Source organism: Nitrospirota bacterium (assembly GCA_016219645.1).
GTDB lineage: Bacteria > Nitrospirota > Nitrospiria > Nitrospirales > Nitrospiraceae > Palsa-1315.
This window is the reverse complement of sequence record JACRLR010000019.1, coordinates 115,343-167,605: the sequence shown is the minus strand read 5'-3', so window position 1 is coordinate 167,605 and position 52,263 is coordinate 115,343. Positions and strand designations below refer to the sequence as shown.

Here is a 52,263-nt window from a genome sequence, read left to right as displayed (position 1 = left end):
TTATTCCCCACTCGAGGGTAGGTTACCCATGTATTCCTCACCCGTTCGCCGCTTTACAAACGTATTGCTACGTCTTCTCGCTCGACTTGCATGTATTAGGCGCGCCGCCAGCGTTCGTTCTGAGCCAGGATCAAACTCTCATAAAGGTGTTCTTAGAATTTGGACCAAGGGCCACCACTTCAATACACTTACACCATTGCTCAACATTCTCTATTCAGTTGTCAAAGAACGATAGAAACGAACACGCGAGCCGTGCACTTTACTCCGTGCATAGACGCGTGTCAAGGGACCCGCTCGAGGCACTCTGCTTCGGGTAGTTTCCCTCTGATACCGCACCGTGACTCGCCGTCAGGCGCGGTCAACAGGTAGGACACAGCAACCAACTAACGGCGGTAAGATAGCAAGGCATTTTACAGGAGTCAAGGCCCATTTCCGTGTATAATTTGGCGTCATGTCGAATGACCCAACATCATTCGCTCTGCGACGACGGACCATATTGAAAGCGCTGGGTCTCGGCACAGTCGCCGGCCTGACCGGAGGCTGTGACGCGGTCGGCGGAGTCTTCGGCCGCATGTTCGCGGTGCCACCGCGCGAAACCACTTACTTCACCCCGACGTCAAAATTCTATGTCGTGAATTACGCCGATGGCGCCGTCTCCATGACGCGTGACGTGAACATCGAACAATGGAAATTGCACATCAAGGGAGAGGTAAAGCAGCCGATGTCACTCGGCTGGCGCGATATTCTCAACCGCGACTCCTATGATCAAGTCTCGACACTCATGTGTATCGATACGCTGCCGGGCGGCGACAGCATGGGGAACGCAACATGGCGAGGCATTTCGCTGAAGAAGCTGCTCAAAGATGCCGGTGCCGATGAAGAAACCGCGCGCGATGTGGTGTTCCGCGGCATCGATGGTTACGACGACAGCATTCCGTTCACGCGGGCTATGAGCGACGATGTGATGCTCGCCTTCCTGATGAACGGCGAAAAACTGCCGAGGGAACACGGTTTCCCGATTCGCCTCATCGTCCCGGGCCTCTACGGCATTAAGAATGTCAAATGGATCGCCGAGATCGAGGTCTACCCCGGTGACTATCAAGGCTACTGGCAGCGCAAAGGCTGGACCGACGACGGCACGATAAAAATCTTTTCACGCATCGACAGCCCCGGCCATTATCAAACACTCCGCGGGCCAGAACAACTGTTCCGTGGCATCGCCTTCGGCGGGCCCAACAGCATCAGCAAAGTTGAATTGAGCTTCGACGCCGGTCGGACATGGAACGAGTGCCAGATCGAACCGCCCATGTCACCCTACTCCTGGGTAATCTGGAGCTATACCTGGAAACTGCCTCAACGAGGCAAATTCCAAACCGTCGTCCGCGCGACGGATACCAAGGGGCAGCTGCAGATCGCGGAGATCGTCCGGCCGCAACCAGCGGGGGCGAGCGGACTGCACACCATTATAGCGGACGTTGAACAGGTCTAGCCTACCTACCCTTGCCAGATATTATCGAGTTGCGATAACCTGGGACAGTGATTGAGACCTTCGGGAATCGACTTGCAGAAGACCTGTTTGATGACCGACGCTCGAAAGCTGTGCTGCAGTGCCGGAGTAGGTGGTACTGGACGATCAAGCAGCGCGCAGTTTGCCGATTTCCTGTGATTTTCTGGGGTCTACCTCTCGGTGTCTGACGTTTCATATCGCTCATGATGTCATGTAATCGATTTTGAGATAGGTTCTACTCTATGTGCACGACGCGGCAGAACTCGGAGATCTTCGCGAACCGCCTGGCAATCGACTGGAAGCACTGCGAAGAGACAGGAAAGGATTTCATTCGATACGGATCAATGATCAGTGGCGTGTGGTTTTTCGCTGGCAAGACGGAAACGCCTACGAAGTCCAAGTCATAGATTACCATTGAGCCCCGAAGGAATGAGAGAGGTGGTGCAATGAGACTCCCCAAGAACCCATTTCATCCTGGCGAGATGTTGCTCGAAGAGTTTCTGATTCCCGGAAAGATAACCCAAGCCGCACTGGCCCAGAAGCTTGGCTGGACACGCGCACGTCTGAATGAACTCATCAACGGCAAACGCGCCATTACAGCCGACTCTGCCATCGACCTCTCACGCGTGCTCGGCACTTCGGCCAAGCTGTGGATGAATCTCCAGGCAACCTATGATCTCGATAAAGCGCTCCGCCGAAGAAAAATTGCGTAGTCTTGCTTGTACTGCTGGCCTAGAAGTTGCGCATTGGATCAATCACTGTGAAGAAGCCTACTACCAAGAAACGATCGCGGACGAACTGGGCAAGAATTGACGCGATCAAGGACCGCGAGATCGATCTTTCTGATATCCCGGAGCTGGGCAAGGCTTTCTTTAAGCGTGCCACGCTGAGGCTTCCTGAACCAAAGACCGCCGTCACCATTCGATTGGATCGTCAGGTCTTGAATTGGTTCAAAGCAAAGGGGCCTGGCTATCAAACACGAATCAACGCCCTTCTCAGGGCATATATGGAGGCGCACAAAGGAGTGCGGTGAGGGTGTAGCAGGTGTGCTTTGTGCTCGCGGAACGCGCGGCCTCAGAAGGCCCTCGTTCAACGCGCGCAGTAAACCACACCCGCAACGCCCTCACTAAAGAGATAGACGAACGAACAAGTCGGTCTCAACGGTGGTGACTGATGTGATCGCCCTGCTCGCAGAACGCGCACGATGAAACTGTGCTCGTCCGATGCGCGCAGTGAACGACAGTCCGGTCGTCCTCGCTGAGAGAGAGTTGAGAACAATAAGAACACCTGCCAGCGCCGTTCTCACTCGTATGCCCACCTCAACAGCAGTGCCGCGATTCTTAGTTCGCTGATGGCAAATTGATAGACTACAACTCCATCTCATCTCTGCTTGAAGATGGCGTAAAGAGCCCAAAAGTTATTGTATTTACCAGCCGTCTCACCATAGCCCGGAAGCATTAGCGCCCCGCAGGTTGCCTTATAACCATCAAGACGCCTTCCCAACGGCTTCCATCCCACTCCGCGACATCCATCTGGAACTATAGAATGTGTTCCACTCCTCCACCATCTTTGAACCTCAGGGGACCAGGTGAAAGCCAACAACACGCCGTAGCTGTTAGCCAGTTTTGGACAATACCAGGCATTATCTTCATCCAAGCGAAATCTTTTAATTCGTTTCGCGTCATCAGATAGTTCTTTGGCCTTTACCGCTGACTCCAACCTCTTACCCTCTATTACAACCATGGCTCTAGATTTCCGGTTGAGAGCAAGCATATCAAGCCTAGACCCCGCGTTTTTTCTGAACGAGACTTCTGTGACGAGGTGCCATCCCGACTCAAGGAAGCAGTGTCCGACATGAGCAGTGATATTTCGTTCCGACATATCATTGTCACCGACCGCGGGCCAGTAACTTTCTGTCATAGACTTAATAAGGGAACGAATCCCTTGTCTGATTATGGCCTCAACCGTCTTAGACTTCATCTGTACCTCCAAAGGATTCTCACTCAGCCCATGCTACTGCAAGCTGGGACCGTACCGCTCGGCGAAGTCGCTGAACACCTTCTGAAACGTGCGCTGGTTAATGGCCGGCCGCATCAAACGCTCCGGCAAGAAGGAGCGCTTACTTTCTTGGCCGTTTCTTGGCCAGGTTCCAGAAGCCACGCGGATCAGTGACCCTCAAACCACTGATTTCATCCGCCACATCCAGCAAATCTTTGTCGCCCGTGATGAACACATCGGCCTTGGCAGCTAATGCGGGAGTGAGAACCTGTCGAATGCCATCGGCACAGAGCCAATGCGTCGCAAGCCTGCTGACGAAAACATTGGTATCGAGACAGACCTTCACGAGACGGTTTTGAAAACGTCCTTGTCCGTGAGAAAGCCTCGCGCTTCCGCAAAGGGCATGGCCTTGTGGCGAAGCGGCTCAAACGTCATCAATGAGAGCTGCCGGCGAAGCGCATCTCGCACGACCTCGCTTCGCTTTCGTTTGGAGCGACGGCAGAACTTGTCGAGCATCCGATCAAGCGCTCGATCAAGTCGAATCGTGACCGTGGTTCTCATATCACACAATGTATTACGAATCCCCTGAAAACGAAAGTGAGTTGCCTTCGATCCCTGTCTAATCCGTACTCACCAGTCTGACCCCCACCGCGAAGTTCGTCTCACTCGCCTTGATTTCGCCTCTGTCTCCGTCTACAGTCCCTTTCTCCACACAGCGCAGATTCACGGAGTCAAATATGGGCGAGACCCGCGTCGATCTTGAACATCTGTTGGAAGACCTGCGGGATGCCTATCCCTACAGCATCGCGGAAACGATCCTCACCGAAATCATCGCCAACTCGCTGGACTCGGGGGCCAGCCGGATCACCATGACGGCTGACCCAGCGCAGTCCACGCTGACCGTCATAGACAACGGGTCCGGCATGCAGCGGAAGGCGATGCGCCAGTATCACGACATCGCTGCCAGCACGAAAGTTCGCGGCCAAGGCATCGGGTTTGCCGGAGTCGGCATCAAACTCGGATTGTTAGTATGCGAAGAGGTGCTCACGGAAACCAAGCGCGGCAGCACACACGTAGCGACGCGGTGGCACTTGGCTTCGCGCCATCGCGCGCCCTGGCAATGGGTGCCCCCGATCGGACTGGTTAGCGAGCAGGGTACTGCGGTGAGGTTGAAGCTACAAACCCCACTCTCTCCTCTTCTAGACCCTGGATTTGTCGAAGGGGTGATGCGTCGGCATTTCCAGCCGTTGCTTGAATCTCCCTTCGATTCCTTTCTGGCCTCCTATTACCCAGCTGGGATTGCCTTCGAAGTGAATGGACGATTGTTGGAGAGGTCTCCCCTGTCGACGCCTGAGCAAGCCCCGTTGACCATTCGATTGGCCCGGCGGCGCAAACCTTCGGCGTTGGGATATCTGTCCCGCCATCCCGCGCCATTGCCGGAGGATCAACGTGGCGTGGCGATCAGCACGTTGGGGAAAGTCATCAAACGAGGATGGGACTGGCTGGGCGTGACGTCGTTGCAGTCGGAACGGATCAACGGCTTAATAGAAGTCCCGGACCTGGCGGCCTCACTCACGCTCAACAAAGGGGATTTCATCCGAACGGGCACCAGAGGGGCTGCCTACCTTGCCTACCGGAAGGCGATCCAAGAGGCAGTCTCTAGACAATTGGAAGCTTGGGGCGATGGGCGTGCTGGAACTCCTGAAGCCTCATCCCGAATGATGCGGCCGTTGGAGCGAGATCTGGATCGAGTGCTGGAAGAATTATCCGACGACTTTCCGTTACTCGCCTCACTCGTCGAACGCCGAGCCGGTGGCCAAAAACGATTGCCGATCGATGCCAAAGCACCAAACATCTCAGCGGGAACAGAATCCCTTGTAATCCTGACCGGCACATCGATAGACGAACCGCGTCCGAATGAGACCGAACCAACTCAGCCGGAAACACCCGCTCAGCCTACCGACCAGGACACAACGGCGACCGAGCCTGCGACGGCCGCAATCCCTACTTCACCGTCTGCCATGTTCCCTGGTCAAGGACGATCTCGTGCTCCGATGCGCTATGGACTGGGCGTTCAGTTTGAGGATCGCCCCGATGATTCTGAACTGGGCCGGCTCGTTGAGTCCACTGTGTGGATCAACCAAGCCCATCCAGCCTATCGACGCGCGCTGGCATCCCGCTCCGTGGGTTATCACATTTCGCTCGCCGTCGCCCTCGCGCTGGCCCCCTTAGCCGTGGAACCGGATCATGAGCATAACTTCATCACCAAGTTTCTATCCCACTGGGGCCAGGCGCTCGATCAGCCCCAAGGACGCCGTCGTCGCCCGCGAAAGTGATTGAGCGACGGTTCGTCGTGTAGCTGCCCCAAAACCCTATCCTGATATTCGAAGGAGACCTGGCTTGGTCCTATCTGCGCGCGTCCAACGAGGGTCTTCTGAGACCGCGCGTTGCGCGAGCAGACCTCGCTTCATTTTCCCCTCCCAACCGCTGCTAAAGCCACAATAGTAGGCTGACAGGCGGAAACGGAGATCGCCATCACCGGAGAGGGCGGGACACAACTTGCCGCAGCTCGCGACTGTTGCTCTTCACTTCCCCCCCCCCTCTTGTCGTTGCTGTGGGGGACAAATAACGAGGGCGACGGTCATGCTCTCACTGCGCGCGGCTTTCTCACCCGCCCACCCACTGGCACGCCGAGACGTGCCATTAGCCCGAGCGAGGGGCTTTCAGAGGCTCGCGCGTTGCGCGAGCACAAGAGCATGATCGTCGCCCTCGTCGCTTCGAATCTTTTTTTTATTTTCCGAACGCCTTTTTCAGCAGCGGCTCCATCTCACCTTTGGCCGCCATCGGATCCAGAATATCGGTATCGCCGTAAAACTGCCCGTCGATGAACACCTTGGGGAGCGTCGGCCAGTTGGTCATCTTAACCAGCGCCTCTCGCTTGGCCGGTTGAGACAGGACGTCGATGAGCTCAAACGGATACCCGTACTTGTCGAAAAACTGAATCGTTTCCCTTGTGAACCCGCACATCGGCATCGATTTGGTGCCCTTGCCATAAATCAAAATCTTGTGCGCGGCGACTTCCTTGTTGATTTCGTCTTGAATGGGATCTGCCATAGGTCGGCCTCCTAAGCTTCGTCGGTTGTTCGAGCAGTAATTTCGAGCGCATGAATTCGCCCATCTTTCATCGGGACATCCAAGGATTGATAGACCAAACGATGCCGGTCCAGCAGATTCTTCCCCGCGAAGGCAGCCGAGACCACCATCACCTTCAGATGATCCATCGTGCCGGTTCGATCCGATACCGTGACGACAGCATCCGGCATCATCTTCCGCACATATTCCGTCAGCACATCAGGTGTAATCATGCCCTCTCCAATTCAGTGGCTACGAGATTACCTCAGCCCCGGGCTGAAAGGCAATTCGGACCCTCTCTCGTCTATCTGGTCTATTCGGTCTATCTGGTTTGTCCGGTCTTAGTCTGGTTCAACCAAACACACGAGACAGACCAGATAGACGAGATAGACCAGAGAAACCAGACAGACCAGATGCTGGTGGTGGATTTCAGCACATGATGGTGGATATCAACAAGAGCTGCGTGTATCACGTTCAACAATACTTCACTTTGCAAGGAATCTAATCCGTTTCTGCATGGCAATGCTGGCATGCTCATTGCGTTCCGGTGGAGCAATTACATGTGAGCCGATCATGATGCCTCCACATGTACCTATCAACAAAGGAGGGTGCCATGAGTGAGTTTAAATCCGGGTCCTTTATCGGAGGAGAGGCCTGCGAGGGACGGGTGCTTATAGTAGACGACGAGCCCGATATTCGCAAAGTCGTGAAGATGACCCTGCAGAAGGCCGGCTATGAAGTCCTTGAAGCGGAAAACGGTGAGAAGGCGATCGAGGTCATTAATTCGGGCGAAAACCGGCTTCTCCTCGATGTCGTGATCTGCGACATCCGTATGCCGAAAATCAATGGAGCTGAAGCCGTCGCGTACTTTAGAACAAACTACCCCCGTGTCCCGTTGATCGTGCTGACCGGTTTTCCTGACACCGATATGGCGACATCTTTCCTCCGGCAAGGTGTGGTCGATTATCTCGTCAAGCCGGTTGAAGGAGAGAAGTTGAGAGCCGCGGTCGCGCGGGCCATGGATCAACGCGAGCTTGCACGGCTGTGACCATGAGACGCCAATTCCCTCTGTGCCGAGGAGAAACATTCTTTGCTTTTCTCTCTTCGGGACAGCAAGGCACATGCCTGCCATAGGGAGACCGGCTGATATGGAACGGCCCCGCCATACCAAGGTCGCCATCGTCGGAGCGGGCCGCGGCGGTCACGCACTGCTAGACCTACTGCACCGAGTCCCGTCGATTGAAATCATCGGTATTGCAGACCGTAATCCCAACGCACCAGGTCTGCAACGAGCGCATGAGCTTCGCATCCCCGTCATCACCGATGTGCTGGACCTGATCCGCAACCATGGCGCGAGTCTGATTATGGATGTCACAGACGATCCGGAGATGGAAACCTATCTCCATGCCCACCGAGCTCCGACGACGGATATCCTCAGCGGATCATCCTCCCGGTTGCTGTGGGAACTGGTCCAGCATGAATCCATGCTGGAGGCAGAACTCCTCCAATCAGAAAAGCTTGCGGGGATCGGCTCATTTGCTGCGGGCATCGCCCATGATATCAACAACCCCCTGCAACTCATTTTGGGATTGGCGGAAAACCTCGCCGAGGAACGAGACCTGGCCGCCGTCCACGAACAAGCTCGTGACATTATTGAAGCGGTCAAACGGACGAGCGCCATCTGTCGGGACCTCACTCGGTACTCACGCCGCGCGTCTCCCCACGAGGATGTGCCGGTGTCTGTCAGCGGCAAGCTGGACGAGGCGCTGAGAATTGCGCGCTATGCTTCGAGCCTTCACGATATAGACATCATCAAACATTATCAGCCTGGGGCTGCGGTCCTAGGCAATCCGGATGAATTACTGCATGTCTTCGTGAACCTCATTACCAATGCGGTCCATGCCATGGAGCAGACCAGGGGGACCCTGACGCTCGAGACGGCCGTCCTTCACGGAGAGGTCAACGTCCGGATCTCCGATACTGGATGCGGCATCGCCCCTGAAAAAATCCCCGAAATTTTCGAGCCGTTTTTCACGACGAAGGCCCCGGGCAAAGGTACGGGGCTTGGACTCTATAACGTCAAAACCATCGTCAACAACATGCACGGAGTGATTGCGGTTGACAGTCAGATTGAAAAAGGCACGACCTTTACCTTGATCTTTCCCAACGGGGAACCGGGCGAACAGGGAGGCCTGTCATGAATTCGGCGCCTCCACCCGCTCCCCCCAACCGGCGATGGGGGCTCCAACCCAAACTGATCCTGTCCATGTTGCTCGTCGGAATGGTTCCCCTCATCGTAGGGCTCGGTCTCGCCTTTTGGCAGGGCTCTCGCGAGATCCAGGTCGTGAGCGGCGAGAGCTTCAAGGCCTTGGCCGAAGAGACAGCGCGAAAAGTCGATCTCTTGATGTCTGATGAAGTGGGCCGATCGGCACGGATTGCGGCAGACCCTTCGATGATCATGGAACTCGAGCAACGGCGAGATGCCCTGTTGGACATGGCAGAGGGTCCCCGCCGCGACAGGGCAGAGCAGCTCAAGAGGGGCTGGGAGGCCAAGGACCCAACAGCAGTCCAGTCCATCACGGGGAACAAAATGGCCGGGCTCATTCAAGAATATTTTTCAGGGGCCAAGAGCGAAGCCGATCTACTGATACCACAAGTGGTCCGCTCCGCCACCAAGATGCTGTACGTCACTGACGTCGAGGGCAACCTGGTTGCCTCTTCAAACACCTTGCCGCCCTATGCCAATAGAGACACCACCTGGTGGAAAGGCGCGTCCCACCGAGGGGTCGGCCAGCTCTTCATCGAAGACGTGCACTTCGACGAACAGGCTCAGAGCTATGTCATCAGCATTTCGCTTCCCATCATGGATCGCATCCGGTATGGAGTGGTCGGTGTCCTTCATCGCGTGATCGACGCCAAGGAGTTGATCTCGCCCTCGATCTCGCCCATTCGGTTCGGCAAGACCGGGCATGTGATGCTGATTGACCAACGCGGCATCGTCTTGAGCTGTCCCATCCTGCCGACCGGCGTCAAGCTCTCCGATGCAGAGCTCGTCCCCCTCGTCACGCCTCCTCAGCCCGGCTGGGTCAGTGCGCCGAGTGATGGCCACGGAGGGCAATCGACCTCGATCATCGGATTCGCCCCGATGCCGGAAACCAGTCGTGCCACCAATAGCGAGCTCGGCAAAGGTTCCTGGCATACCTTTGTCTGGCAAGCCTCCGACGAACTTTTTGCTCCCATCCGTCACTTCCTTATCTGGATGGCTGTTTTCAGTCTTGTCGCCGTCGGACTGATGACGTCGCTCGGCTACCTTGCAGCCAAACGCATCGTCACACCAGTCCGGCGATTACAGGCCGCGGCGCAATTGGTCGGACGTGGCGAACTTCAGCAACCCATCGCCATTCAGACCGGCGATGAGATCCAGGACCTGGCCGACGAGTTCAACCGGATGAATCGTCAATTGGAAGCGGCCTTTGCGGGTCTGACCGATCAAGTGGCCATCAAAACGCAACAGGTGGAATCTCTGCTTCACTCGACGGATGAGATCCTGGATGCAGTCCCGACCCCGATCATCATGGTCAATAAAGACGAACAGGTGCAGTACATCAACCGGGTCGGGCGCGACTCCTTTCAGGCGCCAGATGACACAACCGAATCCATCCCGTTGTTCGAAATACTGCCTGTCGACGCAAGTTTACGAGAGCATTTGCAAAAAGAATTCCGACGCGCGCGAAACGGGGGCACAGTCGAGACAGCGTCTGGGACAGAAGATACCGCTGCTGTCAACCGCGCCCGTGATCCGTTGGCACCTGAGACGGGGATGGCGGAACCAAACAATCGCCAGGAGATTCAGATCGGCTCCAGACGATATCACTATCAGTGGTTTCACATGGTAGGGAGAAACCGAGGAGAGGATCGGGTCGGCTTGGTCTTCAGGGATACGACTGACGACAGCCTCCTCCAAGACAAGATCATCCAAGCGGAGAAATCAGGCAGCTTGGGGACCCTCACAGCCGGAATCGGACATGAGCTGAACAATCCTCTCTTCGGAATTCTTGGACTTGGAGAAGCGATCGAAGAAGAAGCCGACCTCGACCGCGCAAGATCCTATGCCCGCGACATCGTCCAACATGGCCGTCGGATGGCGGCGATCATTCGAGACTTCACCGGCGTCACGGCCCGCGAGACGTCGAATCAACGGCATGCGGTTCACCTCGAACGGGAACTCGATCAGGCCATCGCGACAGTCACTGGTAGCCTAGACACTTCAGGACTCACCATTCAGAAATCGTATGCGGGAGACTCCTCGGTACTGGCCCTCCCCGACCAATTGAGACAGGCCTTCGCAAACCTGCTCACGAATGCCATCCAGGCGATGAAGGGCCGGGGCAGCTTGCGCCTCTCAACCTCTCTCATCGATACCTCCGTCGTGACCACGATCGAAGATTCGGGCCCCGGCATTCCAAAACAGCACCTATCGAAAATTTTCGACCCCTTCTTTACCACGAAGGGACAGGGCGAAGGATCAGGGCTCGGCCTGACCGTCGCGCGCCGCATCATCAAGAAATTTGGAGGGGACATCAGAATTGAGAGCCAGGAGGGGAGAGGCACGTCCTGCATCGTCACTCTCCCCCTCATCCCTCCTCTGCCACCCCCACAGGAGGCTCCATGCATCGAGTCACAGTCTCACTCTACACCGCAGCCCTTTCCATCCTAATCTCCGGACTCTGGTGGGGGCCCTCCGCCTTCTCCGCAAAGGAACGGTCTGGATCGCCAGGCATCCAGCCGGAGAAAGCAGCGGCGTATATCTATGACGTGATCAAAGCCGATCGCACGTTATATACGACGGAAATCGTCAATCGGCTCCAGGCGAAAGGGGTGGCCTCGGCGTCCGAACATTGGGAACAGGAGAATGCCCTCATGCTGCCGGCGCAGTTCCTTCAGCATTCGGGCAAACTGGCAGCAGAAAACGGAAGTGAGATTCGGTATCGGCTGATCGGCCTCTGGCCTATCTATCGGCGCAATGCTCCAGTGAGCGACCTTGAACGCAACGCCCTAGAGTCTCTCCGGAAGAATCCCTCCATGCCGGTCACAGGAATTGTGACGAGCGGGCGCAAACAATATTTCCAGGCAATCTATCCGGATCTTGCTGTCTCACAGGCCTGTATCGACTGCCACAACGGTCACTTGCTCAGCCCGAAACGGGACTTCAAGCTCAACGATGTCATGGGTGGCATCGCCATCACCATTCCACTGGAATGACGTGTGGGCGTGAAAGGCGCGACGGGCGAGACGGGTTGGCCTAGCCCAACTAGTTTCTGCAGGCTGCTTCAGCATCATGGTTAGGATCAACAGGAGGAGCCTGACGAACAAGCCATAGTGAAGGGTTATGGCGCTTCTTCATGGAATGGACCAACACGGGAACGGACAGGTGACCCTCGTCAACGCATGTCGCCGCCGGCTTCTTTATCAAGGAGCTGGACCTGTTTGGCCCGGTGTGCGGATAGATCGCTGACGCCGCCTGGCAACTTCGGAAGCTCGTCGGTCCAGGGCGTGACCCCCATGTCCGTCACACCTTGAAGCTTGGCACCCTCTTCAATGACCAACAACGGCGTGAGTACCTCTCCGATGAGCGTCGCCGTCTTCATCAACTGGACTCGCTCATTTGCCATCACCTTGGCCTTGATGCGGCCACTGCTGACGACTGAGCCGGCTGTAATCGTTCCCTGGACCAGTCCATCCTCGCCGATGATGACCTGGCCCCTGGTCTGAATGTCACCGTCGAGACGACCATCGATCCGTACCGTCCCTTCAACGTGAATCTCGCCTTTCAGCACCACCCCCTTGGCCAAGAGGGTAATGTTGTCATCTCCGCCAAAGCTATTGCCCTTCATGCGTCATCCCCCCTTTCGTCCGGTCCCTGGCGTGAGCTTACACCATTCCCCTTGGCGAGTCCTAGGAGAATCCGAAAGTGTGCCTGAGCCGTTCCCATATCCCCTCTCCATGCACTTCACAATAGACGGTCGGTTCAGTGCCCTCGATAAAGACTTCCGATACCTCCTCGGGACATTGAGTGGTGGCCAGCTGCCCTGTTTTCGGATCGATGGTGCGCGTCACGACACCTGGCGGCATCACGAACGGGGATGCAGTGGGCGGAATAATCCGGCGTGCGAGATCGATCCAGATAGGTAAGGCCGCCTGGGACCCTGCAAGACGCAGAGATCGCTCATCGTCGAATCCAACCCAGACTCCAATGACCACATCGGATGTGTAGCCGACGAACCAGGCATCGCGATAACCGTCGGTTGTGCCGGTTTTTCCTGCCACTGCCCCTGGGAGTCCGAGCACTTTCGCTTTGCTCGCAGTGCCCCGCTGGATCACACCTTCCAGGAGGGACGTCAATACATAGGCCCCTTGAGGCGAGGTTGCCTGTTGCCGATCCGGTACGGCACTCCAGACGATATCTCCCTGCCGATCTCTGGTCGATCGCACCGTAGTCGGCTTCACGGCGATCCCTCCGTTGGCGACCGCCCCGTATGCCGCCGTGATCTCCATCAAGGACACAGACGAACTGCCCAACGCGACTGACGAAAGATCCTCACCGATCGCACTCGTTATCCCGAGACGATGGAGCAACTGCACAATCGGCTTGGTCCCCACCGTCTTTGCTGCCTGTACCGCCGGCACATTGCGCGACTGTTCCAACGCGCTCCGCACGGTGATAGGCCCATAGAACTGTTTGTCGTAGTTCTGCGGAGACCAGGGGCCCACCCCTGACTCAAAGGTTACAGGCTCATCAGCCAATAGACTCGCGGCAGTCAAACGGCCCGCCCCGCTTTCCCGAGCCGCTTCCAGCGCCGTAAGATACACAAAGGGTTTAAAGAGGGAGCCCGGTTGCCGTTGCGCCTGCAGGGCGCGGTTGAATTGGCTCCTCCGGTAGTCCCTCCCTCCGGCCAACGCCAGCACAGACCCGGTCTTGGGATCGAGCACCACCACTGCCCCCTGTATCGGTTCCAGCGACCTGTCAACGAGATGGGGGTGTGTCGTCTCTAACTTGGCCAATCCCTTCTCCAGCAATTCGGTAGCAGCCTGTTGGATCATCGGATCGAGCGTGCTATCGATCCGTAAACCCTCCGGCAAGGGAACAACGCCGGCCTCCTCCACCTGCCGGAGTACGGCATCGAGGAAATACGGCGCATCGGTCAAGACATCTTCCGGCGGAGTCACACGCAACGGTGCATTGGCGGTACGACTCCAGACCTCTTCCGTCAGAAGTCCTAGTTCCTTCAGCCTCCGCAACACGACATTGCGCCGCTGCTTCGCCAGATCAGGATGTTTCGTCGGCGCATAGCTATTCGGCCCCTTGATCAATCCCGCGATCATCGCAATCTCTTCGACCGTCAGCTCCCCAAGGGCCTTGCCGAAATAGCGATGGGCTGCCTCGCTGACCCCGTAGATCGAGACGAATCCCGCCTGTCCGAGATAGATTTCATTCAGATAGCTTTCCAGGATGTTCTGTTTCGTATACTTCACTTCCAGCACCAACGCAGCCAGAGCCTCCTTGAATTTCCGCCCCATCGTCCGTTGCGGAGAATAAAATAGATTTTTCGCGAGCTGCTGCGTGATGGTGCTGCCCCCCTGCACCACACCACCCTTCGTGAAATTGGTCCAGAGCGCCCGTCCCACGGCAACCGGATCGATGCCGAAATGGGAGTAGAAGCGGCGATCCTCGATGGTCAGGACTGCCTCGATAATCCCCGGAGGAATCTGCGCCAACGGAATCCACTCCCGCACCTGGCGTGACTCACCACGCACACCGCTGAGGAGTTCCGGTTCGAGAAAGATGGAGAAGAGCGGCGTGCGGTCACGTGGAGATAGAACATCCGTCACCCGTCCCTGATCCAACGGCAACGTAACCATGGTTGCGGCGACATAGTTCTCCGGCTGCGGATGGAGATAGATCGTCAGGGCCTCCTCTGTCAGCTGATAGTCGCCGGGAGCCTGCGCAGTCTGTACTCGTCGATAGCCCAGCCGTTGCAACCGTTCAAGCAGACGGCTGTGCGCGAGTGAGAGCTCCGGTTTCAGGAGGAAGGGTCCGCTATAGAGACGTAGGGGAGGATGATCATCGCTCCTGGGCAATTCAAGAAAGGTCGCCAGATACGCGCCATAGGCGGCGACGACGAGCCCGAGCGCCACGACGAGGCCCCCCAGGACCATGCTCACATATGTCACCCATCCGGCAGATCGCTTCATGATTCTAGACCCTCACCGCAGCATAACAAACAAGCGGAACTGTTTATTTGGTTATTTGGTTTGTTTCGTTTATTTGGTTGAACCAGACAAACCAGATAAACCAAAGAAACCAAACAAACTAAAGCAACCGCCACATGGTCACGCTTTGCGCCTTCCGATCTTCTGGGGCAGAAGGGAGCCGATGATCATCCCCGCTGCTGCCGCGAGAAATCCGACCAGTTGCGGATGCCAGATCGAATCGGAAGGGCCGAACAGTTCCAGCCCAAGCCAAGTCATCAATCCAGCCGCGAAGGCACACAGGGCCCCTTGCGTCGTCGCGCGGGGCCAGAAAAGCCCGGCAGCGAGCGGTATGAATGCCGTCACAAGCGTCACGCTGTAGGTGTTCACCACGAGCGTGTAGATGCTGGAGCTGGAACCGAGTGCGATAGCCAGGACCACGGCGGCAAAGATCACCACGACCAGCCGCATGACCCGAAGAAACTCCCCATCACTGAGGTGAGGCAGAATCCCTTTGATCACGTTTTCGCTCAGCATCACGGATGGCGCCAACAAGGTCGCGCTGGCACAGCTCATGACCGCAGAAAGGACTGCCCCGAAGAAGACGATCTGCGCAAAGACCGGCGTGTGGCGCATGATCAAGGTCGGCAGCACGAGTTGAGAATCCTCATTGAGCAGCGTCGTGAACAAAGCCGGATCGACCAGCGTCGCCGCATAGGCGAGAAACATCGGCACAAAACAGAAACAAAAGTAGAGTCCTCCGCCCAGGATCGATCCACGCACCGCGGTCCTCTCATCCTTGGCCGACGTCACGCGTTGGAATACATCCTGTTGGGGAATCGAGCCCAACATCATCGTCACCCAAGCCCCGATGAAAGGAACCCAAGCCGCAAAGGTTGCAGGGGGGAAGAAATCCAGCTTGCCGGCTGTCGCCGCATGATCAATCACCACACCCACGCCCCCGACCATTCCGCTGACGACAGACGCAATATAGAGGAGCCCCCCCATGATCACGGAGATTTGGACAAAGTCTAAAATGGCAACGGAAAACATGCCTCCAAACGTCGTATAAACCAGAACGATGACCGCGCCGATCACCATCCCGACGGGCTGGCTCACCGCGCCATCAGTCACCACGTTCAGCACCAGTCCGAACACTTTGAACTGCGCAGCCACCCATCCAAGATAGGACCCGGCAATACAGACGGCACAGAGAACCTCGACTGGACGGTTGTACCGCTGACGATAGAAATCGCCGACAGTCAGGAGATTCAGGCGATAGAAACGAGGAGCAAAGAACAGGCCGACCAGGATCAAGCAGAGGCTTGAGCCAAACGGGTCAGCCACGACGCCCCGTAAGCCTTCCTTTACAAACGTGGCTGAAATTCCAAGCACAGCCTCTGCGCCAAACCAGGTGGCAAAGACCGTGGCAATCACAACCGGCAGCGGCAGGCTACGGCCTGCCACTGCAAAATCCTTTGCTGTATGGACCCTCCTGGCAGCAGCCAGACCGATCCCCACCGACAGGAGTAGATAGAGAACGACGAATCCAAGGATCATGCGGGCGGCTTAGACATTAGGTGTGGGCGGATTCTAGCAGGTGGGGGCGGGGGTGGCCAGGTACCCTTCTTGCTCGCAGAACAGGAGACGGGATGGAACCTGATGATCTCCTGGGCTCGCGCAACGCGCGGCCTCCGAAGGATGGAAAGGGTAGCCTGGCCGTCCTCCTGCTCGCGGAACGCGCGCAATCGAGGATCGACCAGGCCACCCTTGAAAATCAAATGGGGAATTGGGAAGGCGCGCGCAGTTAACGATAGTCTGGCAACTCATGGCGAAGGTTTGCTCGACGGGTGTAGCAGAACAAATGATGACCAATCATGGTTCAGACCCGCAGGGTGGATTCCGCCCCCCAGAGGTGGCAGGAATACGTAAATGGGGAATGAGGATCAAAATCCTTCTTCAGGTGGGAAGGCAATACGTTTGATTATCATAGGAGTTTTTGGGTCAATGCTGAATGGTTCAAAAAGAACTGGTTTTGACTCATCATATGCAGATGGTTTGCTTGGCTAAAATTGTTTGTTTTGGTCTAAGTGGTACGGTGGACTTTCTTCAGCAACCCTTGAACTGACGTGCCTGACATTGTTGCGTGAGCCGCTGGGCTTCTGCCACCTGTGCGGGAGTGAGCTGCTTTGCAACAGCATCTCGACGTTGTTCGGTCTCCGTGGCCTTTCCCCCTTGTCTTCGATATTGCTCGACCGAAAGGTTAAACCACATATAAGCTCGTACATAGCTTTGCTCCACGCCACGTCCATCGCGGTACATTTCGCCGAGTGAATCTTGCCCTCGGAACGCCCTTGCCATCGACGTAAAGATAACCGAGGTTGTTCTGCGCAACCGCGTTCCCCTGGGCAACCGCCTGTTCAAGCCACTGTCGTGCTTTCGCATAGTCCTGCGGGACGCCCTGTCCGGTCGCATAGAGAGCGCCGAGATTGATTTGCGCATTTGCGTACCCCTGAGCTGCCGATTTTTCGTACCATAGCCGTGCTTGAGCATAGTCCTGTGGGACGCCGCGTCCCTTGGCATACAGAACTCCGAGGTTGAACTGCGCATTCGCATCGCCATGGTCAGCGGCTTTCTCATACCACGCACGTGCCACCGTATAGTCCTGCGGAACGCCCAGTCCGATGGCATACAAACCGCCGAGATTGACCTGCGCAGTTGCAAACCCCTGTGCTGCTGATTTTTCGAACCATAGCCGCGCTTGAGTATAGTCCTGTGGGACGCCGCGTCCGTTTTGATACATCAGCCCGAGATTGGATTGCGCCTCCGCAAGTCCCTGAACAGCGGCTTTCTGGTACCACTCACGTGCTACCGGATAGTCCTGCGGCACACTCCGCCCCTGATCATAGAGGATACCGAGATTGTACTGCGCCTGCGCGGTGCCCTGGACAGCGGCTTTCTCCCACCACTGATGTGCCACCGTATAGTCCTGCGGCACACCCTTCCCCCCGGCATACAGCTGTCCAAGGTTGTATTGCGCCTCCTTGTCCCCCTGGGCCGCCGCCTTTTCATACCACCCCCGTGCCGTCGCATAATTCTGTGGGACGTAGTGCCCAAAGTCATAGAACTCTCCGAGGGCGGTCTGTGCTCTCATGTTGCCCTGCGTTGCCTGTGTATGCAGTTTCTGCAGTTCTTCTGTTGAGAGTTCGATCGGCGGGGAAGCAGGTACCTGCCCACCGATGTAACCATGCGATACAAGTTTTTGAGCGAAATCTCTTGCCAAGCCTGATAGAGGGGTAGATCCATGCAATGTGTATGTTTCTGAATAGGTGTCCCCCACAACTGAGCTCCCATCCTTTTGTAGAAGTAAGGGGTTATAGGTCATCGTGAGATATAAAGCGTTTTCATTCCCGTTTTTTTTACTTTGGACAAAAACCTGTGCTACGCCGTCTCTTTTAGTCTTTAGAATAAGGGGACCAATATAGCTAACTGGCTCAGCTGCCTTGTCACGGTTTACATACCATTGGGCTGGAGTCCCCGCTCTTACTATTTCATCGTACAATGATTCTGAAGCCTTTACTGAAATCGTAAACAGTACTGCAGATGCGCTAATATCATCGTAGGTACTGTTGAGGCCTTCCCCAGCGATTACTAAAACACCATGTACGCTTCTGTAAGGATTAGTCCTGTTCACTGCGCTACTGCCCGGGTTAGTGCTGGCCACACACCCTGTGAAAAACAACGCGAGGAGAGTCAGCACAATCGGTCTCAAATGTCGCCTCCTTTGACTGATCGAAGGAGCAGAGCAGGTTCGTAAGATAGCCTCAAGTTAAGATTCAGTTAACCTTACAATCTGTTCGAGGACGCTAAAGTCCACTAATATTTGTTTTTGAGCCTTCGAGACGATAGAGAAAAACCCCTTAAAAATCAAACTCAGCCGTGCCCAAAAGCATGAGAGTTTTTGGTCTCAGCAGTGACTTGACTTCGAGAAAGGAAAGGGTGTCGGGTCCCCCAGTTTCTGCTGAAGCCTGCCAGACTGCTGACCGCGACGGACGGTCCCGCCTTGTTTCCAACGCTCCGCCTTGCTTAGCTACGTAGCTGTACGCTCCTCTGGCAAGATTCTCAAAAAGACCGTCCAGCAAGGCCACAGCAAGCGGCCAAAGATAATTTCACCATGTTGGCCTACGCACTGCCGTCGAGCGAATCTTTCCTAATTCCTCATCGCCCCAGAGGGGGTGGGCAAACCATCCTTCACTGCGCGCATCGAGCGACCACTGCTTTATCGTGGGGGCTCTGCGAGCAAGAAGGATGGTTGCCTGCCTCCTTGCATCCTTCGGAGGGCGCGCGTTCCGCGAGCAGGAGAACGGCCAGGCTACCCATACCCCCCTATTCCCTTGAGCAATCTCGTGTTAGCCTGTTATCGATAGGTGCAACCAAGAAGGGAGCCTATGAGCGAACGCGCAAGTTGCCAGCCTGACTCCTCTCGGAACAGCATCGGCCTCTGGCCATACCTCCTCCTCATTGGAGCTATCGGTATAGGGCTGTTGTTGGCCGGACTACCGGCCCACGCGAGTGAATCTCAGACACCATGGGAATGTTCGAATTATACCGGCGACGCCCATACCCGCTGTTTGACTGCCTTCGTCGAAACGCAACGTGATCAGATCGAAGCCCTTCAAGAAAAAATGAAAGCCCAAGAAGAGACCGTCAGCCGCTTAAAAGATCAGCTCGACCGCCAGGCTTCTTCGAATGCCGATCTGCAACGGCGCCTGGCGCAACCGCCGGCCGTTGTACAAACAGCCCCTTTCTTATACAGCTATCCCTCCGTGGGGCTTGGCCTCTCCTTTGGTAGCCCCTGGATCTACGGATCACCATATTATTACCCCCCGTTCTTCTCCGGCCCCCGCTACTATGGACTGGGCTACTGGGGCCACCGTTGGTAACAAACTGGTTTTTTTGTTTATCTAGTTGATTTGGTTCATCTGGTTAGTCTCGCCAACCAAAACAACCAAACAAACTAAATAACAGTCTTCACAAAATTATCTTGAGCCCCGTTGCAACATCGCATACTCTACTCAAACCTGGACTTGGGATATCAGGTCCGTACAGCCTACTAATAAAGAAAGGACCCTTCATGCGTCTTATTACCATCAGTTTAGTGACCCTGCTCAGCCTTGGAACCCCGGCTGCATTCGCTGGAGCGACGGAGCCGACAACCGATGAGCAAAAAACCCTCTATGCCTTGGGATTAGCCATCAGCCAATCCCTCGGGGCCTTCAGCCTGAACGAATCTGAGCTCGAACTTGTGAAGTCCGGTATCAACGATGGGGTCTTCAAGAAGACCCCCAAAGTGGACCTCCAGACATTCGGCCCGAAGATTCAACAACTGCAACAGGCCCGTGCCTCCGTCGTTGCCGAAGCTGAAAACAAAGCGGGAAGTGCATTCCTCGCGAAAGCAGCAGCAGAATCAGGCGCCAAGAAAACCGAGTCCGGCGCTATCGTCACGACCATCAAGGAAGGGACCGGCGCGACCCCCAAAGTGACGGATACGGTCAAGGTTCACTATCACGGCACCCTGATCGACGGAACCGTGTTTGATAGTTCCGTGAAGCGAGGCGAGCCTGCCACGTTTGGATTGAATCAAGTGATCAAATGCTGGACGGAAGGGGTGCAACAGATAAAAGTCGGCGGCAAGAGCAAGTTGATCTGCCCGGCGAATCTCGCCTATGGCGATCGAGGCGCGCCCCCCACGATCAAGCCCGGCGCGACGCTGGTCTTCGAGGTCGAACTCTTGGAGATCGTGGCCAAGCCAAAATCATAACCTCACCAGCAGTGGCCTGCACCGCAATCCTCAGCGAAGTCAGGCAGGAGATGCTCCTGCCTGACTTCGCCTGATGCTCTTTGCACGATCTTCCACTCGACACGATTCCTGAACTTGTGCTATCACAGCGGGTCCCGTCACACATACAGAAAGGACCGCTCATGCGACTCACTGTTTTCTGCTTGGCGACCATGCTTTGCCTCGGAACTACTGCAGCATTCGCTGGAGCGCCAGAGCCGACAACCGATGAGCAAAAAACCTTCTATGCCATGGGATTAACCATCAGCCAATCCATCGAGTCCTTTAGCCTGAACGAATCTGATCTCGAACTTGTGAAGTCCGGTATCAGTGATGGGGTTCTCAAAAAGACCCCCAAAGTGGACCTCCAGACGTTCGGCCCGAAGATTCAACAACTGCAACAGGCCCGCGCCTCGGTCATCGCAGAAGGGGAGAAGAAGCTGGGGGCTGCATTCCTTGCAAAAGCCTCGTCAGAACCCGGCGCTAAGAAAACCGAGTCCGGTGCGCTTATCACGACCATCAAGGAAGGAAAAGGCGCATCTCCGAAACGCGCGGATACGGTGAAGGTGCACTATCACGGCACCCTGATCGACGGGACAGTATTCGATAGCACCCTCAAGCAGAGCGAGCCGACTACTCTCATCGTGAGTGAAATGAGCAAGTGCTGGACAGAGGGGATACAGCAGATGAAAGCCGGTGGCAAGAGCAGATTGATCTGCCCGTCCAATCTGGCCTATCGCGACAAAGGAATGCCTCCTCTGATCAAGCCGGGCGCGACATTAGTGTTCGACATTGATCTCGTCGAGGTCGTGGCCAAACAACCCACCCCGTAGTAGCCTCCAGAAGATCGAGTGAGATGGTCTGGTTGGTTAAAACCACATTCGTATCCCTGCCACAAAGCGGATCTGACTCGAGGTGCCTCCCTCTTCCCGCACGAGGGTCGAAGTCTCGCCGAAGCTTCGATCCAGAGAGAACCCTACGTAGGGCGCGAACTCACGTCGGATTTCATAACGCAGACGAAATCCCAATTCGAGATTATTGAGGCCAGAACCGGTTGTGAACTCCTCAACTCGCTGTACTGCAGCGTTGGTCTCAAATCGGGTCTGGAGGATCAGTCGTTGCGTCAGCAACATGTCCTTGTTAAACGAGAACCGCGCGGACACAGCGCCGTTCTGATCAATGAACAGGGAGGACTCGACTTCGTAGTTATAGGGGACGAGTCCCTCGATTCCGATCACAGCGAGCCCACGGGTCCTGTTGCTTCCACGGAACGTTTGAGTCTCGACGCGTGGGCCGATCTGAAAATCGTAATACTTCTGGATGAACCGCCCATACAGGAGCTGAAAGTCGACGTCGTAGTCTGCCTTAAAGGCCGTGTCCCTCTGCCCTTCGCTCTTGAACCAGAGTCGGTTGTAGTCCCCGCCGTACCAGCCCTGGATGTCCCACCGATAGTCGTTACTCCCATGACTCCCACTGGTTTTCGGACGGTATTCGAGAACGTCGACAAGCGTGAATAGACGGCGTGCCTGATCGTCGACGGGAGCAGGCCAGTCGCCTGGCGTGGAAAACTTCGATAGCGTGCCCTCCTGCATGGCTGTACCCTTTCCGTTTAGCATCACCGTAGTCCCTGCTGACGTAATTGGAGTCTTGGGGGACTCGCTCGTCGGTTGGGCGGCCATGACTGTCATGGCGATGCCGTCGTCCAATAGCAAGACCAATGCAACTGTAAGGAGGCTCGCAGGCAATCTGGCAGGAGCGCATGTGGCATTCATGGTTCCGACACCTCGACAACCCGGAACATCCCCGCGTCCATGTGGAAGAGGAGATGACAGTGAAACGCCCATGGCCCTGGGACATCCGCAGTGACGGCCACGGACACCCGCTCAGCCGGCTTGACGATGACGGTGTGCTTGCGTGGCAGATGCTCGCCCGCGCCATTTTCCACATACATCCACATCCCGTGCAGATGGATCGGATGTTCCATCATTGTGTCGTTCACAAAGGTCAAGCGCACCCGTTCGCCATAGCGGAGGCGAACCGGCTCGCGAGATTCTGAATATTTCTTCCCGTCGAAGGACCACATATAGCGGTTCATCTGGCCCGTGAGATGGAGTTCAATCTCTCGCTCCGGCTCCCGTTGATCGGGATAGGGCGCAAGACTTTTCAAATCGGTATAGAGCAACACCCGACGATCACCACCTTCTAAACCTCTCCCTGGTTCCCCTATACGGTTCCGCGAATACTCGGCCACCATTTGATTGCCTGGCCCATGGTCGTCAGGGCCATGTTTGACTGGCTCGACGCCTGGAATCTTTGATCGGCGTGGGTCAATCGCTTTCACGCTGGGCATCTCCTGCGTGCCTTGCATGGATGGGGCTGCGCCCTGCTGCCTGTGCTCCATGTGCTGGCTTTTGTGATTCGCGTGGTCTGCCTGCCCGTTCGACTTACCAACGGAGGGCTCCATGCCAAGCATCGTCATGCTGCCATGGGAATGCGTCATGTCTCCCTTGTCCATACCTTCCATGCTCATGCCCATGTCTTCCATCGTTCGAAGCGGTCTTGGCCGACGTTCAGGGATCTCCGCGCTCATGCCCATTCGCGGCGCGAGGGTGCCGCGCGCATAGCCACTACGATCCATCGTCTCGGCAAAGATGGTGTAGGCCTGGTCCTCCATCGGCTCGACGATCACATCGTAGGTCTCCGCGACTCCCATACGAAGTTCATCCACCATGACTGGCTGGACGTTCTGCCCGTCAGCCTGCACCACCGTCATCTTGAGACCAGGGATTCGCACGTCGTAGAAGGTCATACTGGCCGCATTGATCAATCGCAGACGCACCCGCTCGCCCGGACGGAACAGCCCGGTCCAGTTGCCCGCGGGCGATAATCCGTTCATCAGATAGGTGAAGGTGTAGCCGGTGACATCCGCGAAGTCGGTTGGGTCCATCCGCATCTGGTCCCACATCAGGTAGTTTTGTATCGCCGGCCATAAGCCCATGCGTCTCACGTCAGTGATGAACTCACCCGCCGTGCGTTTCTGGAAGTTGTAATAGCCCCCTTGTTTTTTGAGGTTGGAGAACAGAGTTTCTGGCGACTCGAAGCTCCAATCCGAGAGCATCACCACATACTCGCGCTCATACTGAAACGGTTCTGGTTCGAGGGGGTCAATAATCATCGGCGCATACATACCAGATAACTCCTGACCGCCCGAATGGCTATGAAACCAGTAGGTCCCGCTCTGCTTGACCGGAAAGCGATAGGTAAAGGTGGCGCCCGGCTCGATGCCGGCGAAGCTGACGCCGGGCACGCCGTCCATGTTCGGAGGAAGGAGCAACCCGTGCCAGTGAATCGACGATCGTTCCTGCAGACTGTTCGTCACGCGCAACGTCGCCTGTTGACCTTCTTTCAGACGGATCACAGGCCCCGGGATCGCCCCATTGAACGCGAGGGCAGGTGCAGTTCGCCCGTCAAGGCGGAACAACTGCTCGCTGATCGTCAGATCGATGACGTCTCCGCTGAGCGCAGCCTGCGAACCGGCATTAGCGGTGCTCGTCACGGCAGAGGTGGCCACGAGTGGCGCCATCCCTGCCAGCAGCCCCGCCACTACCGTACACTTCAGCAACAGATGCCGAGAAATCCACCAGGAGTTCATGAAGTTCGATCCTTTCTGCATCGCGTGCCCTAGAGAAAATAGACATCGCCCGCTCGGCCTGATCAGCCAAACGGTGCGCGATAGAACTAGCTGTGTGGAATCAGATTCGAAGAACCGAGGATGAACGAATGGAGAGAGGGACAAGCAAGAAATCGCTGCTCCAAGACCACTGCGGCTCAGCTGACGGAGTTTGCGGAATTCTCATAACACTTGGCACCGCTGACTTGTGGTCCGCGTCTGCGGCCACGTCATTTTTCACCTGGCGTTCCGGCGATGACGTCGCCGACGGCGGGCACATGGTGGTTCCATCCATTGGACAGGCCATTTCCTCCTCCACGAACAGTGTCGCCCCTTCCGCCACCGAAAGATCGGGCAACGCACACATCGCCCCGATCACCTGGCAGAAGGCAAACACGAGCACCAACGCGATGTACCGTGTATTCGCTCGTAAAATCATGCGACCAACCACACTCCTTGCCCGCTGGAATTACTGAATTCTGTTCAGCCAGTCCCTCCAGCTGCACGATCTTGATGCCGGTGAAAACACCGTACATTCAATCACAAATACCAGTCAGGGGAAACTCTGTCAATGCCGGCTTGTGCTTTGCGGTCAGGAGGAGATGGCGCAATCTCGCCCACAAGTCGTGATAGGCATATGATGGGACGGATCGATCACCCAGGCAGACGGATCGCTCACTAATGAGGAATCGATTGGGAGGACGCAGGATTGACGACGGTCCTGTCGTTCAGAGAGCCTAAACTCATCGTCCAACCCTTCCAGACAATGTACAGAACGGGAATGACGATCAACGTCAGGATCGTCGAACTTACCATGCCGCCGATCATCGGCGCGGCAATCCGTTTCATCACGTCGGCGCCCGTGCCGGTGGTCCACATGATGGGCAGCAACCCGCCCATGATCGCAGCGACCGTCATCATCTTGGGCCGCACCCGCTGAACCGCGCCTTCCATGATGGCTTCTCGGAGGTCTTGTGCCGTCGTCATGCGGCCTTCGCGTACCCGCCGCTCATAGGCCTCGTCGAGATAGACGAGCATCACCACGCCCGTCTCCGCTGCCACGCCTGCCAGGGCGATGATGCCCACCCACACTGCCACGCTCAAGTTGTAGCCCAGATAGTCGAGATACCAGATGGCCCCGATCGCGGCGAAGGGGACGGACAGGAGCACGATCAGCGATTTTGCCAACGAACCGAAGTTGAGATAGAGCAGCAAGAGAATGATCCCAATGGTCACGGGGACGACCAGCTTTAACCGCTCTTCGGCCCGCATCAAATGCTCGTATTGACCGGTCCAGATCAGTCGGTAGCCGGAGGGTAAGGTCACTCGGTCTCGCACCGCGCGTTGGGCGTCTTGGACATAGCCGCGCAAGTCTCGACCGCTGACCGCGACCGAAACTAAACCGGCCAACGCTCCCGCTTCATCCGCGATCGACGGCGGCCCTTGAGTAATGACCATCTCTGCAATTTGTCCGAGCGGAATCTGCGCCCCGCTCGGTGTGGGAATCAGCACCCTCTTGAGCCGGTCCGGATCATTGCGCAGTTCGCGCTTGTAGCGCACATTGACCGGATACCGCTCCCGCCCCTCGACGGTGGTTGTCACGGTCTCGCCGCCGATGGCGGTGGTGATCACTCCTTGCACATCTCCCACTGTCAGGCCGTAGCGGGCCGCTTCGCGTCTGTTCACGGTCAGATCCAGGTAATAGCCTTCATTCAACCGTTCGGCAAAGGCGCTCTTCGTGCCTGGCACGTTTGCCAGGACTTCCTCGATCTCCAAGCCGATTTTCTCAATGGTCTTCAGATCCGGCCCCAGAACTTTGATACCGACCGGGCTTCGCACACCGGTCGTGATCATCTCGGTGCGAGTCTGAATCGGCATCCACCAGATGTTCGGAAATCCTGGAATGCGCAGCTTGGCATCCATCTCATCCAATAACCGGTCCCATGTCATGCCAGGCCGCCATTGCGATTCCGGTTTGAGGGTGACCGTGATCTCGGCCATTCCGACAAAGGCCGGGTCCGTCGCAGTCGGCGCTTTCCCCATCTTGCCGAACACCCGTTCCACTTCCGGGAAGGTCGTGAGCAACTGATCCTGGACTTGTAAGATCTTGGCCGACTCAGGAATCGAGAGGCCGGGCACGGTGGTCGGCATGTAGAGAATGGTCCCTTCGTTCAGCGGCGGCATGAATTCCGCGCCGAGACGGGAAAAGATCGGCGCCGTGAGCCCCACTACCACCACCGCCACTGTAAGCGTCAGCCACCTGACGCGCAGCGCGCCGGCGATGATCGGTCGATATAGCGTGACCAACAGCCAGTTCAATGGATTCTTGGTCTCCGCTCGAATGCGCCCCCGGATCAGCAGGACCATCAGTACAGGGGCCAAGGTCACCGAGAGCGCTGTGGCGAACAGCATCGAGAACGTCTTGGTGTAGGCCAACGGCGTAAACAGCCGCCCTTCTTGGGCTTCCAGCGCGAAGATCGGCAGGAAGGATACAGCGATCACGAGCAACGAGAAGAACAAGGGGCGGCCGACTTCTTTGGCTGCCGCAATGATGGTCTCGATTCGGTCTGCCTGCGGCGATTGTTCCAACCGCTTATGCGCGTTCTCCACCATGACAATGGCCGCGTCCACCATCGCGCCAATGGCAATGGCAATCCCACCCAGCGACATGATGCTGGAGGTAATATGTAGATAGGCCATCGGAATGAAGGCCAGCAGCACCGCCACGGGCAGGATGAGAATCGCCACCAGGGCGCTACGCAGATGAAACAGAAATACGATAGCGACCAGGCTGACGATGACGCTCTCCTCCACGAGCTTCTCGCGGAGTACGGCAATGGCCCGATGAATGAGATCGGACCGGTCATAGGTCGGAACGATGCGGACACCCTTCGGCAGAGCCGGCGTGATCTCCGCCAGCTTGACTTTGATCCGCTCGATCACGGCGAGCGCGTTTTCCCCGGCGCGCATGATCACGATCCCGCCGACTGTCTGGCCCTTGCCATCCAACTCAGCGACGCCGCGCCGCTGGTCCGGTCCGATGTGGACATGGGCGATGTCCCGGATCAAGATTGGCGTGCCACGTCCATCCGTTCCAACGGGGATCAGCTCAATATCCTCGATTGAGCGCAGGTAGCCGCGCCCGCGAATCACATATTCTGTACCGGCCATTTCCAAGACACGGCCGCTCACCTCCGCATTGCTGTTCCGGACCGCTTCGATGATCGTTTTGATCGGTAACTTGTACGCGGCCAACGTGTTCGGGTCGACTTCGAGTTGATACTGCTTGACGAACCCGCCGACTGCCGAGACTTCTGCCACCCCAGGCACACTTTCCAGTTGAAAGCGCAGGTACCAATCCTGAAGACCCCGGAGCTGTGCCAGGTCGTGTGCGCCGGACTCATCGACCAGCGCATACTGATAGACCCATCCGACGCCGGTCGCATCAGGGCCTAGCGTCGGCGAGACGCCGGAGGGCAACTTCCCTGTCAGCTTTTGCATGTACTCCAGCACACGGCTCCTGGCCCAGTACAAGTCGGTCCGGTCTTCGAAGATCACATAGACGTACGAGACCCCGTATTCTGAGACGCCTCGCACTCGTTTGACTTTCGGACCGGCAAGCAAGGACGTGACGATCGGATAGGTGACCTGGTCTTCGATCAACGTGGGGCTGCGCCCCTGCCACTCGGTGTAGATGGTCACCTGGACATCGGACAGGTCGGGAACCGCGTCCAGTGGAACCTGAAATCCCGCCCACAGGCCCCAGCTTGCCAACAGCACCACACAGAGGATGACCAGGATAGGATTGCGGGCGCTTCCGTCAATGAGTCGTGCGAGCATGGTGGATTACATGCCCCCCCCAGCGACCGAGAACTGATACTTTTCGGCAATGGGCGGTCGCCCTGGTACCGTCACATTGACCGTCACCACCCAGGTACCGCCCATGCCGAACATGACCTTCCCTTCGTAGAGCCCATCCTTGGTATGGTGCGCCGCCGCCTTGGAATCGGTCATGCCCGGCATCGGCATCGTGTAGACGAACACAACTTGTGCATTGGTCACCGGTTTGCCGGCCTGATCTGTCAGGTTGAGCTTGAGCAGCACGTCACCGGCCTTGGGATTTTCCGGTGCTGTATTCAACGTGAGGGATAGTCCGGCTGCCTGGCGGGTCCCAGCTCCTTTCATTTCTTTGTTACTCCCCATTTCCATGCCAGGCATATTCTCCATCCCCTTCATGCCTTCCATCCCTTTCATCCCCTCCATGCCCTTCATATCCCCCATCTGCATGCCCGGCATGCCTTCCATCCCCTTCATGTCTTGCATTCCCTCCATCCCTTTCATATCGCTCATGTCCATGCCTTCCATCTTGCCCTCGTAAGCACCGCGCATCTGCCAATCGCCCATGCCGATCCGGCCCATCATGGCCTGCATGCTCGACGCCGAGGTTAACTTGCTCTCCGCATCCAATAAGAAATTGGCCGACGTCACGATCCGATCCCCCTCCTTGATTCCCTCCAGCACTTCAACCGAATCCTGATTACGACGACCCAGTTTGACCGGATAGGGTGCATATGCTCCTTCGCCACGGTCCAGAAATACGAGTTGACGAAGGCCCGTCTCCAACACCGCTTCCTTGGGCACGACCAAAACCCTGGTCTCATCGGTTTGCAGGGTCACGTTCCCGTACATGCCGGGTTTCAGCTTCAACCATGGATTCGGCAATTCCACTCGCACCCGCACGGTGCGAGCCTCGGTATTCAGCGTGGGGTACACATACGAGACCGTACCCTGAAACGTTTCTCCTGGATAAGCGGCGAAGGTGACGGAAGCCGGTTGGTTCCGTCTGACCGCCGCAACCTCGGACTCATAGATGTCGGCGGAGATCCAGACCCGGGAGAGATCCGCAATCTCATACAGTGTCGTGCCTGGCTCCACATATTTTCCCGGCAAGGCCTCACGCTTGAGGACAATCCCGGAGGATGGGGCATAGACCATGAGCAGCGGCTCTGCCTTACCCCGGCGATCCAACGAAGCGATTTGCTGATCGGTGACGTCCCACAGTTTCAGGCGTTCCCGTGCACTGGCCACGAGGGACGATGCGTTGGCTTTCGCCTCACCGAGCGGACTGGTAGCCAGTTGGCCCTGCGTTTTCACGGCGAGGAGATACTCGTCCTGCGTGGCCAGAAGATCCGGCGAATAGAGCGTAAAGAGTGGTTCGCCTTTGCGTACGGGACGGCCGATCGAATTGACAAAGACCTCTCGTACCCACCCGGAAGTTTTCAATGTGACCTGCGTGAGTCCCCGTTCGTCGTAGCCAACCGTGCCGACCGCGCGAATCTCTTGTCCTAATACCGCCACGCTCGCCGGCGCGCTTCGGACCCCGATCAACTGTCTGGTCACAGCCGGAACCACCACGGCCCCGGATGGCGCGGCGGACATGCCTGGCATGCCAGGCATAGACATTCCCTTCATATCCGTTTGCTTCATGTCATCTATCTCACCCGCCCACCCTGGGGACGCCAAGACGTCCCCTATTCCCCTGTCACCCGCCCGCCCCGAGGTCGCCGAGGCGACCTCTGTTCCCATGGCCATGTCATCCATGCTTTTGTGGGCGATGAAGAAACCGGCAGCGACTCCAGCGACCACACTGACCGCCACAGCGCCGACCACAAAATTTTTCCTGTATGTGTGCTGATTCATGTGCTCCTCCTTGATGATTACATTAGCTCTGCCGATCGAGACTGGTGCCGACGACCTGCTCAAGTTCAGCCAACCGATACTGGCGGTCCACAAGGGCCTTGAAATACTCAAGCTGAAATCCCCGCCAGGCTCGCTGGGTATCGATCAGATCCAGAAACCCTGCTTTGCCTGCACGATATCCGACTCGTGCCGCCTCCAGACTCTGCTCGGCCTGTGGCAGGATGGTGGTGCGGTACAACGTGGCCACCTGGTCGGTCGCCCGGAGCTTGGCCAGAAGGTCGTTAATCTGAAATCTGGTCAGGTTCTCCACGGTATGTTGTTGTGCCCGCGCGACTGCGACTGCCGCCGCTGCCTCCTGCACACCTGCGTCGTACTTCGGTTTGGTCCAGAACGCGAAGGGAATACTCATCGCCACATAGGCGCCGAACCCGTCGTTGGCCTGATAGTTCTGGAAGCGCTGAAACGCCACGTTGAAGTCCGGGTAGTACTGACGCTGGGCCAGCGCATGGGACTGCTCGTTCCGCTGCACATCCAGCTCGGCGGCTTTGATCTCCGGCCTTTCGTTCAGCGCAAGACTGTGCAGATCGTCGGCGGGCTGCGTGAACGGCAGATGAGCCGGTTCCTCCGCAAGACCCAAGGGCGACGCGGGGTCTCGGTCGAGCAGCGTATTCAGCATCGCCTCGGTGGTTACTCGACGCTGGTCCAGCGCGGGGCGATATTGGAACAACAGGGACAGCTCGACTTGGGCCTTGAGGACATCGGCCTGGCTCCCCTTCCCCGCACGGAACTTCGAGTTTGTAATCTCCACAAACTGTCTGAGCAGTTCGACCTGTTCATGATGAATCTGGACCGCCTTCTGGGCGAGAAACAGATCGTAGTAGGCTTGCTTCAAACGGGCGACGAGTTCCCGCTCCTTTGCGCGGACCGCCTGCTCGGTCATCTCGGCAGAACGGCTCGCGACCTCGCCTTTGAGCGAACGTTTACCGGGGAAGGGGAGATTCTGCGAGAGACCGAAGATCGTATTGTCCGCTTGCGTGGCCTTGAAGGGCTGCGGGATGTTCCACAGCTGGACGGACAGGGTAGGGTCATCCAATGCCTGCGCCTGCGCAATCCGGTTTGTGGCTGCTTCCCATTGCTTACGTGCTGCGACAAGCTCGGGATTCCGAGCCAGAACTGCTTGGATCAATTCCTGCAGCACCAGCCTGTTCCGCGGCACAGAGTCGGAATCCTGCGCTCTCGCTAGCCCATTGCTCAAAAAAAGCATCAGCACTGCCGCGACCACCACACAGCGACGTCGTCTATTCGGTCTCATGGCAATGACCTCCCAGAATTCCCACATGTTCGAGGCCCTGTCTGTGCTCCGACCCTTAAAAGCGGAGAGGATTAGACGTCAGGCCGATCGCTCAAACTGAGCGTCGAACATTACACGTAATAGCCAAGGAGCAATCGCGTGGTATGGGAGGGGAAGATCAGATGCGAAGCACGGAAATCTTGAGCAGGAGATCCTGTGGGGGGCCGACGATAGGATGGTCGGACAAGCGGCTGCATGATGACGTAAGGACGGCAAGAAGTACTAACGAGGCGCTGTCTTCAGAACAGAGCGTCTGATAGTCGCTATCGAGCTGGAGCTTATCGGCAGACTGGACGCCAAGCGTCTTAAACGCATCGCAGAACTGATAGACCGGTTGTTCGTCCGGAGTCGAACAGCCATTGCCCATTGCGGCAGCTGGAGCACCATTCACCGGCAGGAGGCAGGCATAGGCATTGAAGCTCAACGCAAAAAAGAGCACGACAAGCGTGCAGGCCAGAACCGAAAGGGAACGATGCGCATGGATTCGCATGGCGTCAGTCTACCCCTCTCCATCCCAGCCGTCAACCATATACCCCATACGTATAGCCCGTCTGGTCAAGGATTGAGCTGAAGAGGAGTTAGCCTTGTATGACGCCCAACGCACCGATGAGCGCGCTTAAGCGCGTGCGTCATCGGTGCGTTCAGTCGAGGCGAATCTGCCGAGGCCTGTCCGTCGACTAATCTCGATTTTGAGCGCCCGCTTATGCTTCTACGATGTCTTTTTTCAGGCCCTGCACGAATGCGACAATGTCATCACATTCTTGTTTGGGAACCTTTAAGGCGCTCATCGTCGCTCCGGCGTGGCGCAAGAAGATCGACCAGTCGGCTTCGCTGATCTTCATGCCCACATGGGACAGTTTCATGTCACGTCCGGTGTAGTACATCGGGCCACCGGCAGAAGAGCACAAGAAATCAACCAGTAATTGCTTTTCTCTCGCGATCCCGTCGTCCCCCCGATTTTTCCAGAAGCGCCCCAATTGTGAATCGTTTTGCAAACGTGGCAGCAGGTCGTTTGCAAAGGTTGTAATACCATCGTACCCACCAAGACGTTCATAGAGTGACTTTTGGCTCATTAAGATCCTCCTCTTGTTTTTAGAACATGACTGACAACGCGTAGGCCGATCCGTCCAAGATCCTGATCGGCCAGTTTCTATTTGTAGCACTCGCCACAGATGTTTCAGAGCATACCGCCATGCTCGTTGCCGTTTCAACCCCACGAGGTTCGTAAACATGAGACCTGGGAACGGACGGGACATGCGATACGAGCTGCCTACGGGTGACCTTCCAATCTTTTTGACTTCTCGGGATGGGAACTGATTGATCTTCCACTGCGCGTATTGAGTAAGACGTAACGCAAATCTCCTCACCACCGTCAGCGAGGTGACTGGTTGTGGTCTCCGTTGCGCACATCGGGCGACCACCATGCACCTAATTGATCCTTCCAAGCTCGCTAGCTTTTCGTTTCTTGGATGGCACCCATGTTGGTGTACGTGCGGCCGTCGAACGAGGCCCTTCTTAGGGCGCGCGTTCCGGGAGCACAGAACCAACGTGGGTGCCATTCCATTTCTTTTGTCGTGGGGGCCCTGCGAGCAAAAAGGGTGGTTGCTTGCGCGCTCTCATCTTCCCCCTATTCCCCCTCGAGGGTGGGCTGGTTGATCCTCTATTGCGCGCGTCCAACGAGGCCTTCGGAGGCCGCGCGTTGCGCGAGCAAAGAAGATCATCAGGCTTCCATCCCCTCCCCTTGCAGTTCTGCTCTCCGCCCCGTACACTCAACCTGTGCGATCCAGCCTGGCGTGAACAGTCCTGCCCGATCGTTCATCAGCCGATTACTCATTGTTTCATTCGGTCTGTAGCGCTATGCCACCGACAATTCTCTTGAGCTGCGAGTCCATCAGCAAAAGCTACGGGGTCAAACCCTTGTTTGCCGATTTATCGGTCGGGTTGGCCGAGGGCGATCATGTCGGACTGGTCGGACCGAATGGCTCCGGCAAATCGACCCTGCTCAAGATCATGGCGGGACTCGAAGAACCGGATGAGGGAACCAGATCGATGCGCCGGCAACTTCGCATCGGCTATGTGCCGCAAGAACCCTCGCTTGACGAAGCACATACGATTGAAGAGGTGCTCGCACAGGTCCTCATCGACGAAGGGCTGGACCCACACGACCACAGTGGTCGCACAGCTGCAGCGCTCAGCCTGGGTGAATTTCCCACAACCGACCAATCAGTGGGTACGCTCTCCGGAGGGTGGAAGAAACGCCTGGCCATCGTCCGATCGCTGATGCTGGAACCGGACGTCTTGCTGATGGACGAGCCGACCAACCATTTGGATCTCGAGGGTATTCTGTGGCTGGAACGACTGTTACGGGCCCAAGCCCGCGCCTTTCTCGTCGTCAGCCATGATCGGCGTTTTCTGCAAGCGGTGACGTCTCGGATGATCGAGATCAATCGCAGTTATCCGACTGGGGTGTTCGAAGCTAAAGGTAACTACAGCGATTTCCTGGAACAGCGGGATGCCGCACTTCATGCGCAGGCGAACTACGAGGCGTCGTTAGCGAATCGTGTCCGCCGCGAGGTGGAGTGGCTCCGGCGTGGCCCCAAAGCCCGCACGACAAAAGCCAAATCGCGAATCGATTCAGCAGGCCGTATGATCGAAGAACTGAATAGCGCCGAAGCCCGAAAAGACCAAGGCCCAGCCGGCATCAATTTCACCGCATCAGGGCGCAGGTCAAAACAGTTGGTCGAGGCCACACAACTCTGCAAATCGCTCGGGGGGAAGCAGATCGTCAAGGATCTCGATCTGCTGCTCGGGCCGGGACAGCGGCTTGGGTTGCTGGGGCCGAATGGCAGCGGAAAGAGCACCCTGCTCAAACTGGTGGCGGGCACACTCCAGCCGGATTCGGGCACCATCACCCGCGCAGACAAACTGCGTGTCGTTACGTTCGAGCAGCACCGCGAATCACTGGATCAATCCTCTTCTCTCCGCCGAGCCCTCGCCCCACATGGTGATGCGGTCGTCTATCAAGAACGCTCGGTGCACCTCGTCTCCTGGGCGAAACGATTTCTCTTCCGGCCTGAGCAGTTGGATCTCCCGGTCTCCCGCCTCTCCGGAGGCGAACAGGCGCGGCTCCTCATCGCACGGCTGATGCTCCAACCGGCCGATCTCTTGATCCTCGACGAACCAACGAACGACTTGGATATTCCGACGCTTGATGTGTTGGAGGACAGTCTGCTGGAGTTCCCCGGCGCCTTGATGCTGGTAACCCACGACCGATGGCTCTTAGACCGTGTCTCGACCATGCTGCTTGCGCTGGACGGCACAGGACAGACCGAATGGTTTGCCGACTATGCACAATGGGAGTCCGCACAGGAACGAGCGACGCTGGAGCAGACTCGCGCGTCGTCGGTACGACCATCTAAATCGTCCCGCGCCGAATCAGACTCACCTCCGAAAACCAAAAAGGCAGGCCTGTCCTATCGGGAACAGAAGGAATGGGCGAAGATGGAGCAACGAATCGTCCAGGCAGAGGAGGCCATCGCCGCCTGTCAGGCAGCGGTAGAAGATCCTTCCATCGCTTCCAATGCGGCAGAATTACTGACACGATCCGAAGCGCTGGAGGCAGCACGCGCCACAGCCGAACGGCTCTATGACCGCTGGACCCAACTCGAGAGCAAACAGACCGAGTCAGCCAGCCAGTCCCAAGCCTAAGAGAAGCTGGTTCATCTGGTTTATTTGGTCTGTTTGGTTTGTCTGGTTGATATAGTTTGATTCACTCATCTGGTTGTCTTGCTCAACCAAATAAACGAGACAAACCAAACAAACGAAATAACGGTCGTTATCCCGCATAACGACAACCTTGCAGGCTTTCACAAAATCTGTACAATGCACCCATGCGTCTATCGGCTTCGCTCTCCCCGCTGGTGATCTTCACCTTCGCCTTCTTCATATCAGGCTGTGAGACAACGGACCGTGTGCTTACCGGTGCAGAGCGGGTCGTCTCGGGCCGGACCGGCAAGACTATCATCGATCTCGCCCAGGGAAAGGATCCGGGACAGATCGCCAAGCGTCGGCTCGATGAGTATGCCCGCGATCCCGAGTTAGTGCTCAGGGACCTCCGAGCCGCCCAACGTGATTTCAAAGCCCTCTACGAGGCGCTCGGCGGCAAGGTCGGCGAGACATGGGGAAAGAAAGAAGTCAAACTGCCCGAGCAGAAAAAATACGTGAAGTACACGCAGAACTATAAAAGTCGCGCGATCGTAGACTTCGACAAGGGGGACATTCTCGTTGAAACAGTCGACGATCAAGAGCCCAAGCGCAGCTTGAAAAATGCCGTCGTGACGACCCTGTTGACGCCTCAAGATCCCCGATCTGTCGACTTGTTTTCCGATAAGGAGATCGTGCTGACGGGAGACAGAGAGCCCTATCTCTTTGGATTAGTCCTCGACCAGCAGAGTAGAGCGATTCGAACGCCGGGCGATGCGGAACCGTTCGCGGACTATTTGCTCACCAGCAAATCCAGCACGCGGAACATAGACCAAGACGGGACAAAGAAAACGGCCACCTACGTCACGATCAAAATGGCAGCAAACCTTCCACAGAAACAGGCGGAGAAATATCGTCCGGTCGTCCAACAGTTCGCCGAGCAGTATAAGATCAGCCCAAGCCTCGTCTTTGCGATCATTCGGACGGAAAGTAACTTCAACCCCTACGCTGTCAGTTCGGCGCCGGCTTACGGACTCATGCAGCTCGTCCCCACCAGCGGAGGCCGCGAAGCCTATCGCCGCGCAAAAGGACAGGACATCGCCCCTTCACGTGATTATCTCTTCGACCCTGAGAATAACGTGGAGTTGGGAACCGCCTATTTGAATGTATTGATGTTTAACCAGCTGGAAGACGTGGCACATAATGTGTCGCGCGAGTACTGCGTGATTTCGGCCTACAATACAGGCCCGAGCAACGTGTTCCGCACCTTTTCACGCGACCGCGTGGCAGCCGTCAACCAGATCAATAGTCTCCAACCAGCCGCCGTCTATGACCAGCTGCGTGCAAACCTGCCCTACGAAGAGACCCGCCACTATCTCCAAAAAGTGACAACCTACCGAAAGGCCTTTGTCAGTTCGTCGGAGAGCTCCAATTAGGAGGCTGTCCGCAGCAAGATGCGCGAGACGGATGAGATGGGTGGGGATACCCTAACCTCGAGCCTTCCCCCCTCGTTATTAGCGTTCGTCCTGATCAATTGCCTCAAATATGCTGCCGACGGGAGACCACACTGACTTGGGATAGAACAGCCATTTGGCGAGATGGCGTGTCAGATAGCCGGGATGCCCCTTGGCGCCAAGCACGGTAGCTTGGCTGTTCCATTCAGCAATGCGTTGTGGGCTGGCGCCGGGAAACGCGAGGAACCATCGGGCCAACGCCGCGTTATCCGCCGACTGTCGAACGCCAGAAATGAACTGATCGATGGTGCGACCGAAATGACGTAGAAAATGCCCGTCAACACCGACCGGGCTGCCAAAGGCGAGTCGATAGGGAAGCGGAAGCTGATGATTGAGAGACAGTCTCGCTTTCTCTGCGAAACGCGGAAGCCACATACAGCCGGCCAGCTGGTCATGAGGTCGGGGGAGAGGCATCGATGTCGGGTTACAATATTTCTTAAGTTTTAGATTTTACAAAACAGCCGATCGTGTGATCGTTCACCAGACCAACCGCCTGCATGTAGGCATAGACGATGGTACTGCCGACAAACCGGAAGCCGCGCCTCTTGAGATCTTTCGACAGGGCGTCGCTCTCAGGGCTTGTCGCAGGAACTTGAGCCATTGCGCGCCAGCGATTCACTTTCTGTTTCCCGCCGACGAACCCCCACACGTAGCGATCGAATGACCCGAATTCCTTCTGCACCGCTAGAAACGCCTGCGCGTTGGTGACTGCCGAATCGATTTTGAGCCGGTTGCGAATGATCCGGGGATTCTTCAGCAGCAGAGCCTGCTTTTTCGCCGTGAAACGCGCGACCTTCACCGGATCGAACTCCGCAAAGGCTTCGCCATACCCATCGCGCCGCCGCAAAATCGTGTCCCACGTCAAACCAGCCTGCGCGCCTTCCAACAACAACATCTCGAAATGCTTCCGATCGTCATGCACCGGCCGACCCCATTCCCGGTCGTGATAGCGAACCATGTGTGGCTTCTCGCCAGCCCAACTACAGCGAGCCTTCTCATCGGACACCAATCGAGACTGCTTGGGCAATGGTTTTTTCACAGCTTTCTAAATCGGATCAACCGGAATACACCACTTCGGTTTCATGCGACCGAAGTCGGTTCGCGCGTGACACCGAAGTGCACACTTCGAATCAAACACGACAGGTCCGCGAGGCCCGCGCCAAAACACCACCCAATGCCAAAACGCGCGGCCCTGTGCTTCATGCCACTTGGTCGCAAGCAACGCAAGATCGGGCAGGGCCTCCCATGAAGTAAAAGGCACTTCGTTTCGCGCCGCCTGAAACCCATACTCCTTGAGCAGCCTGCGAACATGGTCTGTTTCGGACCACAACTTCGGATCGTTGGCGGATATGCCAAGCCGACTTGCCACACGCTTCGCCTCCGCATAACTCACACCTGCCAGCGCGGCCATGCTCGCAATGCCGCACCCAGTCCGTTCGAGCTGTACGACCGGCTTCATGGCCACTCCAATTTCAGCTTCCGTCCACCTGAAACAGTGAACCCTTCCCGCCGATAGAACTCCATGGTCCGGTCGAACTGCGGCAGCGGCGGAGTCGTGACTTCAATTCTGCGCCATCCTCTCGAATGCGCGAGCCGACGCGCCGCCCCTATCAGCGCCGCCCCTGCTCCTTTCGATCGATGGTCGGGACGGACATAGAATTCTGGAATCGTGCCGAATACACCTTCCGTATAGAGAGCAAAGCCTTCATAAAGTGCCAGAAAACCGAATGGTTCAGGTTGCACTCCGTCACGCGCCAGCAAGACGCTGTACGTCCCGTCCATCATCCAGGAGCGAGCCCGCGCTTCTGTCTCCTCCTGATGAAACCCGAACGTCTTGGCTCCGACCAGCCCCATGATTTCGCGAAGTAGCTCCCCGACCATCTGCGCGATAACCGGCGCATCCTCGGGCAGTGCGTGATCAATACGAAATTGCATTAGTTAGCTCACATATTTTCTAAACAGATCATACCCCTCGTTCCATTCACCATGCCCGCTGTCGGCATTGATGTGTCCCGCCTGACCGATATCGATGAACATGCTTCCCCAAGCCATCGCACAATGTTTGGCATAGGCCAGCGATCCGAGCGGGTCATTGGCGCTGGCGACCACGAGGCTCCGAAACATGAAGGGCACCAGCGGCACCGGGACAAACCCGTGCGCCGAGACAGGGAAACTGTCACTCTTCGGATCCGGCACCGCTACGAGAAATGCGCCCTTCGGAACTCGTGATAAACGATGAACCCAATGAGCCACCAGGAGACAGGCGAGACTATGGGCCACAAGTACGGGAGGTGAAGGACAAGCCTGCACGGCCACATCCGATGCACGAATCCAATCGTCACAGATTGGGCTGTCCCACTCTCCCAGATTCACGCGTTGCCAATCGGGATGGCGCAGCTCCCAGAGGGTTTGCCAATGTTGCGGCCCCGAGTTACCAAAGCCGGGCAGGATTAATACCGGTGTATTCACAGACACCTCATCTCTCGGCCTTCCGACCGCTCACGGCGATTGTGGCGTAGTAGATAGCCCAGGTATTCGGATCGTCTGCAAACCGGCAATACCGTTCGAGATCAGACTGGTCAACGACCCCTGTGGCCAGATACTTTTCTCGCAATTGCTCGGCTGACATCTTCATCACCGCAGCCATGCCGGACCCACCGGCACAAAGCGGGGCATCGTTCTCCACGCTGAGGTGTTGCAGCCCATGCTGTTGGAGCAAAGACGGCAACTTCAATCCCAGCGCATAGTCCATTTTCAATGTCGCATACATTTGTTCGATGGCTTGATTGGCCTTTCGGAAAGACACCAATTCCTGCTCATTGCCGGTGATCCCACGAGAGGCTGAAAAATCTGGTTCCTCCAGAACAAGCCACCCCCCAGGCTTGAGACTATCGAACATTTTCGCCAACGCCACCTCGTAGTCAGAAAGATGGATCAAGACGTACCGAGCATGAATCACATCGAACGACCGTGGTGGGAACTGAGCCGTGCGAATATCAGCTCGCATGACACTCACATTTGGTCGCTCCGCTTCGCTGAGAAATTTCGGGTCGAGATCCACCGCCAGGACCTGGCCCGTCGGTCCAACCACCTCGCCCATCCAAGTCATAATCGACCCGGCGCCAGGCCCGACTTCAAGACACCGCCAGTCTGCTTGCAACCCCGTGGCCAGGATCCTTCTCCTGCTCGCAGGATCGAACACCGACTCGATCATACGAAGCCGTTCAAGTTCCCGTCGATCTTCAACTCGATGGAAGACATACTCCGATTGTGCCATGCCCGACCTCTATCTCACATAGGCCAGAAAATCTGATCGCCAAAGCAGCGAAGAAGTATAGACGACTACCGGGCAGGTAAAAAAGCTGGCATTCTCTGTTCGCCACCCATCTAGCAGTCTGTAGACAAACTAGTTGGCGACACCGGAAAGGAGACTACCCCTTAGATCACTAACGGAGGTTAAATGGCCTGCAGGCTGTTCAGAAAGTCCGTCCAGCAAGGCCGCAGCAAGCAAAGAGGCGACGCGTACTCTGTGCAGTACGTTGAGCCTCTGAGCGACGCGAGAACGCCGCTGGCGGACTTTATCAACAGCCTGCTAGCAAACCGATTCCGTTCGGTGTAGCCTAGCCGCCATGAAACTCTGCCCCTCCTGTCGGAATGAACTTCCGGAGATCAGCCGTTATTGTTCGCACTGCGGCCAGCGCCTTCATGCAGATTCCATTGATCCCCCACCGCCACCGCCACCTGTCAAATCGCAACAGGGTCAACTGAATGTTAATATTCTCTACGGTATGGTGGCCATGCTGGTCCTCGCTGTTCTATTCCCACCCTGGGAAACTCCGCCGTCAATGCCCCCTGAGTTTCTCGGGATGCATTTCATCCTGAGCCCACCGATACCTGACGCCGTCATGAGCCGATTGCTGCTGACGATCGAACTCGTCACCATCGCCATCGCAGGGTTATACGGATCGTTCCTCTTCCGGCACAAACCCTAGCAGGATGCTGAAAACACCCGCCAGCATCGTTCTCGGTCGTTCGTCTCCTTGCAACGTACCACAAGGGTACGCTTCAGTCGCCGAACTCCCTGCGGCCTTGCTGGACGGGCTTTTTGAGCATCCTGCAGAATTGCTCTGGAACCTACTAGCGGGTCGAAATGTCATCAAGTCACCCTCAGACTTTTAGACTTGAAGACTTTGAGCCTCTTGTGGCTGTAGGCCAATGGCTCTTCTTAGTCTAACGCTAAGGTGAGACACTTCGCCGAGCCGCCCGACTTCATGAATTCATCGAGCAGGACCGGATGGGGGAGATAGCCATGCGAGATCAACAGGGATTCTGTATTGGGGCAGCCTGCGGGGAGCACGACATGTTTTCCGACACAGACGGCGTTGCAGGCAAACCTGAGGGCCTCTGCTTCCGGCACAACGAGACGTCTGCCGGGATCAATTCGTTCGGCAAGAGCTTCTTGCCCATAGTGATCGAACGCGGGAGGAAAATAGAGAAGTTCACCGCCGCTCAAGGGGCATAAGCAGGTATCGAGGTGATAGAACCGGTTGTCGACCAGTTCAAGGGGAATGATCTCCCGGTGAAACATCTCGCTAAGCACCGGGAACACCGTGATATCCGAACGTTGCCGATAGCCACCGAACCAGGTGTCGGGAAATCCTAAGAGATCTCCGGCCCCCTCGAAAAAGCGGCTCGGATCCAGCGTGACGACCTTGTACCCCTGGCCACGAAACCAGTCCTCAAAGTAAGCCTCTTCCTTCTGCCGTTCGGGATAGCGAAAACGGCTAGGGATCGCTGTGCTTCCAACGACGATGCCGGCATTTGCCGTGAACACCAGGTCAGGCAGTCCCGGCACCGGCTTCATCCGTTCCAGGACTACGCCGACATCTTCTTCGAGCACCTGCATAAGCCGATGCCATTGGCGGACGGCTTGGTCTGAATTGACGGCGTTCACCCGGCGCATCCAGGGATTGATCTCGTATTCGATCCCGAAGTAGTCAGGTGGGCAGACCAATAGACGACTCATGACCTCTCCAGAACATTGGATGGTTGCATTGGTTTGTTTCGTGTGTGTGCTTGAACCGGACTAACCAAATCAACTAAACACACCAAATGAACCGCAACAACGAGATCGACAATCACAGTCGAGCCCCCAGCTCACGCGCCAGCTCGCTCAGAAACGAAGCAGCGTCCATTACCAGCCCGACTGCCTGAAAACTTCCCCGATCCGCGAGTTTTGTCGGGACGGCCGGATTCACATCGACGCAGACGGATGGAATCGTGGCAGGCAACAAATTGCCCGTCGCCACCGCATGCAGCGTCGAGGCGACGAGCAGGGCCAATCCGACACCGGGGATTGCCGCACGCATGGCTGCCTGGGCCTCTACCGAATCAGTTATCACGCCGGGCAAGGGGCCGTCATCACGGATCGTACCGGCCATCACAACGAGGACGCCCCGCCGCACACAGGCCGCCATAATTCCGGTCTTAACGACTCCTGACCTGACCGCTGCCTCAATGCTGCCGATGGCTCTGATCCGATTAATCGTTCGCAGATGGTGCTCATGCCCATGCGGTACGACGCGACCAGCCGCCTGCCCATAACCGAGGGACGTGCCGTAGAAATCAACTTCCATATCATGAGCCGGCAGCGCGTTCCCGCAGAACAGGACATGGATAAACTCCTCGCCGATGAGCCACGCCAGCGCCTCGCGGCCTCCTGCGTGGACAATCGCCGGGCCTCCCGCCAATAGCACCTTGCTGCCTGTCTTCCCCTCCCGGAATCCTGTTCGACATTGCATCAGGCGTTTGGCAATGTCGCTGATAACACGCCCATGGGGACGCTCGGACGAGACTTGAGACTCCATGAAACCGAACACATCACGGTCACGCGGCCGTTGGAGAGGGATGACTCGCACGCCTTCACGGCCAATGACGATCTGATCTCCCCGTTTTACCTCTCCCATCGGAACAGTCTTCGCCGTGAGTTGAACCGGATCCACAAGAATTCCCAGATCCATCTCGATCTCCGCCACCTCGACCCACTGATCACAGACTCGCACCTGAGTAGGCAAATGAGTGGTCGCGTAGAACTCGTCGGGAAAGATGCCGTCCGCCGGCGCCGGACTCAGCCGGCAATCCCGTTCACTTTCGACCGATGCGCCATGCGGTTGAATGGCATGGAGAATCTCACTAAGCAGCTTCGCCGACGAGGCCTGCACGACGATTCTGACACGCGACGGTTCCTCACGGGTCTTGCCGATCCGCATATCCTCGAGGTCAAACGTGCCGCCCAGCATTAGAATTGTGTCCAGCACCTTCGCCAGGATCAACGAATCGATGATGTGGCCGGTCAATACAACAGTTTCTTGAGTCTGGTTCACATCACACTCCCTGATAGACTAGAGGCTAGGGGCTAGAGGGAAGCAAGATGCGCCAGGGACCAATGTCTATGCCAAGTCATAATAGCACGCTCTCATAGGGCGACAATCCCGATTTCGTTTGGAGCCGTCTTATCTCTTATCCCTTGGCCCTCGCCTCTGGCCCCTCGCTCACCTTCATTAATTCCCGTAATACGCTCGTCGCATAGGCCCCTGGCAGAAGTGAAAAGGAAATGGTCAGCACCGCCCCTTCCAGGGCCCAATCCAAATCGGTAAGAGGGATCCGGAGCGAGCGCCGTTCACCGCGAAACCCACAGGCCTTCGCGGCTTCGGTGAGACTTTCCGGCGTGGCTCCACTTTCAGCAACCACAGCCCGTTCGATCTCGCCAGGTTCTCCGCCGGCCCACGAGGCGCGCGATCCAAATAGGATACCGGTGGGACTGATCTCGAACCGGTCGGCTCGTGGCTGTTCCTTCACGGCATCCTCGACCGGGAAACAGGCGCCGTTCTCCATTTTCATGGCCCAGTCTCCAACCAACACACGATCAAGCCGATCCAGGCGTCGGGCCAATATATTATTGAAGAAGTACGACTGATAAGCATTGAGATACCACATGCGCTTGGACCGGCTCAGCCTGTTTCGACGTGCTGGGTCTACCAATAATTCGGCCCCAGTCTGGTAGTTCTGCCCGCTTCGCCCTTGCCGTTGCGGGCCGAAATAGTTCGGCACGCCTCTTCGCACCAGCATGTCTAGGACTAAAGGCACCGTCTGGCTGGCGTGCGGCGCGACATCCCGGATCACCAACCGAAAATGATTGCCCGCATGGTGCCCGGGCCGCAAGCGATTGCGGTGTCGGCCAAGTACGTCCACAGACAAGAGTTGGTCGTCCACTGTCAGGCGATCCAGCCGGTCAGCCGTGAGGCCGAGGAGCGAAACCATCTGCGTGGTCACGGCCCTGGCGTCTTTGAGACCCGCCACTCCGATCGCCTGTGCTTTCACTCCCAAGACAGAGGACAATCGCAGGACGAGGTCCGGAGTCGAGAGCAGGCGTTTTTTGATCTTGATGTAGAGATGCTCACCCTCTCCACAAGGGAGATATAACGGACGCTCCTCGACTTGAAAGTCTTCGGGGATCGTCCGCATTTGTCCGCCGATGCCAGGCAATGGCGCTGTCAAAAACGGCATGGTCATGGTGCAGGAGAGCCCTTCGTCATTTGCATGTCATCGCCTCGTAGACCTCTTCACTCAGATGCATTGTTTCAGCATCTCCTGGCGCGATACGCCAACGTGCATGGTATACTTTTTTATGTCTTTTCTCTTAGCTTTCTACCGAAGAACCGGTCCTGATTACCTTCGAAGAGTCCAACGATCTGGATATAATCTCGTAGGAGCAGGGGTATTTCTCACCGTTCTGATCTATGTTCTGTTCCCAGAAAGTTCAGTGGGTAGAGAAAACGGAATTTTTCAACAGTTCACCCAACATATTGGACGGCAGATCCACAAAGACAAACAGGATTTTGCACAGGCGAACAACTGCGTCTCATGGTTTTATAGGGCGAAAAAGACCCCTCGTCCTGCCGCGCAAGGAATCAGCTGGAACGCCACCCCGTCGTCGCAGCCAGAAATGGATTGTCATCACGCTTATCCAGGTGGCATCGACGATGCGCGAGATGATCTTGCCAAGACACAGGCGTTACTCTCCGTCAGTCTCACTTTCTACGAGTTCGCCCTGGTTGCCGACCAGAACGATGATGCGATGTACAGCCCTGCAGAAATTCGTGACTTGTTCCGCTCCCTCTCACTCTCGTACGATGATGGAGACCCAACTACGAAGCAGGTCACAGCGCTCACGGAACGATTCGACAGTTGGTATCACAAGCGCAACATGGACGACTTGATGCAAGGCATGAGCGATCTCTATGAGCGAGGCTATCGAGTGACTCCCTCCGACCGCGTCGAACTGGATCGGGTGATGGGATGAGTCGACGTCCCGGGTCCTGGCCTGATCAGACCCGTTCCGTCATCGGCTATTATCTCAGCGAGCCCCTCTATCGGCTCTTTAGTCTCGTGCCCCACTTGGAAATCGGGCTCTCCACACACGAGGTGTCCCGACTCACCTATAGGCACAGACTCCTGGCCGGACGGCGGGCTGCTCATCTGAGCGATCTGCATCTCGACCGTTATCAGCCACGACATGACCTCATCCTCGCCGCCGTCGGCGAACTTCGCCCCGACTGGATTTTTGTCACCGGCGACCTGCTCAATGTACCAGAGGGATTGCCTCACCTGTTCCGATTTCTCGCCGGCTTGCGGAAGATTGCACCGGTCTACGTGACCTTGGGCAACCATGATCACTACAGCGGCGTGCCGATCGACCAGTACTGCGAACTCGCCGACCGCCACAAGATCACCTTTTTGATCAACCAGACCACCTTCATTCCCGTAGGCAGTGGCGAAATCGCCATTGTCGGCGTCGACGACCCCTCCCTGCATCGGGCTGATTTGGGCTGTCTACCACCGCGCGCAGAGAATCGTTTCAACCTCTTGCTGGCCCATGCGCCGAATATCCTCGATCAGCTGGAAGCGCACCACGCCGTTGATCTGATCCTCTGTGGACATAGCCACGGAGGTCAATGGCGCATACCCGGCATACCGACATTCTGGCTCCCACCTGGGTGCAGCGGCAGGATCGATGGGCATCATGGAGAACCGGGACGCAGACTCTATGTCAATCGCGGGCTCGGATGGTCGTTTCTTCCTTTGCGATTGAATTGCACACCGGAGATTGCCTATATTGAATGGAGCGACGAACAGGCTGAATCGGAAGGCTGAAGACTGAAGGCCGAAGGTCTGAATTCGCAGGTCCGAGCCCTTCAACCTTCTTCACACGTCGCGCTTTTCTCGCAAGTCTCGCGCCTTCGCGCGATTTACTTGATCCTTTCCAACGCTTCCTTCGATCGACTCCTGACGGTTTGATCCCAATCCCCCTCCATGACAGCCGTCAATTTCTCTCTCGCCTCACCGGCACGCAGCCGGCCTAATCCCAACGCTGCGCTGGAGCGTACATAGGCATGCTCGTCTTCCAGTGCCTTCAGCAAAAGAGGAACGACAGTCTTGTCGTTCAGGACACCGAGGTAACTGGCTGCCATCCCACGAATCCTGTGTTGTTTGTCGCCCAACGCCCGCTGCAGGGTCGTCGCAAAGAGGTCTCGTAAGGCTGGTATCGCAGACTCCAGCCCTTCGGCCCGATACCCATTCATCTCAATCAATGCAAAGGCGATCTCCAGCTTCTTCTCCTCTCCCGTGGCCTGTTCGAAAGCAGCCAACAACTTCGCACGTTCACGCCGTAGCGCCCTGCGCCGGTTGATCGCCCGGGCCAATAAACCCAGTCCTATCGCGACGACCAACACCGCAAACGCGACAGGAACGGCTTGATCGATCACGTACTCCTGGGTCTCGAGTGACAGACGCTTCCATATCCAGACGCCGGCAATCACAACGCCGAGGACAACCCCAATGGCAGCTAGATTGGTTTTGCCTGATTCAGAACAAGTGTTCATGGGGTGAGTATCATAACAGGATGGGGAAGGAGGCGAAATGACACCCGTGCCGATCCCTTGCTCCCGGAACAGAGGAGGAGATGGAGGCTGACGATCTTCTGTGCTCGCGCAACGCGCGGCCTCAGAAGGATGAGAAGGGTAGCCTGGCCGTCCTCCTGCTCGCGGAACGCGCACGATCAGAATGTGCTCGTTCGACGCGCGCAATCGAGGATCGACCAGGCTACCCTTAAAAATGAAATGGGGCAGCGGGAAGAGGCGCGCAGTGAAAGATCAATCAGCCCCCATCCCTGAGAACATAACGAGCAAGCTTGGAAGGATCAATCATATGGATGCCGGTCGCCCGACGAGCGCATTCGAGGATCAACCACGCTACCCTTGAAGAGACAAGCAAGCGAACTTAGAGGGACCATTATAGAAACGTGGTCGCTCGATGCGCGCAGTGAAGGGCAGCCTCGGCGACTCCTTTCAAGGGAGGTATAGGAGATGGAAAATTGTGAAGGGTCTCGCACGTTACACCTCCTTGGACGAGTTCACCTACTGCCGATGCATTTCAAACTCGAAGAACAGAATGTCCCGGTTTCTCTCACTGACAACGTCTTCCCCCTTTCCCGTGAACTGTCCGATTGCAACGTGCACGGTCAAGCATTCGATCCGATCATTTCTCGGAGACGCACAAAGGCCCGCATGATGGCAATGTTGGCTTGAACAGCCCTCTTACTTCGCAACACACTGGATAACATTGCCACGCCTTGCTCGGTGAACGCATAGGGGTAGGCTCTACGGAGGCCGCCCCAACTTGAAATCACAAATTGTGATTTCAAGTGGCCGAATTCCCGCTCTGTCAGTTGAAACATGAAGTCGGGTGGAAATCGGTCCTTATTGCGTTTCACAGCCTGTATAAGGGCACGCGGCTCAACTGCATAGAGATCGGCAAGGTCTGGGCTCAGCATGACTCGATGACCACGGATCAGGAGAATTGTCTGCTCAATTCTTTCCCGAGGAACCAGAACGCTCATGTTCTTTTCCGTTCTGTACGAGAGGACACGGCGCGAACAGAACTACCGTTTTCATCACAGAAAATCAACGCAGGCGCGCCTGAAATGGAAGCATTTGAGTGGGTGAAACGGAAGGGAGGAGCGGCCGAGGTTGCCCTTCACTGCGCGCATCGAGCGACCACCGCTTCATCGTGGGGGCGCTGCGAGCAAGAAGGGCACCTGGCCGCTCTTTCCATATGTTCCTTCAAGGGCAGCCTGGTCGATCCTCGATTGCGCGCGTCGAACGAGGCTCTTCTTAGGGCGCGCGTTCCGCGAGCAGGAGGACGACCAGGCTGCCCGTCTCCCCTCTTGACGGTTAGTTCTAGCACGGACTATTCTCCGGCATGGAGTTGCCGGATCTGAATGATGATCCCTATCTGAAAGTCTTGCGACCACTCGTCGAGGCCTATCTGGCCTTCGAGCTGATCGATAATCGTCATATCAAGTCCCTGCGCTTGACCCCATCACAGTTCGATGTGATCGCGACGCTCGGCGACACGGATGGACGCACCTGTTCCGAACTCTCTGCCCGAACGTTGGTCACCAAGGGCACCCTGACGGGCGTCCTTGATCGCCTCGTTGCAAAGGGGTTCATTCGACGGGATTCCATGAAAGACGACCGGCGTTGTGTCAAGATCCGATTGACCCAAAAGGGCGACAAGGTGTTCCGCGACACATTTGCCGCACATATCGCCTTCATCAGGCCGTTCTTTGAACGGGCACTGAGCCGCAAAGACGTCGACGTCGCCTGTGCGTTGCTGATTCGGCTGCGGGATAGCTTTCGAGAGGAAGCCGGGGCCTATGCTAAGCTTAAACGAATGAAAAGCCGCATCCGGCCTGACTCAACCGTAACCTCATCCCAAGCCTGATTTGATCTATGCGCCTGACGATTCTGGGCTCCGGCACAAACGTACATCCGACCAGAGCAGCCTCGGGCTATCTCGTCCGCACCGACCACACATTATTGTTGGACTTTGGCCCGCGCACATTGGCGAATTTACTCAAAACTGGCGTGAACCGGCATCGGATTACCCACATTCTCTTCTCCCATTACCACGCCGATCATTTTTCCGATTTCATCACCTATTTCTTCGATGCCATGATCTTTACCAAATACCAGAGAGGAACCAGGCCGCCGCTGACCGTCATCGGCCCTCGCGGAACCAAGAAACTCTTCCGAACTCTCTTCGCGACCCTGCCGGGCTTTAGTCGGGCGCTATTCCCGGTTCACTTCAAAGAAGTAACCGATCGGGCATTTATGATCGGAACCACGACCGTGATTCCTCGAACTGTGACCCACACAGAGAACCTCCACTGCTTGGGGTATCGAATCGAGTATGGCGGGAAAGCTCTGGCCTATTCCGGCGATTCGCAGTACTGCGACAGCCTCGTGCGCCTTTGTGGAGACGCCGATCTCGCTGTGCTGGATTGTTCCTTCCCGGCCAGCCGTCCGAACCCGGTCCACCTGCATGCGGGTCAATGTGGACAAGTGGCGAGAGAAGCCGGAATCGGCCGGCTCGTACTGTCCCATTTCTATCCGATGACCGACCGATACAATGTGAGGGAGCAGGCAGGAGAAGCGTTCGGAGGGAAGATCGTCGTTGCACAGGACTTAATGGCAATCAAACTCTAGCAGGATGCTGAAAAAGCCCGCCAGCGGCGTTCTCCCCTCGAAAGCATCCTCAACGTAGCCCTGAGGCTACGCCTGCGGTGCTTTCATCGGCTGCGGCCTTGCTGGAGGAACTTTTTGAGCATCCTGCGTAGGTTTTCCGCACTCTGCTCTCTTGTTCATCGCACCAGATAGACCGAATAGACCGGACAGACTGATCTGCGAGCGTTACAGTCCGCCTTCCCGGTTGTCGCACCCGAGAATCTCGATGAATTTCGTCAGGCGGGCCTTCTTGAGCGGATCATCGAGTTTCGCATAGATGGCTAAGAGATTTTTGATCATGCGGGACAGAATTGCGCGCACCGGACTCCGCTGCAGGTATTTCTCGTCAAATCCATAGCCGGCCTCGGTAAGAAATCGCTGACAATTCTTTTCGGTCAGCAACGCTCCCCCGTTAAAACAATCGACAAACACTTTGTAGCGATCCGACTCGTACTTCACTAAGAAATGACCCGGCATCCCGATGCCATGAACCGGAAGACCCAGCCGCTTCCCGACGAGCAGGTAGACCGTCGACAGGCTGATGGGGATCCCCGTTCGTCGATCAATCACGCAGTTGAGATAGCTATTTTCCAATTCATAGTAATTTTTCGTATTACCCTTGAATCCCTGCTCCGTAAAGAGGTATCGGTTCAACGTCTTGATCGTTTCCTCTCCCGAAGCTCGAGGGCCGATCCGATCCTGTACTTCCTGCGCCATTTCATCGAGCTGCCTCGTATAGGAGGCTACCGTCAGGGCAGGATAGGCATATCGAGCGATCAAGAACGCACCCTGCTCGAGATCCATCTGGCCATCCGGGAGCGCCACCAGCTGCATCAGTTCATCCTCAAGGTCTCCCCCGCGGATCTCCTCGAGCACCGAAACAAGACGATCAGCCATTTCCGGCTGTTCGATTTCCGCTTCCTGAAGCAGGGGAACCGCTGAAGGGCCGATGTCGATGAGCTTCCCGCTGATCGTCTGGACAATCTTCTCGTCCTCATCAGCCAACAGCCGGATCAGGGCCCGGATTTGACTCTCGTTTACGAGCATGCTGGAACTCCGAACGGATTCTTGCATCAGCCCATTGCCCGACGGAACACCTTGGCGCTCCCGTAGAGGCAGAGCGCGTCAAAGATCACCATGACCACCACAACCATCCCAACATGGGGAAGCGCCTCTGTCCAGCCGGACAAAATCAGGGGCCGCACCGCATCGATCGCCCAGGTCATCGGATTAAAGCGCGCCAGGAACCCCATCCAGGCCGGCATCCCAGCCAAGGGTACGAGCGCCGAGCTCAAGAAAATCATCGGAAGCGACAGAAATCCCAAGACCGAAAAAAAGTCGCCGTGACTCTTCACAGAAAAGGCCATCGCCATGGAAATCGCGGTGAGGCCGACACCGAAGAGCATCCCGATCATCAAGATCGCGGCAATACCAAGGAGCCCCGTCGCCGGCTGAACGCCGAATAGAAAGGCCACTCCGATGATCACCAGCACTTGGAGCGACGTAATCGTCATCACGAAAATAAAGCGGCTCAGGATGACGGATGTCCGATGAATCGGGGTGGTCATCAACCGCTCGAGAAATCCATTTTCTTTGTCGAACAGCAGATCGACACCCCCGGCAAGGCCATTGTTGAGCACCGTCATGATGACGACACCCGCCGTGAGAAAGCTAATGTAGTCGGGAGCCTGCGTGACTTGCCCATCCGCGACCCGCTGAAACAGGTTGCCGAAAAAGATGAGCCAGAACAGCATGGGCTGCACGAGCGTGAACAACATGCTGAATTTCTCGCGGCTGAGCCGCCGGACCCACCGCATCGTCAAGGCGCTGATTTCTTGCCAGTAGTCGCTCATCGCTCCGCTCAATGTTGCATGTTTAATGTGAAATGGTTCATGAAGAGACTCGGTCTTGATTGAACATTTACCATTGACCATCCATCATTCCGCGACATTCGTGGCCTCATCCTGAATGCGGCGGCCCGTATGGGCGATGAACACGTCGTCCAGCCGAGGCCGGTGATACTCAATAAACTCCAGTTGACAGTCCAATCGATTGGCAGACTCAAGGATGGCGGGCAGGGCCTTCTCGGGTGATTCGACCCGGATATCCAGGCCGGTCGGCGTCGCCTTGACCGCTCGCATCGCTGGTTGCTTCGTCAATGCCGACACCAATGTGGAGATCTTGCTCTGATCCTTCAAGGTCAATGACACAATATCGCCACCCAGTCCGACCTTCAGCTCAGTCGGCGATCCCAGCGTCATAATTTTTCCCTTATCGATGATCGCCAACCGATCGCAGAGCTGGTCCGCCTCATCCAGATAGTTCGTCGTCATCACGATCGTCATGCCGCGTTCCTTCAACATCCGCACATAATCCCAAATCCGGAGCCGGCTCTGCACATCCAAACCGAGTGTCGGCTCATCGAGGAACAAGATCTTGGGATCCGGCAAGAGGCCGCAGGCAATGTCGAGTTTCCGCTTCATGCCCCCGGAGTACGTTTTCGCCGGGCGATCAGCAGACTCTTCCAGCTCTACAAGCTTCAGCAATTCGGCAATGCGTTTTGCGGCTTCGGCTTTGGGCAGATGGTACAGGGCGCCGAGGAGTTCGAGATGTTCCCGGCCGGTGAGAAAACGATCGATGGCCCGCTCTTGAGGCACGTAGCCGATCAGTTTCCGGACGACATCCGCTTCGCGCACCGTATCGTGGCCTAACACGCTCGCTGCGCCCGACGTCGGCGTGAGCAGCGTGATAAGCGTCCGGAGCGTAGTACTTTTCCCCGCGCCGTTCGGTCCCAGCAAACCGAAAATTTCGCCTGCATAGACCTGAAACGACAGATCGGAAACAGCGGTATGGCCGTCATAGGCTTTCGTCAGGTGAGAAACCTCGATGGCAGTAGCGCGATCCATCAACCCCAGCCCTTCGCGCCGGGTCGATCGTGAATCATAAACTCGATGAGATCGTTCAGACGGCGGGC

General features: G+C 56.6%; 52 protein-coding genes and 1 rRNA gene (1 of these 53 running past the window's edge). 20 read left to right on the top strand and 33 right to left on the bottom strand.

Translation table 11 applies throughout. The features are described from left to right. Window positions 1–146, bottom strand: a 16S ribosomal RNA gene (locus tag HZB34_09185); the annotation flags it as partial. Between the two features lie 305 nt (window positions 147–451). Between HZB34_09185 and HZB34_09180 the strand changes: the two genes are divergently transcribed. The 4 genes from HZB34_09180 to HZB34_09165 all read left to right on the top strand — a co-directional run bounded on the left by HZB34_09180 (window position 452) and on the right by HZB34_09165 (window position 2,540). Next, window positions 452–1,489, top strand: a complete 1,038-nt coding sequence (locus HZB34_09180; GenBank protein ID MBI5316131.1) for a molybdopterin-dependent oxidoreductase — start codon at window positions 452–454, stop codon at window positions 1,487–1,489. A 262-nt stretch (window positions 1,490–1,751) separates the two neighbouring features. Continuing rightward, on the top strand, window positions 1,752–1,925 hold the full coding sequence (locus HZB34_09175; protein ID MBI5316130.1) for a type II toxin-antitoxin system RelE/ParE family toxin: 174 nt from the start codon (window positions 1,752–1,754) through the stop codon (window positions 1,923–1,925). A 28-nt stretch (window positions 1,926–1,953) separates the two neighbouring features. Further along, the gene (locus tag HZB34_09170) at window positions 1,954–2,220 is read left to right on the top strand and encodes a HigA family addiction module antidote protein (GenBank protein ID MBI5316129.1); all 267 of its coding nucleotides are present in this window, start codon (window positions 1,954–1,956) and stop codon (window positions 2,218–2,220) included. A 47-nt stretch (window positions 2,221–2,267) separates the two neighbouring features. Further along, window positions 2,268–2,540 (top strand): BrnA antitoxin family protein, encoded by a 273-nt coding sequence (locus HZB34_09165; GenBank protein ID MBI5316128.1) that lies wholly within the window; start codon window positions 2,268–2,270, stop codon window positions 2,538–2,540. Window positions 2,541–2,887: 347 nt separating this feature from the next. Here HZB34_09165 and HZB34_09160 read toward each other — a convergent pair whose 3' ends face one another. From HZB34_09160 to HZB34_09150, 3 genes are all read right to left on the bottom strand, one after another. After that, window positions 2,888–3,487, bottom strand: coding sequence for a hypothetical protein (locus HZB34_09160; GenBank protein MBI5316127.1), 600 nt, complete (start codon window positions 3,485–3,487; stop codon window positions 2,888–2,890). 139 nt (window positions 3,488–3,626) lie between these two features. Next, entirely contained in the window at window positions 3,627–3,851 is a 225-nt protein-coding gene (locus HZB34_09155; GenBank protein MBI5316126.1) for a hypothetical protein, read from the bottom strand. After that, on the bottom strand, window positions 3,848–4,066 hold the full coding sequence (locus HZB34_09150; GenBank protein ID MBI5316125.1) for a ribbon-helix-helix protein, CopG family: 219 nt from the start codon (window positions 4,064–4,066) through the stop codon (window positions 3,848–3,850). The genes HZB34_09155 and HZB34_09150 overlap by 4 nt, the downstream gene beginning before the upstream one ends. A gap of 176 nt (window positions 4,067–4,242) precedes the next feature. Between HZB34_09150 and HZB34_09145 the strand changes: the two genes are divergently transcribed. Beyond that, window positions 4,243–5,841 carry an ATP-binding protein gene (locus HZB34_09145; GenBank protein MBI5316124.1) on the top strand — a complete coding sequence of 533 codons (1,599 nt, stop codon included), beginning with the start codon at window positions 4,243–4,245 and terminating at the stop codon, window positions 5,839–5,841. A 454-nt stretch (window positions 5,842–6,295) separates the two neighbouring features. Here HZB34_09145 and HZB34_09140 read toward each other — a convergent pair whose 3' ends face one another. Further along, the gene (locus tag HZB34_09140; GenBank protein ID MBI5316123.1) at window positions 6,296–6,619 is read right to left on the bottom strand and encodes a glutaredoxin; all 324 of its coding nucleotides are present in this window, start codon (window positions 6,617–6,619) and stop codon (window positions 6,296–6,298) included. Between the two features lie 11 nt (window positions 6,620–6,630). After that, window positions 6,631–6,870 (bottom strand): BolA family transcriptional regulator, encoded by a 240-nt coding sequence (locus HZB34_09135; GenBank protein MBI5316122.1) that lies wholly within the window; start codon window positions 6,868–6,870, stop codon window positions 6,631–6,633. Between the two features lie 380 nt (window positions 6,871–7,250). Here HZB34_09135 and HZB34_09130 point away from each other — a divergent pair, with 380 nt between their 5' ends. The 4 genes from HZB34_09130 to HZB34_09115 all read left to right on the top strand — a co-directional run bounded on the left by HZB34_09130 (window position 7,251) and on the right by HZB34_09115 (window position 11,899). Continuing rightward, window positions 7,251–7,685, top strand: a complete 435-nt coding sequence (locus HZB34_09130) for a response regulator (GenBank protein ID MBI5316121.1) — start codon at window positions 7,251–7,253, stop codon at window positions 7,683–7,685. 100 nt (window positions 7,686–7,785) lie between these two features. After that, entirely contained in the window at window positions 7,786–8,838 is a 1,053-nt protein-coding gene (locus HZB34_09125) for a GHKL domain-containing protein (GenBank protein ID MBI5316120.1), read from the top strand. After that, window positions 8,835–11,354: a HAMP domain-containing protein gene (locus HZB34_09120; GenBank protein MBI5316119.1), complete on the top strand. Its 2,520-nt coding sequence runs from the start codon at window positions 8,835–8,837 to the stop codon at window positions 11,352–11,354. The genes HZB34_09125 and HZB34_09120 overlap by 4 nt, the downstream gene beginning before the upstream one ends. Beyond that, complete coding sequence (locus HZB34_09115) at window positions 11,306–11,899, top strand: DUF3365 domain-containing protein (GenBank protein MBI5316118.1); 594 nt, start codon at window positions 11,306–11,308, stop codon at window positions 11,897–11,899. Before HZB34_09120 ends, HZB34_09115 begins: the two co-directional genes overlap by 49 nt. 179 nt (window positions 11,900–12,078) lie before the next feature. Here HZB34_09115 and HZB34_09110 read toward each other — a convergent pair whose 3' ends face one another. From HZB34_09110 to HZB34_09100, 3 genes are all read right to left on the bottom strand, one after another. After that, window positions 12,079–12,531, bottom strand: a complete 453-nt coding sequence (locus HZB34_09110) for a polymer-forming cytoskeletal protein (GenBank protein MBI5316117.1) — start codon at window positions 12,529–12,531, stop codon at window positions 12,079–12,081. A 61-nt stretch (window positions 12,532–12,592) separates the two neighbouring features. After that, the gene (locus HZB34_09105) at window positions 12,593–14,890 is read right to left on the bottom strand and encodes a PBP1A family penicillin-binding protein (protein ID MBI5316116.1); all 2,298 of its coding nucleotides are present in this window, start codon (window positions 14,888–14,890) and stop codon (window positions 12,593–12,595) included. A 138-nt stretch (window positions 14,891–15,028) separates the two neighbouring features. After that, window positions 15,029–16,447: a sodium:solute symporter family protein gene (locus HZB34_09100; protein ID MBI5316115.1), complete on the bottom strand. Its 1,419-nt coding sequence runs from the start codon at window positions 16,445–16,447 to the stop codon at window positions 15,029–15,031. A gap of 92 nt (window positions 16,448–16,539) precedes the next feature. On the opposite strand from HZB34_09100, the gene HZB34_09095 reads away from it, so the two are divergent. Then, window positions 16,540–16,698 carry a hypothetical protein gene (locus HZB34_09095; protein MBI5316114.1) on the top strand — a complete coding sequence of 53 codons (159 nt, stop codon included), beginning with the start codon at window positions 16,540–16,542 and terminating at the stop codon, window positions 16,696–16,698. Between the two features lie 452 nt (window positions 16,699–17,150). Here HZB34_09095 and HZB34_09090 read toward each other — a convergent pair whose 3' ends face one another. Next, window positions 17,151–18,272 carry a sel1 repeat family protein gene (locus HZB34_09090; protein ID MBI5316113.1) on the bottom strand — a complete coding sequence of 374 codons (1,122 nt, stop codon included), beginning with the start codon at window positions 18,270–18,272 and terminating at the stop codon, window positions 17,151–17,153. 1,063 nt (window positions 18,273–19,335) lie between these two features. Here HZB34_09090 and HZB34_09085 point away from each other — a divergent pair. From HZB34_09085 to HZB34_09075, 3 genes are all read left to right on the top strand, one after another. Then, entirely contained in the window at window positions 19,336–19,830 is a 495-nt protein-coding gene (locus HZB34_09085; GenBank protein ID MBI5316112.1) for a TMF family protein, read from the top strand. A gap of 191 nt (window positions 19,831–20,021) precedes the next feature. Beyond that, entirely contained in the window at window positions 20,022–20,708 is a 687-nt protein-coding gene (locus HZB34_09080) for an FKBP-type peptidyl-prolyl cis-trans isomerase (protein MBI5316111.1), read from the top strand. A 161-nt stretch (window positions 20,709–20,869) separates the two neighbouring features. Beyond that, window positions 20,870–21,559, top strand: coding sequence for an FKBP-type peptidyl-prolyl cis-trans isomerase (locus HZB34_09075; GenBank protein ID MBI5316110.1), 690 nt, complete (start codon window positions 20,870–20,872; stop codon window positions 21,557–21,559). A gap of 36 nt (window positions 21,560–21,595) precedes the next feature. On the opposite strand, the gene HZB34_09070 is transcribed toward HZB34_09075, so the two are convergent. From HZB34_09070 to HZB34_09035, 8 genes are all read right to left on the bottom strand, one after another. Continuing rightward, window positions 21,596–22,342 carry a copper resistance protein B gene (locus tag HZB34_09070; protein MBI5316109.1) on the bottom strand — a complete coding sequence of 249 codons (747 nt, stop codon included), beginning with the start codon at window positions 22,340–22,342 and terminating at the stop codon, window positions 21,596–21,598. A gap of 152 nt (window positions 22,343–22,494) precedes the next feature. After that, window positions 22,495–24,351: a copper resistance system multicopper oxidase gene (locus tag HZB34_09065; GenBank protein ID MBI5316108.1), complete on the bottom strand. Its 1,857-nt coding sequence runs from the start codon at window positions 24,349–24,351 to the stop codon at window positions 22,495–22,497. A gap of 127 nt (window positions 24,352–24,478) precedes the next feature. Beyond that, the gene (locus tag HZB34_09060) at window positions 24,479–24,835 is read right to left on the bottom strand and encodes a hypothetical protein (GenBank protein MBI5316107.1); all 357 of its coding nucleotides are present in this window, start codon (window positions 24,833–24,835) and stop codon (window positions 24,479–24,481) included. A gap of 239 nt (window positions 24,836–25,074) precedes the next feature. After that, a complete protein-coding gene (locus tag HZB34_09055; GenBank protein ID MBI5316106.1) occupies window positions 25,075–28,236 on the bottom strand; it encodes an efflux RND transporter permease subunit in 3,162 nt (1,053 codons plus the stop codon). Between the two features lie 6 nt (window positions 28,237–28,242). Further along, a complete protein-coding gene (locus HZB34_09050) occupies window positions 28,243–30,096 on the bottom strand; it encodes an efflux RND transporter periplasmic adaptor subunit (protein ID MBI5316105.1) in 1,854 nt (617 codons plus the stop codon). Between the two features lie 22 nt (window positions 30,097–30,118). Beyond that, entirely contained in the window at window positions 30,119–31,408 is a 1,290-nt protein-coding gene (locus HZB34_09045; protein MBI5316104.1) for a TolC family protein, read from the bottom strand. 157 nt (window positions 31,409–31,565) lie between these two features. Next, on the bottom strand, window positions 31,566–31,937 hold the full coding sequence (locus HZB34_09040) for a hypothetical protein (protein MBI5316103.1): 372 nt from the start codon (window positions 31,935–31,937) through the stop codon (window positions 31,566–31,568). A gap of 211 nt (window positions 31,938–32,148) precedes the next feature. Further along, complete coding sequence (locus tag HZB34_09035; GenBank protein ID MBI5316102.1) at window positions 32,149–32,520, bottom strand: group 1 truncated hemoglobin; 372 nt, start codon at window positions 32,518–32,520, stop codon at window positions 32,149–32,151. 784 nt (window positions 32,521–33,304) lie between these two features. Between HZB34_09035 and HZB34_09030 the strand changes: the two genes are divergently transcribed. Both HZB34_09030 and HZB34_09025 read left to right on the top strand, forming a co-directional pair. Then, on the top strand, window positions 33,305–35,155 hold the full coding sequence (locus tag HZB34_09030; GenBank protein ID MBI5316101.1) for an ABC-F family ATP-binding cassette domain-containing protein: 1,851 nt from the start codon (window positions 33,305–33,307) through the stop codon (window positions 35,153–35,155). A 182-nt stretch (window positions 35,156–35,337) separates the two neighbouring features. Continuing rightward, window positions 35,338–36,585, top strand: coding sequence for a DUF3393 domain-containing protein (locus HZB34_09025; GenBank protein MBI5316100.1), 1,248 nt, complete (start codon window positions 35,338–35,340; stop codon window positions 36,583–36,585). A 78-nt stretch (window positions 36,586–36,663) separates the two neighbouring features. On the opposite strand, the gene HZB34_09020 is transcribed toward HZB34_09025, so the two are convergent. The 6 genes from HZB34_09020 to HZB34_08995 form a co-directional block, all read right to left on the bottom strand. Beyond that, on the bottom strand, window positions 36,664–37,038 hold the full coding sequence (locus HZB34_09020) for a hypothetical protein (GenBank protein MBI5316099.1): 375 nt from the start codon (window positions 37,036–37,038) through the stop codon (window positions 36,664–36,666). Between the two features lie 61 nt (window positions 37,039–37,099). Next, on the bottom strand, window positions 37,100–37,672 hold the full coding sequence (locus tag HZB34_09015) for a DNA-3-methyladenine glycosylase I (GenBank protein ID MBI5316098.1): 573 nt from the start codon (window positions 37,670–37,672) through the stop codon (window positions 37,100–37,102). A gap of 36 nt (window positions 37,673–37,708) precedes the next feature. Further along, window positions 37,709–38,122, bottom strand: coding sequence for a hypothetical protein (locus tag HZB34_09010; GenBank protein MBI5316097.1), 414 nt, complete (start codon window positions 38,120–38,122; stop codon window positions 37,709–37,711). Continuing rightward, the gene (locus HZB34_09005; protein ID MBI5316096.1) at window positions 38,119–38,598 is read right to left on the bottom strand and encodes a GNAT family N-acetyltransferase; all 480 of its coding nucleotides are present in this window, start codon (window positions 38,596–38,598) and stop codon (window positions 38,119–38,121) included. Before HZB34_09005 ends, HZB34_09010 begins: the two co-directional genes overlap by 4 nt. 3 nt (window positions 38,599–38,601) lie before the next feature. Continuing rightward, window positions 38,602–39,132, bottom strand: a complete 531-nt coding sequence (locus tag HZB34_09000) for a serine hydrolase family protein (protein MBI5316095.1) — start codon at window positions 39,130–39,132, stop codon at window positions 38,602–38,604. Between the two features lie 7 nt (window positions 39,133–39,139). Next, window positions 39,140–39,940 (bottom strand): class I SAM-dependent methyltransferase, encoded by an 801-nt coding sequence (locus HZB34_08995; GenBank protein ID MBI5316094.1) that lies wholly within the window; start codon window positions 39,938–39,940, stop codon window positions 39,140–39,142. A 352-nt stretch (window positions 39,941–40,292) separates the two neighbouring features. On the opposite strand from HZB34_08995, the gene HZB34_08990 reads away from it, so the two are divergent. Beyond that, on the top strand, window positions 40,293–40,655 hold the full coding sequence (locus HZB34_08990; GenBank protein MBI5316093.1) for a zinc ribbon domain-containing protein: 363 nt from the start codon (window positions 40,293–40,295) through the stop codon (window positions 40,653–40,655). 233 nt (window positions 40,656–40,888) lie between these two features. Here HZB34_08990 and HZB34_08985 read toward each other — a convergent pair whose 3' ends face one another. From HZB34_08985 to HZB34_08975, 3 genes are all read right to left on the bottom strand, one after another. After that, window positions 40,889–41,689, bottom strand: a complete 801-nt coding sequence (locus HZB34_08985; GenBank protein ID MBI5316092.1) for an amidinotransferase — start codon at window positions 41,687–41,689, stop codon at window positions 40,889–40,891. Between the two features lie 112 nt (window positions 41,690–41,801). Further along, complete coding sequence (locus HZB34_08980) at window positions 41,802–43,046, bottom strand: TIGR00300 family protein (GenBank protein ID MBI5316091.1); 1,245 nt, start codon at window positions 43,044–43,046, stop codon at window positions 41,802–41,804. 136 nt (window positions 43,047–43,182) lie between these two features. Next, on the bottom strand, window positions 43,183–44,235 hold the full coding sequence (locus HZB34_08975) for a tRNA pseudouridine(13) synthase TruD (protein ID MBI5316090.1): 1,053 nt from the start codon (window positions 44,233–44,235) through the stop codon (window positions 43,183–43,185). Window positions 44,236–44,485: 250 nt separating this feature from the next. On the opposite strand from HZB34_08975, the gene HZB34_08970 reads away from it, so the two are divergent. Next, window positions 44,486–45,025, top strand: coding sequence for a hypothetical protein (locus tag HZB34_08970; GenBank protein ID MBI5316089.1), 540 nt, complete (start codon window positions 44,486–44,488; stop codon window positions 45,023–45,025). Beyond that, window positions 45,022–45,876, top strand: a complete 855-nt coding sequence (locus tag HZB34_08965; protein ID MBI5316088.1) for a metallophosphoesterase — start codon at window positions 45,022–45,024, stop codon at window positions 45,874–45,876. The genes HZB34_08970 and HZB34_08965 overlap by 4 nt, the downstream gene beginning before the upstream one ends. 95 nt (window positions 45,877–45,971) lie before the next feature. On the opposite strand, the gene HZB34_08960 is transcribed toward HZB34_08965, so the two are convergent. After that, a complete protein-coding gene (locus HZB34_08960; GenBank protein ID MBI5316087.1) occupies window positions 45,972–46,604 on the bottom strand; it encodes a HEAT repeat domain-containing protein in 633 nt (210 codons plus the stop codon). A gap of 638 nt (window positions 46,605–47,242) precedes the next feature. Beyond that, window positions 47,243–47,620, bottom strand: coding sequence for an ORF6N domain-containing protein (locus tag HZB34_08955; protein ID MBI5316086.1), 378 nt, complete (start codon window positions 47,618–47,620; stop codon window positions 47,243–47,245). 362 nt (window positions 47,621–47,982) lie between these two features. Here HZB34_08955 and HZB34_08950 point away from each other — a divergent pair, with 362 nt between their 5' ends. Together HZB34_08950 and HZB34_08945 are read left to right on the top strand one after the other, a co-directional pair. Further along, window positions 47,983–48,507, top strand: a complete 525-nt coding sequence (locus HZB34_08950) for a MarR family transcriptional regulator (protein ID MBI5316085.1) — start codon at window positions 47,983–47,985, stop codon at window positions 48,505–48,507. Between the two features lie 8 nt (window positions 48,508–48,515). Beyond that, window positions 48,516–49,271: an MBL fold metallo-hydrolase gene (locus HZB34_08945; GenBank protein MBI5316084.1), complete on the top strand. Its 756-nt coding sequence runs from the start codon at window positions 48,516–48,518 to the stop codon at window positions 49,269–49,271. Between the two features lie 204 nt (window positions 49,272–49,475). On the opposite strand, the gene HZB34_08940 is transcribed toward HZB34_08945, so the two are convergent. From HZB34_08940 to HZB34_08925, 4 genes are all read right to left on the bottom strand, one after another. Then, window positions 49,476–50,336 carry a hypothetical protein gene (locus tag HZB34_08940; GenBank protein MBI5316083.1) on the bottom strand — a complete coding sequence of 287 codons (861 nt, stop codon included), beginning with the start codon at window positions 50,334–50,336 and terminating at the stop codon, window positions 49,476–49,478. A gap of 26 nt (window positions 50,337–50,362) precedes the next feature. Next, a complete protein-coding gene (locus tag HZB34_08935) occupies window positions 50,363–51,142 on the bottom strand; it encodes an ABC transporter permease (protein MBI5316082.1) in 780 nt (259 codons plus the stop codon). A gap of 84 nt (window positions 51,143–51,226) precedes the next feature. After that, complete coding sequence (locus HZB34_08930) at window positions 51,227–52,195, bottom strand: ATP-binding cassette domain-containing protein (protein MBI5316081.1); 969 nt, start codon at window positions 52,193–52,195, stop codon at window positions 51,227–51,229. Next, window positions 52,195–52,263, bottom strand: partial view of an LON peptidase substrate-binding domain-containing protein gene (locus tag HZB34_08925; protein MBI5316080.1) — the end only. The gene runs 621 nt beyond the window's last position; the window shows 69 of its 690 coding nt (coding positions 622–690); its start codon lies beyond the right edge, outside the window; it ends in the stop codon at window positions 52,195–52,197. Before HZB34_08925 ends, HZB34_08930 begins: the two co-directional genes overlap by 1 nt.

Coding starts and splice junctions, on each gene's coding strand:
- HZB34_09120 (MBI5316119.1), top strand. CDS start 8,835: ATGAATTCGGCGCCTCCACCCGCTCCCCCCAACCGGCGATGGGGGCTC.
- HZB34_08945 (MBI5316084.1), top strand. CDS start 48,516: ATGCGCCTGACGATTCTGGGCTCCGGCACAAACGTACATCCGACCAGA.
- HZB34_09060 (MBI5316107.1), bottom strand. CDS start 24,835: ATGATTTTACGAGCGAATACACGGTACATCGCGTTGGTGCTCGTGTTT.
- HZB34_08960 (MBI5316087.1), bottom strand. CDS start 46,604: ATGAACACTTGTTCTGAATCAGGCAAAACCAATCTAGCTGCCATTGGG.
- HZB34_09135 (MBI5316122.1), bottom strand. CDS start 6,870: ATGATTACACCTGATGTGCTGACGGAATATGTGCGGAAGATGATGCCG.
- HZB34_08935 (MBI5316082.1), bottom strand. CDS start 51,142: ATGAGCGACTACTGGCAAGAAATCAGCGCCTTGACGATGCGGTGGGTC.
- HZB34_09145 (MBI5316124.1), top strand. CDS start 4,243: ATGGGCGAGACCCGCGTCGATCTTGAACATCTGTTGGAAGACCTGCGG.
- HZB34_09055 (MBI5316106.1), bottom strand. CDS start 28,236: ATGCTCGCACGACTCATTGACGGAAGCGCCCGCAATCCTATCCTGGTC.
- HZB34_08930 (MBI5316081.1), bottom strand. CDS start 52,195: ATGGATCGCGCTACTGCCATCGAGGTTTCTCACCTGACGAAAGCCTAT.
- HZB34_09070 (MBI5316109.1), bottom strand. CDS start 22,342: ATGCTAAACGGAAAGGGTACAGCCATGCAGGAGGGCACGCTATCGAAG.
- HZB34_09005 (MBI5316096.1), bottom strand. CDS start 38,598: ATGCAATTTCGTATTGATCACGCACTGCCCGAGGATGCGCCGGTTATC.
- HZB34_09045 (MBI5316104.1), bottom strand. CDS start 31,408: ATGAGACCGAATAGACGACGTCGCTGTGTGGTGGTCGCGGCAGTGCTG.
- HZB34_09110 (MBI5316117.1), bottom strand. CDS start 12,531: ATGAAGGGCAATAGCTTTGGCGGAGATGACAACATTACCCTCTTGGCC.
- HZB34_09075 (MBI5316110.1), top strand. CDS start 20,870: ATGCGACTCACTGTTTTCTGCTTGGCGACCATGCTTTGCCTCGGAACT.
- HZB34_08985 (MBI5316092.1), bottom strand. CDS start 41,689: ATGAGTCGTCTATTGGTCTGCCCACCTGACTACTTCGGGATCGAATAC.
- HZB34_09095 (MBI5316114.1), top strand. CDS start 16,540: ATGGAACCTGATGATCTCCTGGGCTCGCGCAACGCGCGGCCTCCGAAG.
- HZB34_08965 (MBI5316088.1), top strand. CDS start 45,022: ATGAGTCGACGTCCCGGGTCCTGGCCTGATCAGACCCGTTCCGTCATC.
- HZB34_09010 (MBI5316097.1), bottom strand. CDS start 38,122: ATGAAGCCGGTCGTACAGCTCGAACGGACTGGGTGCGGCATTGCGAGC.
- HZB34_09080 (MBI5316111.1), top strand. CDS start 20,022: ATGCGTCTTATTACCATCAGTTTAGTGACCCTGCTCAGCCTTGGAACC.
- HZB34_08950 (MBI5316085.1), top strand. CDS start 47,983: ATGGAGTTGCCGGATCTGAATGATGATCCCTATCTGAAAGTCTTGCGA.
- HZB34_09125 (MBI5316120.1), top strand. CDS start 7,786: ATGGAACGGCCCCGCCATACCAAGGTCGCCATCGTCGGAGCGGGCCGC.
- HZB34_09150 (MBI5316125.1), bottom strand. CDS start 4,066: ATGAGAACCACGGTCACGATTCGACTTGATCGAGCGCTTGATCGGATG.
- HZB34_09035 (MBI5316102.1), bottom strand. CDS start 32,520: ATGAGCCAAAAGTCACTCTATGAACGTCTTGGTGGGTACGATGGTATT.
- HZB34_09100 (MBI5316115.1), bottom strand. CDS start 16,447: ATGATCCTTGGATTCGTCGTTCTCTATCTACTCCTGTCGGTGGGGATC.
- HZB34_09030 (MBI5316101.1), top strand. CDS start 33,305: ATGCCACCGACAATTCTCTTGAGCTGCGAGTCCATCAGCAAAAGCTAC.
- HZB34_08955 (MBI5316086.1), bottom strand. CDS start 47,620: ATGAGCGTTCTGGTTCCTCGGGAAAGAATTGAGCAGACAATTCTCCTG.
- HZB34_09105 (MBI5316116.1), bottom strand. CDS start 14,890: ATGAAGCGATCTGCCGGATGGGTGACATATGTGAGCATGGTCCTGGGG.
- HZB34_08990 (MBI5316093.1), top strand. CDS start 40,293: ATGAAACTCTGCCCCTCCTGTCGGAATGAACTTCCGGAGATCAGCCGT.
- HZB34_09025 (MBI5316100.1), top strand. CDS start 35,338: ATGCGTCTATCGGCTTCGCTCTCCCCGCTGGTGATCTTCACCTTCGCC.
- HZB34_09115 (MBI5316118.1), top strand. CDS start 11,306: ATGCATCGAGTCACAGTCTCACTCTACACCGCAGCCCTTTCCATCCTA.
- HZB34_09160 (MBI5316127.1), bottom strand. CDS start 3,487: ATGAAGTCTAAGACGGTTGAGGCCATAATCAGACAAGGGATTCGTTCC.
- HZB34_09090 (MBI5316113.1), bottom strand. CDS start 18,272: ATGACCTATAACCCCTTACTTCTACAAAAGGATGGGAGCTCAGTTGTG.
- HZB34_09020 (MBI5316099.1), bottom strand. CDS start 37,038: ATGTGGCTTCCGCGTTTCGCAGAGAAAGCGAGACTGTCTCTCAATCAT.
- HZB34_08940 (MBI5316083.1), bottom strand. CDS start 50,336: ATGCTCGTAAACGAGAGTCAAATCCGGGCCCTGATCCGGCTGTTGGCT.
- HZB34_09050 (MBI5316105.1), bottom strand. CDS start 30,096: ATGAATCAGCACACATACAGGAAAAATTTTGTGGTCGGCGCTGTGGCG.
- HZB34_09085 (MBI5316112.1), top strand. CDS start 19,336: ATGAGCGAACGCGCAAGTTGCCAGCCTGACTCCTCTCGGAACAGCATC.
- HZB34_09040 (MBI5316103.1), bottom strand. CDS start 31,937: ATGCGAATCCATGCGCATCGTTCCCTTTCGGTTCTGGCCTGCACGCTT.
- HZB34_08995 (MBI5316094.1), bottom strand. CDS start 39,940: ATGGCACAATCGGAGTATGTCTTCCATCGAGTTGAAGATCGACGGGAA.
- HZB34_09170 (MBI5316129.1), top strand. CDS start 1,954: ATGAGACTCCCCAAGAACCCATTTCATCCTGGCGAGATGTTGCTCGAA.
- HZB34_08975 (MBI5316090.1), bottom strand. CDS start 44,235: ATGACCATGCCGTTTTTGACAGCGCCATTGCCTGGCATCGGCGGACAA.
- HZB34_09130 (MBI5316121.1), top strand. CDS start 7,251: ATGAGTGAGTTTAAATCCGGGTCCTTTATCGGAGGAGAGGCCTGCGAG.
- HZB34_09140 (MBI5316123.1), bottom strand. CDS start 6,619: ATGGCAGATCCCATTCAAGACGAAATCAACAAGGAAGTCGCCGCGCAC.
- HZB34_09180 (MBI5316131.1), top strand. CDS start 452: ATGTCGAATGACCCAACATCATTCGCTCTGCGACGACGGACCATATTG.